51 protein-coding genes, 1 tRNA gene and 2 pseudogenes (1 of these 54 cut by a window edge) are annotated in these 57232 nt (G+C 64.7%); 30 read left to right on the forward strand and 24 right to left on the reverse strand.

Annotated elements, in window-relative coordinates; all coding sequences use genetic code 11:
* Positions 1–392 precede the first annotated feature (392 nt).
* From L5014_RS21045 to L5014_RS21060, 4 genes are all read right to left on the reverse strand, one after another.
* A complete protein-coding gene (locus L5014_RS21045; RefSeq protein WP_420800109.1) occupies positions 393–1031 on the reverse strand; it encodes a DUF2239 family protein in 639 nt (212 codons plus the stop codon).
* A 149-nt stretch (positions 1032–1180) separates the two neighbouring features.
* Entirely contained in the window at positions 1181–2020 is an 840-nt protein-coding gene (locus L5014_RS21050) for an HvfC/BufC N-terminal domain-containing protein (RefSeq protein WP_238465682.1), read from the reverse strand.
* The gene (gene bufB / locus L5014_RS21055; protein WP_238465683.1) at positions 2017–3021 is read right to left on the reverse strand and encodes an MNIO family bufferin maturase; all 1005 of its coding nucleotides are present in this window, start codon (positions 3019–3021) and stop codon (positions 2017–2019) included. The genes L5014_RS21050 and bufB overlap by 4 nt, the downstream gene beginning before the upstream one ends.
* Positions 3022–3065: 44 nt before the next feature.
* Positions 3066–3320, reverse strand: coding sequence for a BufA1 family periplasmic bufferin-type metallophore (locus L5014_RS21060; protein ID WP_238465684.1), 255 nt, complete (start codon positions 3318–3320; stop codon positions 3066–3068).
* A 288-nt stretch (positions 3321–3608) separates the two neighbouring features.
* Here L5014_RS21060 and L5014_RS21065 point away from each other — a divergent pair, with 288 nt between their 5' ends.
* Complete coding sequence (locus L5014_RS21065; protein WP_238465685.1) at positions 3609–3917, forward strand: DUF4148 domain-containing protein; 309 nt, start codon at positions 3609–3611, stop codon at positions 3915–3917.
* A 374-nt stretch (positions 3918–4291) separates the two neighbouring features.
* Here L5014_RS21065 and L5014_RS21070 read toward each other — a convergent pair whose 3' ends face one another.
* From L5014_RS21070 to L5014_RS21080, 3 genes are all read right to left on the reverse strand, one after another.
* Complete coding sequence (locus L5014_RS21070; RefSeq protein WP_238465686.1) at positions 4292–5098, reverse strand: hypothetical protein; 807 nt, start codon at positions 5096–5098, stop codon at positions 4292–4294.
* Between the two features lie 173 nt (positions 5099–5271).
* The gene (locus L5014_RS21075; protein WP_238465687.1) at positions 5272–6393 is read right to left on the reverse strand and encodes a porin; all 1122 of its coding nucleotides are present in this window, start codon (positions 6391–6393) and stop codon (positions 5272–5274) included.
* A gap of 350 nt (positions 6394–6743) precedes the next feature.
* On the reverse strand, positions 6744–7037 hold the full coding sequence (locus tag L5014_RS21080; protein ID WP_238465688.1) for a hypothetical protein: 294 nt from the start codon (positions 7035–7037) through the stop codon (positions 6744–6746).
* 207 nt (positions 7038–7244) lie between these two features.
* Here L5014_RS21080 and L5014_RS21085 point away from each other — a divergent pair, with 207 nt between their 5' ends.
* The 3 genes and pseudogenes from L5014_RS21085 (at position 7245) to L5014_RS21095 (ending at position 10720) form a co-directional block, all read left to right on the forward strand.
* Complete coding sequence (locus L5014_RS21085) at positions 7245–7694, forward strand: SRPBCC family protein (RefSeq protein ID WP_238465689.1); 450 nt, start codon at positions 7245–7247, stop codon at positions 7692–7694.
* Between the two features lie 82 nt (positions 7695–7776).
* A pseudogene (locus tag L5014_RS21090) lies at positions 7777–8055 on the forward strand (tyrosine-type recombinase/integrase); the annotation flags it as partial.
* Between the two features lie 175 nt (positions 8056–8230).
* Positions 8231–10720, forward strand: coding sequence for a P-loop NTPase (locus L5014_RS21095; RefSeq protein ID WP_238465690.1), 2490 nt, complete (start codon positions 8231–8233; stop codon positions 10718–10720).
* A gap of 75 nt (positions 10721–10795) precedes the next feature.
* Here the strand turns inward: L5014_RS21095 and L5014_RS21100 are convergent, their stop codons facing one another.
* From L5014_RS21100 to L5014_RS21135, 8 genes are all read right to left on the reverse strand, one after another.
* A complete protein-coding gene (locus L5014_RS21100) occupies positions 10796–11083 on the reverse strand; it encodes a hypothetical protein (protein WP_238465691.1) in 288 nt (95 codons plus the stop codon).
* A gap of 26 nt (positions 11084–11109) precedes the next feature.
* Positions 11110–11391, reverse strand: a complete 282-nt coding sequence (gene kleE / locus L5014_RS21105) for a KleE stable inheritance protein (RefSeq protein WP_338019311.1) — start codon at positions 11389–11391, stop codon at positions 11110–11112.
* An 86-nt stretch (positions 11392–11477) separates the two neighbouring features.
* Entirely contained in the window at positions 11478–11612 is a 135-nt protein-coding gene (locus tag L5014_RS21110) for a type I toxin-antitoxin system ptaRNA1 family toxin (protein ID WP_476638959.1), read from the reverse strand.
* A gap of 245 nt (positions 11613–11857) precedes the next feature.
* Positions 11858–11933: transfer RNA gene (locus L5014_RS21115), tRNA-Ala, on the reverse strand.
* 97 nt (positions 11934–12030) lie between these two features.
* Positions 12031–12339 carry a c-type cytochrome gene (locus L5014_RS21120; protein ID WP_238465786.1) on the reverse strand — a complete coding sequence of 103 codons (309 nt, stop codon included), beginning with the start codon at positions 12337–12339 and terminating at the stop codon, positions 12031–12033.
* A 56-nt stretch (positions 12340–12395) separates the two neighbouring features.
* Positions 12396–13196 carry a BON domain-containing protein gene (locus tag L5014_RS21125; protein ID WP_238465693.1) on the reverse strand — a complete coding sequence of 267 codons (801 nt, stop codon included), beginning with the start codon at positions 13194–13196 and terminating at the stop codon, positions 12396–12398.
* A gap of 27 nt (positions 13197–13223) precedes the next feature.
* Positions 13224–13811, reverse strand: coding sequence for a phosphoheptose isomerase (locus L5014_RS21130; protein ID WP_238465694.1), 588 nt, complete (start codon positions 13809–13811; stop codon positions 13224–13226).
* A 189-nt stretch (positions 13812–14000) separates the two neighbouring features.
* Positions 14001–14573: a YraN family protein gene (locus tag L5014_RS21135; protein ID WP_238465695.1), complete on the reverse strand. Its 573-nt coding sequence runs from the start codon at positions 14571–14573 to the stop codon at positions 14001–14003.
* Between L5014_RS21135 and rsmI the strand changes: the two genes are divergently transcribed.
* Positions 14572–15465 carry a 16S rRNA (cytidine(1402)-2'-O)-methyltransferase gene (gene rsmI, locus L5014_RS21140; RefSeq protein WP_238465696.1) on the forward strand — a complete coding sequence of 298 codons (894 nt, stop codon included), beginning with the start codon at positions 14572–14574 and terminating at the stop codon, positions 15463–15465. The genes L5014_RS21135 and rsmI overlap by 2 nt on opposite strands.
* 226 nt (positions 15466–15691) lie before the next feature.
* Here the strand turns inward: rsmI and L5014_RS21145 are convergent, their stop codons facing one another.
* Positions 15692–16297 (reverse strand): septal ring lytic transglycosylase RlpA family protein, encoded by a 606-nt coding sequence (locus L5014_RS21145; RefSeq protein WP_238465697.1) that lies wholly within the window; start codon positions 16295–16297, stop codon positions 15692–15694.
* Positions 16298–17030: 733 nt separating this feature from the next.
* Here L5014_RS21145 and L5014_RS21150 point away from each other — a divergent pair.
* The 3 genes from L5014_RS21150 (at position 17031) to L5014_RS21160 (ending at position 18993) form a co-directional block, all read left to right on the forward strand.
* Positions 17031–17708: an MBL fold metallo-hydrolase gene (locus L5014_RS21150; RefSeq protein ID WP_238465698.1), complete on the forward strand. Its 678-nt coding sequence runs from the start codon at positions 17031–17033 to the stop codon at positions 17706–17708.
* Between the two features lie 67 nt (positions 17709–17775).
* Positions 17776–18432: a 3'-5' exonuclease family protein gene (locus L5014_RS21155; RefSeq protein WP_238465699.1), complete on the forward strand. Its 657-nt coding sequence runs from the start codon at positions 17776–17778 to the stop codon at positions 18430–18432.
* Positions 18433–18522: 90 nt separating this feature from the next.
* Positions 18523–18993, forward strand: coding sequence for an Lrp/AsnC family transcriptional regulator (locus L5014_RS21160; RefSeq protein WP_205710056.1), 471 nt, complete (start codon positions 18523–18525; stop codon positions 18991–18993).
* 12 nt (positions 18994–19005) lie between these two features.
* On the opposite strand, the gene L5014_RS21165 is transcribed toward L5014_RS21160, so the two are convergent.
* The 3 genes from L5014_RS21165 to L5014_RS21175 all read right to left on the reverse strand — a co-directional run bounded on the left by L5014_RS21165 (position 19006) and on the right by L5014_RS21175 (position 21823).
* Positions 19006–20187 carry a cation diffusion facilitator family transporter gene (locus L5014_RS21165; RefSeq protein ID WP_238465700.1) on the reverse strand — a complete coding sequence of 394 codons (1182 nt, stop codon included), beginning with the start codon at positions 20185–20187 and terminating at the stop codon, positions 19006–19008.
* A gap of 242 nt (positions 20188–20429) precedes the next feature.
* A complete protein-coding gene (locus L5014_RS21170; RefSeq protein WP_238465701.1) occupies positions 20430–20738 on the reverse strand; it encodes an H-NS histone family protein in 309 nt (102 codons plus the stop codon).
* 401 nt (positions 20739–21139) lie between these two features.
* Positions 21140–21823, reverse strand: coding sequence for a HugZ family pyridoxamine 5'-phosphate oxidase (locus tag L5014_RS21175; protein WP_238465702.1), 684 nt, complete (start codon positions 21821–21823; stop codon positions 21140–21142).
* 295 nt (positions 21824–22118) lie between these two features.
* On the opposite strand from L5014_RS21175, the gene L5014_RS21180 reads away from it, so the two are divergent.
* Positions 22119–23336 (forward strand): MFS transporter, encoded by a 1218-nt coding sequence (locus L5014_RS21180; protein WP_420800110.1) that lies wholly within the window; start codon positions 22119–22121, stop codon positions 23334–23336.
* A gap of 121 nt (positions 23337–23457) precedes the next feature.
* Here L5014_RS21180 and L5014_RS21185 read toward each other — a convergent pair whose 3' ends face one another.
* Positions 23458–24603 (reverse strand): branched-chain amino acid ABC transporter substrate-binding protein, encoded by a 1146-nt coding sequence (locus L5014_RS21185; protein WP_238465703.1) that lies wholly within the window; start codon positions 24601–24603, stop codon positions 23458–23460.
* 744 nt (positions 24604–25347) lie between these two features.
* Between L5014_RS21185 and L5014_RS21190 the strand changes: the two genes are divergently transcribed.
* Together L5014_RS21190 and L5014_RS21195 are read left to right on the forward strand one after the other, a co-directional pair.
* The gene (locus tag L5014_RS21190) at positions 25348–26061 is read left to right on the forward strand and encodes a dienelactone hydrolase family protein (protein ID WP_238465704.1); all 714 of its coding nucleotides are present in this window, start codon (positions 25348–25350) and stop codon (positions 26059–26061) included.
* A gap of 186 nt (positions 26062–26247) precedes the next feature.
* Complete coding sequence (locus L5014_RS21195; protein WP_238465705.1) at positions 26248–27762, forward strand: amidase; 1515 nt, start codon at positions 26248–26250, stop codon at positions 27760–27762.
* Between the two features lie 133 nt (positions 27763–27895).
* Here the strand turns inward: L5014_RS21195 and L5014_RS21200 are convergent, their stop codons facing one another.
* On the reverse strand, positions 27896–28207 hold the full coding sequence (locus tag L5014_RS21200; RefSeq protein WP_238465706.1) for a high-potential iron-sulfur protein: 312 nt from the start codon (positions 28205–28207) through the stop codon (positions 27896–27898).
* Between the two features lie 220 nt (positions 28208–28427).
* Positions 28428–29534 carry an NAD(P)/FAD-dependent oxidoreductase gene (locus L5014_RS21205; RefSeq protein ID WP_238465707.1) on the reverse strand — a complete coding sequence of 369 codons (1107 nt, stop codon included), beginning with the start codon at positions 29532–29534 and terminating at the stop codon, positions 28428–28430.
* Between the two features lie 1214 nt (positions 29535–30748).
* On the opposite strand from L5014_RS21205, the pseudogene L5014_RS21210 reads away from it, so the two are divergent.
* The 15 genes and pseudogenes from L5014_RS21210 to L5014_RS21280 form a co-directional block, all read left to right on the forward strand.
* Positions 30749–31177: pseudogene (locus L5014_RS21210) on the forward strand (hypothetical protein); the annotation flags it as partial.
* Positions 31178–31289: 112 nt separating this feature from the next.
* A complete protein-coding gene (locus L5014_RS21215; RefSeq protein WP_238465708.1) occupies positions 31290–32093 on the forward strand; it encodes an endonuclease/exonuclease/phosphatase family protein in 804 nt (267 codons plus the stop codon).
* 126 nt (positions 32094–32219) lie between these two features.
* Entirely contained in the window at positions 32220–32918 is a 699-nt protein-coding gene (locus L5014_RS21220; protein WP_238465709.1) for a LysE family translocator, read from the forward strand.
* A gap of 698 nt (positions 32919–33616) precedes the next feature.
* Entirely contained in the window at positions 33617–34387 is a 771-nt protein-coding gene (locus L5014_RS21225; protein ID WP_238465710.1) for a ferredoxin--NADP reductase, read from the forward strand.
* 465 nt (positions 34388–34852) lie between these two features.
* A complete protein-coding gene (locus L5014_RS21230; protein ID WP_238465711.1) occupies positions 34853–35851 on the forward strand; it encodes a sensor histidine kinase in 999 nt (332 codons plus the stop codon).
* Entirely contained in the window at positions 35848–36504 is a 657-nt protein-coding gene (gene rqpR, locus L5014_RS21235) for a response regulator transcription factor RqpR (RefSeq protein WP_238465712.1), read from the forward strand. Before L5014_RS21230 ends, rqpR begins: the two co-directional genes overlap by 4 nt.
* Positions 36505–36957: 453 nt before the next feature.
* Positions 36958–38364, forward strand: a complete 1407-nt coding sequence (locus tag L5014_RS21240; RefSeq protein WP_238465713.1) for a branched-chain amino acid transporter BcaP — start codon at positions 36958–36960, stop codon at positions 38362–38364.
* 483 nt (positions 38365–38847) lie between these two features.
* Positions 38848–39390 (forward strand): (2Fe-2S)-binding protein, encoded by a 543-nt coding sequence (locus L5014_RS21245; RefSeq protein ID WP_238465714.1) that lies wholly within the window; start codon positions 38848–38850, stop codon positions 39388–39390.
* Positions 39391–39403: 13 nt separating this feature from the next.
* Entirely contained in the window at positions 39404–41809 is a 2406-nt protein-coding gene (locus L5014_RS21250; protein WP_238465715.1) for a xanthine dehydrogenase family protein molybdopterin-binding subunit, read from the forward strand.
* Between the two features lie 13 nt (positions 41810–41822).
* Positions 41823–42638 carry an FAD binding domain-containing protein gene (locus L5014_RS21255; protein WP_238465716.1) on the forward strand — a complete coding sequence of 272 codons (816 nt, stop codon included), beginning with the start codon at positions 41823–41825 and terminating at the stop codon, positions 42636–42638.
* A 130-nt stretch (positions 42639–42768) separates the two neighbouring features.
* Positions 42769–43656: an AAA family ATPase gene (locus tag L5014_RS21260; RefSeq protein WP_238465717.1), complete on the forward strand. Its 888-nt coding sequence runs from the start codon at positions 42769–42771 to the stop codon at positions 43654–43656.
* Between the two features lie 5 nt (positions 43657–43661).
* Positions 43662–44960 (forward strand): vWA domain-containing protein, encoded by a 1299-nt coding sequence (locus L5014_RS21265; protein WP_238465718.1) that lies wholly within the window; start codon positions 43662–43664, stop codon positions 44958–44960.
* An 18-nt stretch (positions 44961–44978) separates the two neighbouring features.
* A complete protein-coding gene (locus tag L5014_RS21270; RefSeq protein ID WP_238465719.1) occupies positions 44979–45545 on the forward strand; it encodes an SRPBCC family protein in 567 nt (188 codons plus the stop codon).
* A complete protein-coding gene (locus L5014_RS21275; protein WP_238465720.1) occupies positions 45518–46540 on the forward strand; it encodes an XdhC family protein in 1023 nt (340 codons plus the stop codon). The genes L5014_RS21270 and L5014_RS21275 overlap by 28 nt, the downstream gene beginning before the upstream one ends.
* Positions 46541–46753: 213 nt before the next feature.
* Positions 46754–48733: a DUF3857 domain-containing transglutaminase family protein gene (locus tag L5014_RS21280; protein WP_420800111.1), complete on the forward strand. Its 1980-nt coding sequence runs from the start codon at positions 46754–46756 to the stop codon at positions 48731–48733.
* 68 nt (positions 48734–48801) lie between these two features.
* On the opposite strand, the gene L5014_RS21285 is transcribed toward L5014_RS21280, so the two are convergent.
* Together L5014_RS21285 and L5014_RS21290 are read right to left on the reverse strand one after the other, a co-directional pair.
* Complete coding sequence (locus L5014_RS21285; RefSeq protein WP_238465721.1) at positions 48802–49839, reverse strand: serine/threonine protein kinase; 1038 nt, start codon at positions 49837–49839, stop codon at positions 48802–48804.
* A gap of 117 nt (positions 49840–49956) precedes the next feature.
* Positions 49957–50169 carry a hypothetical protein gene (locus tag L5014_RS21290; RefSeq protein WP_238465722.1) on the reverse strand — a complete coding sequence of 71 codons (213 nt, stop codon included), beginning with the start codon at positions 50167–50169 and terminating at the stop codon, positions 49957–49959.
* 552 nt (positions 50170–50721) lie between these two features.
* Between L5014_RS21290 and L5014_RS21295 the strand changes: the two genes are divergently transcribed.
* The 4 genes from L5014_RS21295 to L5014_RS21310 form a co-directional block, all read left to right on the forward strand.
* A complete protein-coding gene (locus tag L5014_RS21295) occupies positions 50722–53913 on the forward strand; it encodes an efflux RND transporter permease subunit (protein ID WP_238465723.1) in 3192 nt (1063 codons plus the stop codon).
* A gap of 36 nt (positions 53914–53949) precedes the next feature.
* On the forward strand, positions 53950–55212 hold the full coding sequence (locus L5014_RS21300; RefSeq protein WP_238465724.1) for an efflux RND transporter periplasmic adaptor subunit: 1263 nt from the start codon (positions 53950–53952) through the stop codon (positions 55210–55212).
* 86 nt (positions 55213–55298) lie between these two features.
* Positions 55299–56807, forward strand: coding sequence for an efflux transporter outer membrane subunit (locus tag L5014_RS21305; RefSeq protein WP_238465789.1), 1509 nt, complete (start codon positions 55299–55301; stop codon positions 56805–56807).
* Between the two features lie 100 nt (positions 56808–56907).
* Positions 56908–57232, forward strand: the start of a protein-coding gene (locus L5014_RS21310) for an MFS transporter (RefSeq protein WP_238465725.1). The gene runs 932 nt beyond the window's last position; 325 of the gene's 1257 nt are visible here — the first part of the coding sequence; its start codon is at positions 56908–56910; its stop codon lies beyond the right edge, outside the window.

Raw genomic sequence — 57232 nt, forward strand, 5'->3', positions numbered from 1 at the left:
AATCTGCTCAAACGAGATACGACCACGAAAGCTGGGCTGAAAAACCGAAGGCTCAAAGCCAGCGCCAGTGATCCGTACCGCGAGAAGATCCTCGGCCTTTGAGCTTCATGCGATTGCCCTGAGCCACGTAAAGCTCCGCCGGGAGTTTCGGAGTACTCCTATATCGACGGAAATACCCGCCAACTTAGACTGGATCTACTGCGTGACCCCATGACAGTTCATGCAGCGGTTGTAATTTGTAAACTCTCCGACTTCCCGCTCATGTCCACGTGGCCTGAGCGGATTTTTTTTGCCCGGGTATTTTTATTTCTTCCACTTTAGCCGGCGCGGCTCGCAACGAACAACGAAGCCGCGCCGGCTGATTGCATCTCGATGTGCGACTCGTTGCGCTCTCAAGCAAACGCGCCTTGCGCCAGTTCCCGCACGTAGTCGCGCACGCCCTCGGGCCAATCCACGCTCCACGCCTCGAAGCGCGCACGCTCGCCAGCGTATAGCGCGCGCAGCGCCTCCTCGTAGCCGGGTAGATTGCCCGCCAGCGCGGTCATGAAACGATGCACCGCCTCTCGCGACGCCCGCACACGATCCTTCGCGTCGCTCGCATGACGCGCGCTGTCCACTAGCCGTCGCAGCACCACCGATGCGCCACCGGGCTGCGCCGCCAGCCAGTCCCAATGGCGCGGCAGCAGCGTGACCTCGCGCGCCACCACGCCGAGCCTGGGCCGGCCCCGGCCACGCGGAGCGTCTTCGCCGGGTGCTTCCGGCTGCGTCTCGTCGCCATCCGCGCTCTGGGCTTGCCAGGCCGCATCAGCGGCGAGGCGCGCGGCCACGTCCGCGGCCCGGCCGCGCAGATCGAACTCCACCGGGCTCGCATCGCGGTCGTCGAACACCAGCACAGGGGCGGTCTCCCCATCTTCCAACGCAGCCTTCACCGCAAGCGCCACCTCAAGCGGCGCACCGCGCGCAATCAGCCGCGTGCCCGCAAAAGCCCTGACGCTCATGCCTCGTGGCGCGGATTCATTCATCGCTGCCATGACTTGCTCCTGTGTCGAATCATGGAGCAAATATTACCCGGGTAAATTACAGGAAGCAATATCACCCGGGTAATATTTGATTGCACGCAGATTGTCGGCTCGATTCGGCCCGGCCCGGCTCAACCCGGTTTGGACGCCGCCCGAGCGCTTCATTCGCCTTGCAGGCCGACAATGGCGCCCGCCTCGATCCACGTGCACCATTGGCTCGCGAAGTCGAATGCCTCGTCGACGGCGAACGCGCTTTCGAGCGCTTCGTCGAGGGTCGCGCCGCGCTGGAGCGCCATGAACAACTCGTGCGCAGCCCGTGTATGCGCAAGCGCAGCGGGACGCCAGCGCGGACGCACGACGAGCGTCCAACCCGGCATATCGATGTCTTCGGGCCACGTGTTTTGGCGCGCTCCTTTGCGGCCTGCGTCGTCGAGGTTTTTATCGTCGCGGCTTTTATCGTCGTGCTGATGTGCGCGCCAGATTGCGAGCGCCGCGTAGTTCGACGCGAGCGCGGCGCACGCCGGATGCACCACGAGCCGCGACGACATGAGACGCTCCGCCCCGATCGCCTGCCACTGCGCCGGGGCGAGCGGCTTCGCATCGGCGGCGAAGGCTGCCGCGTGCAACGCCCATTCGAGACGCGCGACGTCGCCGAAATACGCGTAGCGCGCATCGGTCTCGTAGCGCTCGATGAAGGCCGGCAACGCCGCGCCGATGCGATTCAGATCGGCGTCGCGCGAAGGATGCGCTTTCGCATAAGCGAGTGCGAGCGCATCGAAGTAAGCCTCGCCGACGAGCGCCTCAAGCACCGGATACGCGCTCGCAAGCGCAGCACGTCGCGCGGCACGCACATTGCCGCGATAGAGGCCAAGACGCTCGTGCAAGGCGGCGTCGTGTTCGGCGGACCGAAGATGTGCCGCTAATGCGGCATCGGCGGCGGGATCGTCGAGCGTAGCGGCAAAGGCCGCCTGCAACGACGCTAACGATTCATCGGCGCTCATGTGCGCACCTGCCCGCTCGCCAGCGGTTCGTGCGTGATGCGCGCGATGCGCGTCATGCACTCGCGCGCGAGCCGCGCTTCGTCGAGCAGCACGTCGAGCGGCGGCACCGCGGTGTCCCATTCGATCAGCGTGGGCACCGGGCCGAAACGGCGCAACGCGGCCTCGTAAAGCGTCCAGACGTCAGGCGCGACGCGCGAGCCGTGGTCGTCGATCATCGCCGTCGCCGTCACGCGATGCCCCGCGAGATGCAGCTCGCCCACCACCTCGCGCGGCAACGCGGCCATCGCTTCGAGGGCGTCCTCGCCGTGATTGCACTGGTTCACGTAGAGATTGTTCACGTCGAGCAGCACGCCGCAGCCGGTGCGGCGCGCAAGTTCGGCCAGAAAGGCCGTCTCGCCCTGGGTATCGTCACGAAAGCGCACATACGTGGAGACGTTTTCGATCAGCACGCGCCGGCGCAACGTGTCCTGCATCTGCGCGACGCGCGCGCACAGATGATCGAGCGACGCCTGCGTGAGCGACATCGGCAAGAGATCGTGGAGTGCGGCGTGGGGCGTCGCGCCCCAGCACAGATGCTCGGAGACGAGCGCGGGCTCGATGCGCTCCACGAGCCGCTTCAAACGCGCGAGATGCGCTTCATCGAGCGGCGCCGCCGAGCCGAGCCCGAGGCCCACGCCGTGCAGACTCACGGGCAGGTCGCGACGCACCGTTTCGAGCACATGCAGGTCGTAGCCGCCATCGCCGAAATAGTTTTCGCTATGGACCTCGACCCAGCCGACCGGCTGTGGCGCCTGCATGAACGCACCATAGTGCGCGTGGCGCAAGCCGATGCCGACGCCTTGCGCCGGACTCGTGCATGAGTGTGGATGCATCATCATCGTGCACATCCCATGAGCGCGCTCGCGGCGGCGCCGCGTATCGAGACCTGTATCGAGACCCGTATCCCGGCTCGCATCGAGCCTTTCCCCGCCAAACATCGCGCCATACATGTCACGGTTCATGTCACGGCTCATGTCATCGCTCATTTCGCCGCGATTGCCACGCGTTACTTTTCCGGCGTGCCGCCGAGCTCTTCGCAGGTGCCCTTGGGCATCGTCTTGAAGTCGCCCTTGTCGTGATCGACCTTGGCCTGACCCGCGCAGTCGTGCACGCCGGTCTTGCTAGCGCAATCGTTCTGGCCAGCCTTGGCGACGCCGTAGCAGTTCACTGAGTCGTCGGCGTGCGCGACGCCTGCCGTTGCCGTTGCAAGACCAGCCAACGCGGCGGCGATCACGGCTTGACGGCCGAGTGCGTTTTTCATGGGAAATCTCCTCGAAGGTAAGCGGTATCGCGTTTGCCGTGACGGCTGTGTCACGCGCGGCCTCTGGTGCACTATTTTGCCTCACCACTTGAAACGCAACGCCTCCGCTCCCGCACGCCGGGTCGCCAACCCGATTTATCCCCCGTCGGCGGCAATTATCTTCATTTCCGTAACGATATTTACCGCATCTCGACATTTATCTTCGAAGTGCGCTGCAATAAAGTTACATCAACGAATCGAACAAACGATTGTTACGGTTCTCAAGATAAATTTTGGAGGTTAATTACCATGAAGACCCTGATCGCTGCAGCACTCGCCGCTACCGTTCTTGCCGCCCCGGCCCTCTCGTTCGCCCAAGCAAACCAGCCGGTGACCCGCGCCCAGGTGCGCGCAGAACTCGCGCAACTCGAGCAGGCCGGCTACCGCCCGGGCGTCGCGAGCCCGTACTACCCGGCAGACCTGCAAGCCGCGCAAGCGAAGGTCGCGCAACAGAACGCAACGGCTGAAACCACGGCCTACGGCGCCTCGACGAACGGCTCGACGCAAGCGGGCACCCGCGTGACGCCGGCCGCCAAGTCGGTCTACTTCGGCCAGTAATCGCCGTCGAAGGCAGCGCCCCGCTTGGGCGGCGCGCTGCGCGAAGCACACCAGACGGGCCCGCTCTCGATGGAACTTGAGAGCGGGCCCGTTAGTCTTTGATCGTATAGGTTAGGTAACGTTGTCTCGTGTGCCACGCGCGAGACATCCACAGGAAACCTCCGCCGCCGGTGATCCGGCGGCTTGCCCGGACACCTGGTGTCCGGGCCTTTTTCCGCGCTATCTGGCGTCGCGGTCACGGTTCGCTCTTCCTGGCGTGGCATGTATGACGGAAACGGTTCGCGCCACGTGGCGCCAGCGCGCCGAACCTGCCCTTCCCGCTCTCCGCCTTTCCCCCGCCGGATCCCACCGATTACGCCGATCCCGCCGAGGAATTACTCCGTGGAAACGGTATCGGCACGCACGCCGCTTTGCGCAGGATCCGCGCGCTTGAGCCGCGCAAGACGCCCGCTCGCCGCCTGAACCAGCATGGCGATTGCCGCCGCTTCCGCGAACGCCAGCGTCGACGACTGATATTGCAACCCCAGCGACAACACCAGACAGAACGCCGCAAACCCGAAGCGCCCGAGCACCATCCCACGCAACAACGCGATGACGAACGCCGCGCCGTGCGCGCGATGCGACGAGACCGCCAGCACGCTGCTGAGCAACGGAAATACCGCAAATAGACCGCTCCACACGGGACCGAGGCGCGTGGACATCGCCGTGACGGAAAGCGTGAGCGCTGCGCCCGCCGCCATGCGCCCGGCGAGATCGGTACGCGTGAGCGGCGCGCCGGCCGCAACCGCGGTACTGCGCGGCAGGAAGGCCTGGCCAAAGAGCGTCGCGGCCAGCGCCACGCCGAGCGCCCACGGCCACGACACCGGCAGCCGCGAGAGCAGGCACGCGGCGACGAACCACGCAGTCAGCCCCGCCGCGAGCGCAAACCACCAGGGCCGCGCGCGGCACGTCCAGGCGTACGCAAAATTGAACGCCTCGGAAGCAAGGATCGCGTAAAGCGAGAGCGTGACGGCGCGCGCGCCGAAGGCGTTGCCGTGCTCCATCACGAGCAGCCAGAGAATCGGGCCCGCGATCACGGGCAACCCGGCGAGCCAGCCCGCGACCTTCGGCCCCCAGTGCTTGCCGGCCATCGAAACGAACAGCAGGAATAGCGGGACGAGCGTGAGCTTGAGCGCGAGCATCGGGGCTGAAGACGGCGAAGAAGGGGGGAACGGCCGATGGTAGCAGCGCAACCGCGGACGCGCTGGCCGGCACCTTGACTGCCCGGGGACTACGCGCCGGCCGTCATATGGCGACCGGCGCACGGACAGACACGCCTGGAAGCGCGCCTGGAAGCAGCGCCCGAAAGCAGCGCTTAGAAGCGGTGGCGGATACCCGTGGCGACCACGAGCTGGTTGCGGCCGCTGGCCGGATCGAACGAATTGATGGCCGCGGGCGCGCCCGCCGTCGCGCGCTGATAGATCGTCTCGGCGTAGACGTCGGTGCGCTTCGAAAGCTGATAGGCCACCTGCACCGCGCCCTCGTGCCAGTGCGCCGCCGAAGCCTTCGTGTAGACGTACATGCCCGCGAGCAACACGTTCGGCGTGATCTGCCAGACCGCATTGAGTTCGTAGTTGCTGAAGGCGATGGACGGCAGACCCGCGCCGCTATCCGCATCGACGACACCAGTCTGGATCGCACGCGACCACGCAGCGCCGAGCGTCACATCGCCGATGACGTAGTTCGCCCCCACGCCGATGGTGTCCTGCTTGCCGACGAACGTGCCGATAACCGAGCCCGCCGCGCCCCCCGTGCCCGGCAGCGCGTACGGATCGTACGCGCCGGCTTCGGTCGCGCCGCGGCCATTGTTATGCAGCCACGCGACGCCCGCGCTGAAGGCACCGCCCGAGTAGTTCGCGCCGAGGCTGTAGGCACGGTTATCGGCGAAGCGGCCCGCGCCGTTCGAGAACGCGTACAGACCGCCGAACGTGAAGCCGCCGTAGTTCGGGCTCGCGTACTTGACCGAGTTCGCGGCGAGATACGAGTTGTTGGCGTTGTCATTGTCGAACGGATGCGCGAACGCGGTGCCGCCAGCGTTGCCCGTCAGCGTGAAGGGCGCGAAATAGTCGTGGATCGAATCGTACTGACGGCCGAGCGTGAGCGTGCCGAACGACTCCGATTCGAGGCCGACGTAGTACGGGTGATCGTTGAGCTCCGTGCCGTTGGCAGGCGCGAAACCGTGCTCGAGACGGAACAGCGCCTTCATGCCGCCGCCGAGATCCTCGCTGCCTTGCAGGCCCCAGAAGCTGCCGTCGATGAGACCCGAGGTGAGCTGATATTGCGAGTGGCCGCCGACGTTGTTCGCGTAGGCGAGGCCCGTGTCGACCTCGCCGTATAGCGCGACGGTGGATTGGGCCTGCGCGGATGCGCTCAGGCAGACGAAAGTGACGGCGCAGGCAGCGGCAAGCGCAGCCTTCTTGTGCGAGGGGCTGGTCATGAGGGTGCTGAACGGTGAGTTATTGCGGCGGCGAGACGGTGCGGCGACGCTTTGTTGGCGCGCGCACAGCCCGGTGCCTTGCAGAAGCCGAAATGTTAGTAAGGAACGATGGGGGCGCGCAATGCCTGTCTTGCTGCAGAGCGGCATTTTTTGGAAAGCGATGGGGATGCGCAACGGTGGGGTTGATGCAGCGGGGAGCTTGTGTTGCGGGGTTTGCTGTGACGCGCTGGGTGTGTGGGTCTGGTGCGCGCGAACTGGCTCCGGGCGCAGCAGGGACGCTGCACCGCTTTTGTGCGCGCCGTGACTGGGTTGGCTGCGGTGGCTGTTAGTTGCTCAGCTTGCCTGTCCGGCTAGTAGCCGTGGGTCACGAGCGAAAGCACCGATAGATCGGGATGCGTGCCCTCGATGATGCTCCGCCCCACCTGCGCCGCCTCTTCAACCGCATCCTGCTCGCTGCGGAAGCTTTCGTCGCCGTCCGCGTGGAACGGGACCGAGTGGCCCGGAAGCGCGACATCCGCGCCTGGGTGGCAGACGTAGGCGGTGTAGGTGTAGCGCGTGCCGCCTTCCTGGACCGGCATGGCGCTGACGTGGATCTCGAAACCTTCGTAGTCGACTTTTTGAGTCTCAAGCTGGGCGGTGGGCATGGTGGCCTCCGAGGGACTGGTCGGGCGGGTGGCCCGGGTCATAGAGGGAGTTTAGGCCAATGGGACGGGTTGGGGTGTTGCGGTGGATTGCTGCGGTGCGGGGCTCGCTTGGGTGGCTTTCGCCTGACTGTCGCCTAGAATCCTGGATGCTTTGGTTCGTTCTATTGCCCGCGCCTTTGCGCCCTTGCGCCTGTCTGGAGGATAGAGATGCCTACGAGTACCGTTCGAATTCATCGTGTTTTCGCCGCGCCGCCTGAGAGGGTTTATCGCGCGTTTCTTGATGCGGCTGCGCTAGCTAAATGGCTGCCGCCAAATGGGTTTACTGGGACCGTGCATCAGCTCGATGCGGTTGTGGGCGGGACGTATCGGATGTCGTTTACGAACTTCACTAATGGAGCGAGTCACTCGTTTGGTGGGGAGTATCTGGAACTCGTGCCTAATGAGCGGATTCGGTATACGGGGGTGTTTGATGATCCGAATCTGCCCGGGGTGATGGAGACTACGGTTTCGCTTCGCGCTGTGTTTTGTGGGACAGAGTTGATTGCCGTGCAGGAAGGGATTCCTGAGGTTATTCCGGTTGAGGCTTGTTATCTCGGGTGGCAGGAGTCGGTGGCGCTGCTTAAGACGCTGGTGGAGGCGGAGATTCGGGAGGGGTAGGACTGTGAACCCCGGTGGTGGCCGGGGTTGCTGATTGTCGTTTTATTCAGTCTTGCGTGATTACGAGCTTGCCGTGGAGGCGTTTGGTATCCGGGCCGATGGGGTCACGAGAGCGTTTGAGCGGGCCGTGGAGCGGGCGCGTAAGCGGTACGAGGAAAAGTGCCAGGAGGCCGGAGAACAGCCATTGGACGGGTTCCTGGTGGATTTGCAGTTTCACGATCTGCGGGACGAGGCGACATCCCGCTTGGCGTCAATTTTTCCAATGCACGAGTTGACGAAGATTACCGGCCACAAAGACCCGCGTATGTTGATGCGGTACTACCATCCCAAGGCTGAAGAGTTGGCAAAGCGACTGAACTAAAGGGCACGGTCGGTCATGCTTGGTTCTCAGCGCAACTTACAGAAAATTTGGTATGAGGTGTTATTTTCTGCGCATGGCGTGTGGCAAGATTAGTTGAAGTACAAAGTGGGTGCTATCTTTAGCGTTACTCAAACAGGCATCGCGACTGGGCAAACCCGTTGCGGGAGAAATTCAGATGAAAGATGAGGTTCGGGAAGTAATTCGCACTGAGATTGCACCGCTCTTACAGAAGGCGGAGGCATCACTCTTGCTCGGTGCTGGATTCTCTTTGGTGAACTCTTCTGGTTTGGGTCCATTGCCCACTGGGGATGGTCTTCGCGACTTGATTTTGACAAAGAGCGGAAAAAAGCCTGGCTTAAGAACGAATCTTAAGGATGCCTATTTGCTAGGGAATCGTGAGATTCCCAACTTCGAGGGATTTCTAGCGGAGTGTTTCACGGTCAAATCTGCGCTTCCGTGGCAGGAACGAATTTTTTCCTACCCTTGGGCTCGAATCTATACAACGAATATTGATAACGTCTTGAATGTTGCTCATGTGCAATGCGAGAGGAAAGGAAAGCTCGGAGGGGATTTTGTTTTTGCCAACTACTCAGACCCTAGCATTCTGAGCAATGCAATTGGCAGTATTCCAGTTGTCTCCATCCATGGAAGCTGCCTCAAGCTCGATGAGGGATTTATATTCTCATCGCTTGAGTATGCAAAGGCTACCGTTAAGGTGCTGGATTGGCATCGGGATTTGGCTGCCAGGATTTTTGCTGGCGGGTTAATCGTGGTTGGTAACCAGTTAGATGAATCCGATATTGATTCGTATTTGGCAGCTCGCGAGGGGACATATCAGACCTCCGGAGTCGCAGCTAACTTTATAGTAATGCCAAATCCTGATGAAATTAAGGCGGAAAATTACGCTGCAATTGGGTATAGAGTCTTGGACTGCACTGCGGAAGAGTTTTTTACTGAACTTTTTGCAGTGTCTACGCCGAGGAGTATGGCGGATATCGTTTTAAACTCCACCCCAAGTGTCAAAAAGGCTGTTTCTGACATAAAAGCAATGACGTGGTTCCGAAGCACATTCCGAGTCGCTGTTGCCGAAATGGACGAGGCGAAGACCAAGACAGGTATCTTGCGTCACTTTATCACTGGTTCCGATCCGGATTGGTTCTATATCGTCAACGATGCACATGCCACAACTTCTGTGGTGACAACAATCACAACTCGGGTGCTGGCGCAGATGCAAGGTAGCGCTACAGGGATTGGTGTGTTGCACATTACAGGCCCCAGTGGATCTGGAAAAACGACCGCTATTAGGGGGGCGGTACGTGAGCTTGTTAGAACCTATCCGTATATTTACGAGTTCGACAATAACCGTGAAATAGATACCGATTTCCTCAAACGAATGATTGAGGGATTTAGAGAAAAGACGATATTTGTTTTCTATTCATCAGCAGAATATTATTTTGCAATAAATTTCATTGCGGATCGCCTTCAAGATTACAACAAGCCTTATTGCTTGTTTGTTCTTGAAGATCGCACTAGTGAGCATCGAAAGAGTTATCGACAGATCGCTGATCCAAGCAGATCGGAATATTTTGAATTTCCAGAGCTTAATATAGATGACGCAAAACTAATTGCAGAAAAAATTCAATCAAGTGGATTGATAATCCCGAATTTTTCGGATTATGAAATTACAAAACGGGCTCGGATTATTGTTGATAAGGAGCGAGGGTACTCTGGTGATCTGTTGAGTGCTCTGTTTTCGCTTACATCACATGAAAATTTTGAGCAGAAGATATTCGAGGAATACTATTCGGTGCCAGAGGGGTTGCCACGGAAAATTTTGGATGTGGTTTCCATCCTCAGCGCACAAGATTTTGCCGTCCCGATTGACTATATCGCTGGCTTTCTATCCGAGAGAATGGAAGATGTGAGTAGATGTTTGGCTGCGGAGCTTGCCGGCGTGTTGGTCGCACATCCTAAGGCTGGCGCTGTCAAGTGTCGGCATAGAATCATTGCTCAATATTACTTTGATAACTGCATTGCGCATTCTGGTCGAGTGGAGACTGTCGTTGGTATCTTGGAGTTTCTATCAAGAAAATTCACGATTGATGATATTCGGCTGCATCCGCTGTCATATCGCATATATAAAGAAATTATTTCGTTTGAGTTTTTGTATGATTCGTTTTTCCCAGAGGCTACTCGCCGAGAGGACGCCGAGAAAACGTATCACGAGGCGCAAAGATTCTTCGGTCAGGATGGGGTTTTCTGGCTTCATTTTGGGCGTTATTATCGGAAAATGAAGTGCTGGGATGAGGCAATTGATTGTTTCCGAACTGGCCTTAATTTTTATGACTCATTTCAAACCCGACATTCGCTGGGTACGGCCCTCTTGGAAAAGTACATTGCGAGTGGGTGCGAAGATAATTCTTTGTATCATGAAGGTGTGCAGTTATTGGAAATGGAGCGCGTTAATAGGGGCGCGCAAGATCCTTATCCGACCACAACATTGCTTGCTTTGTTGATTCGCATTGTCAGAGTGATTCCAGATAATGAAGATGCTGTCGCGCGGCTCAAGGACTGCGTCAACGCTGGATTGAAAAATTTCAGTGACGATGAGTTCTTCAGGGCGCAACTATCGAAGTACATGAAGCTTAATAGCAAAGCAAACTGACAATAAAGAGCACATGACGGCTCGCGCAGATAGGCCCGAGCCGTCATTATTGATTGAGGGCGTGGTTTTCGATGCTCATAGGAACGTTGGGATTTCGCTCCGTTCGATTTGTGGATTAAAGGGTAGAGATTCCCATTGAGCGGTAGAAGCGTGGAACTTTGCTTCACGCGCCTCGAATTCACGGGTTCGACGCTCCCGTTCCTCGGGCGCCAGGTGGTTCCACTCGGCCAAAGCCTCGCGATTGTGTTCCTCGATTTCCGCTAGCTCCCGCCGGAACGCCTCTTCGGCATGTTCTTCCGGCCCGAAATAGGAAAACGATTTGAGAGTGAGCGTGCCGTCTGGGTTGCGCGTTCGACGTGTCATCTTTGGTGCTCCTTCCTGGGCTGATGTCAAAGCCCTTTAGGCTTGTAGAAGGCAATGAAGTAGGTGAGTGCGGTCAACACGCCGAAGTGCAGCAGGAACGTCCAGCCAGCATGCACGCCCGGCGTGTGCCAGTACCAGAGCATCCGAAAGAACTGGAAACCAACCTCAATTCCGATGATCCAGCGTGCGAACGGCCAAAGCAACACTGTGACGATCCATACCGCTTTGACCATGGCCGGCCAGCAGCCCGTGACCTTCGGCTTTTGGGGACGCCGGCTTGGGGGTTGCGGCCGGCTTTGTCGCCGCAGTGGGCTGTTTGTCTTTCTTGGGGAATTCGATCACATTGGACATGGCTGGCGGTAGGTCGTTGGGGTTGCGTCGATATTTCAGCACGCTAATGCTGCAATGTTTGGCGTACAGCGATCATTGCTTCACTGAAATCAGAGCGCGTCGCCCGGCCTGTCTCCGCCTGGTAGAAGACAACCATGAACAGGTTCGCAACAGCCTCGGCCATTTCGGATACCCGCATTCATCTTTTGCTTTTGTCTCGTAGCCGTTCTGTACGTCTTCAGCGCGCGGCAAACCCAAATTTCTCGGGCAGGGACAGTCTATTAGCAGTGTTTGGCAGTGTCATGCGCTGCGCGGCTCGCAAGGGGGCTTGGGGGCACTGTGGTTTGCCACAAATTTGCCACACCTGATATGCAAAACCTGCTCAACAAAGCAAAACAAGGCACTGCATCGCAAGATGTAGTGCCTTGTTTTTACAGGGAATTTTGGTGGAGCGGATGAGGATCGAACTCACGACCTTCGCATTGCGAACGCGACGCTCTCCCAGCTGAGCTACCGCCCCACTATCCAAACGATTCTAGCACAGCAATTTCCGCTTGTGCCAAGCAGCAAAGTTGCGCGATCTCAAACACTAAAGGGCCCAAAAAAGACCCAGAAAACTACTTAGCAGAAGGCGCCCCAGCCAACACCCAGGCCACTACATCCCGGACATCCCCAGCACTCATCCGAGGATGTGCCGGCATGGGAACCGCGCCCCAAACCCCGGCTCCACCATCGCGCACCTTCTTCTCGAGCTTAACCTGCGCCCCTGCATCGCCCTTGTACTTCGCGGCGATATCCTTAAACGAAGGCCCCACCAGCTTCCGGTCCACCGCATGACACCCCATGCACGCATTGGACCTTGCAACAACCGCCCCATCGCCCACAGCAGCAAAAGCCGAAGACACCCCCACCACCCCAACGAGCATCCCGCCCACCAACCCCGCAACCAAACGCCCAAGCAAAATAGAAGAACGCGCCACCATCACATCGTCGTCCCACTGCTACCCGGGTGCACCGGCGAGGAATCCTTCACCGGCGCGGGCGATTGCTGATCGAGCGGCTTCGAGCTAACACCCGCATCGGGCACTGCACCCACGGTCGGCGCGTCGGCTGCGCTCACCGGCGCGGGCGTCGGACCATTCCCACTGGCCGAGGCATTCGCCGCCATCGCCTGCTGCGGCTGGATGTACTGATAGCACTTCACCACTTGCATCACGCCCGGCACCGTACTCGCGGCATTCGCGCCAATATTGCCTTCCTGCGTGGTCACGAGGCCCATCAGATAGACAACCCCGCGCTCGCTCACCACCTTGAAGTTGTTCGCCGAGATGTCCTTGTAGGCCACCAGCTCGCTCTTCACGCGTCCTTCGAGGTACGAGTCGTTGGCACGCGATGTGAACGAGCTCGCCGGCTGCACCGCCAGTTCGTTGATGATCGATCCCACGTTCGCGATGGCGCGCACGATGGTCTCGGCCTTCTGCTTCGATGCGTCGTCGGGCACTTCGCCCGTCAGCAGCACGCGCTGGTTGAACACGGCCACGTTCACGTGCGAGGCATCGGGTAGAGCATTGTTCAGGTCCTTGAGCGCCTTCACCTGGATCTCGCGATCTTCGGTCTGCGCGCCCACGGTGCGCCGGTCGGTCGCCACCAGTGCCGTGCCGCCCGCGGCGGCCGCTCCCGCAACGGCGAGGAAGCAACCCTGCAGGCTCGCGCACAGCGAGGCCGCGAAGCCGATCGTCAGCGTGGTCCGTGCCAGCGCGCACATCTTGCTGTTTCTGCTCATCAACTCCCTCTCCTTCGTCCTTCGGTGTCAGTCGTCGCCCAGCAGCATCGCGTCGATGCCGTCGCACAGGCAGTGGATCGTCAGCAGGTGTACTTCCTGGATGCGCGCGGTCCGCTCGGACGGCACGCACAGGTGAATGTCGGTGTCGGCGAGCACGTCGTTGGCCGTGCCGCCGCCTTTGCCGGTCAGCGCAATCACGATCATTTCGCGCTCGTGCGCTTCCTGGATGGCGGCCAGCACGTTCTCCGAATTGCCCGACGTCGTGATGGCAAGCAGCACGTCGCCGGGCTGGCCGAGCGCGCGCACCTGTCTCGCGAACACCTGGTCGTAGGCGTAGTCGTTCGCGAGTGCGGTGAGCACGGAGGCGTCGGTCGTGAGCGCGAGCGCGGGCAGGCCCGGGCGTTCGCGCTCGAAACGGCCGATCAGTTCGGCGGCGAAGTGCTGGGCGTCGGCGGCCGAGCCGCCGTTGCCGCATGCGAGAATTTTGTTGCCGTTCGCCAGCGCGGCGAACATCGTATCGACCGCGGCGGCAATCGGCACGGCCAAGGCTTCCATCGCGGCGAGCTTGACTGCTGCGCTGTCGCGAAAGTGCTGTTGAATTCGTTCGACGGACATCGACTCTCTAATCTGTACTGCGGGTATCGCGAATATTCCGCGTGAATGCGGTGTGCCGCAAGTTTAGCGCACTCACGCGCGTTATCTTCCGGCGTTCTTTTCCACACGCGCTTTCCAGGCCGCTTTTTTTCGCGCCCGGCGTCTCGTGGGAAGGCGCCTGGCACATACGTCGGCTTACGCTTCGCCTGCTCAACGCCCGTCTTCGCGAAACGCGTCGCGCAGCCACGTGAGGCGCCCACCGTCGAACGTCACCACGTCGAAGCGGCACGCCGGCGGCAACGTCTCCCGTGCATCCGCGCGCATCGCCAGGCCCGTCAGGTAATAGCGCGCCGCGCGCAAGATGCGCTGCTGCTTGTACCAGCCCACGCTCGCCGCCGCGCCGCCGTAACCGTGTCGCGTGCGTGCGCGCACTTCCACGAAGACGAGCGTACCGTCACGATCGCGCATCACCAGGTCGATTTCGCCAGCACGGCAATGCACATTGCGCGCGACCAGCACGAGGCGCTGACGCTGCAAAAAAACGAGTGCGTGCGATTCAAACCGTGCGCCCGCCTCGCGGCGCTCGGCGGCGCGCCCTGCGGCGTTGGACCGGCCTTGTGTAGAAAAGTTGTCGCGGCGTGACCTCGAAGATCCACCCGTGTCTGCGCCGGTGCGCGATACCGGTGCGCCGCTCTCGCGCCGGTTCGCGCTTTGCGCCGCCGCGCCTTCGCCTGCATGGCACAATGTCGGCCTCTTTTCTTGCGTTCGCGCGTTCCGTGTCATGACGTCCCTCCTCGAACTCGCCCAAGCCCAGCAATACCCGGCCGCCACGCTGTACGTCGTGGCGACGCCCATCGGCAACACGGCCGACATCACCTTGCGCGCGCTGCATGTGCTCGGTCTCGTCGATCGCATCGCCGCCGAGGACACGCGCAACACGGGCCAACTCCTCACGCGCTATGGCATTTCGAAGCCGCTCGTCGCCGTGCACGAGCACAACGAGCGCGAAGCGGCGCTGCGCGTGATCGAGCATTTGCGCGCGGGCGAACGCGTGGCCTGCGTCTCGGACGCGGGCACGCCCGGCATCTCCGACCCCGGCGCGAAGCTCGTCGATACCGTGCGCGCCGCCGGTTTCCAGGTCGTGCCCCTGCCGGGCGCGAGCGCGCTCGCCACCGCGCTTTCCGCGGCGGGCGACTGGGTCGCGACGTTCACCTTCCTGGGCTTTCTGCCGCCCAAGCCGAAGCAACGCTCAACCGCGCTCCAAGCGCTCGTGTCGCATACGCACGCGATGGTGTTCTACGAGGCGCCGCATCGCATCGTCGAAACCGTGCAGGCGCTCGCCGATGCATTCGGTCCGGCCCGGCGTCTGTTGATCGCCCGCGAATTGACGAAGCTACACGAAGCGCTCTGGTGCGGCACCCTGGCCGAAGGGCCAGCGTGGCTCGCCGCCGATGCGAATCGTCAGCGCGGCGAGTTCGTGCTGGCAGTGGAAGGTGCGAGCCCACAGGCGTCCGGCGAGGCGGATCACGATGCGCTGCTGCGCGTGCTGCTAGAAGAGGTGCCGGTGAAGGGCGCGGCGAAGATTGCGGCGGCGCTCACGGGTGCGTCGCGCAACGCGCTCTATGCGCGCGCGCTCGAACTGAAGGATGAAGACAGTGAGGAAGACGCGGGCTGAGCCGCGCTAACTAGATAGAAAGGCACGCGCTGCATCGAGCGATGCAGTGCCGATAAGCGACAGAAAAACGGCAGAAAAACCAAAGGGCCGCGTCGATGTATCGATGCGGCCCTTTATGTATCTCAAGCCTTACCAGACTCGTCCGGTGTGCAGCATCCGGTGCGCGCCACGCGCCAACACGGACGAAACACGCCAAATCAATAACGCTCTTTCAGCGCAACGGCTCTCAGTTGCTGTTCGAGTTCGCCGCCAGCATTTCCGCTTGAGCGGCCTTCGCTTCCTGGCGCGAGAGGCCTTCGATATTCACCTTCGCCGTGCCCGCGTGCTGCAGGCCCAGCATCTTCGCCGCCGCATAGGACAGGTCGATCACGCGGCCACGCGCGTACGGACCACGGTCGTTGATCTTCACCACGACCGACTTCGAGGTATTGGGCACGCTCACGCGCACGTAGGAGCCGAGCGGCAGCGTGCGATGCGCGGCGGTCAGCGCCTTCATGTTGAAGCGCTCGCCGCTCGCGGTCTTGCGACCGTGGAACGCGCGGCCGTACCACGAGGCGCGGCCGATCTGGTGGAACGAGCCGACGTTAGGCGCGTTTTCGTCGATCGGCTGCGCGTCGGCAAGCGAGTTGTCCTTGCCGGCGCTCGCTGCGGGCAGCGTCCCGAACCCGGAGCCATAGCTCTGCGGCGCGGCGAACGCCGTATGCGCGGCGTTTTTGGTGCTGAGCGCGTTGCCCTGCGCCTGGTCCTGCGGACCGGGCGGCACGGCACAACCGGCCAGCACGGACACGGCTGCAAGACTTCCGAGTCGTCGTCGAGAAAGTCCGAATTTCATAAAGTTAGCCATCACGTTTCGGGGCCGTCCCGCGCCTTGGTTGCGCGTTGCTGGATGGCCCCGGCGGTCGCAGGCAAAAGCACACCCCACCCGCCGATCGATGAAAAACGGCGAGCGAATGCCCATACCCGGATGCGGCCCCATAGGCCGCTAACCGCTGGTTTTCTTTCACGTCTGGCGCAGCCTGTCCCCGGCAGCCTGACCAGACCCCACATGCCGCCATCGAACGCGATGTACACGTTCTGGCACGCCGGTAACACACGACGTACAGGAACGGCGGCGTAGGCCCCACCCAGCGTCACGGCAGCAAGGCCGTGGCAGGCGCGTGGCGCCTGGCTGGGCAAGACGTGCGGTGCCGAACGGATCGGCACCTGATTTGCCGTCTTGTAAGGCAGCCTGTTTAGCCAGCCTTCTTCGACGGCACTGCTTGACGGCGATGCATCACGACCCATTTTTTACTGCGGGTCACATCGCCCAGTGAACGCACGCGTAACGTGCTTGATGGAGCGCATTATACCCAAAAGTAATTCTTGCCATCCTTTCCTGGTAGAAAACTCCATGATTTTTCACTATTGATGTAACAAAGCCGTTTGTCTCACCCATCGCGCGTCTTGTCTGACAAGGCGAGCGGATGCCCTTCGGCGGGCCCGGGCGACGTCTTGCGCGCCCCGGTACAATCGGGTCTTTGGCCGGTCCAGGCCCACGCAACACACGTCATCCAAGAGCCGCGCGCATGAAAGTCACGCTGATTCCCGTCACGCCGTTCCAGCAAAACAGTTCGCTCCTCGTCTGCGAGACAACGGGGCGCGCCGCCGTCGTCGATCCGGGCGGCGACCTCGATCGCATCGAGGCCGAAATCGCGCGCCAGGGCGTGCAGCTCGAAAAGGTACTGCTCACGCACGGCCATCTCGATCACTGCGCGGGCGCCAAGGAGCTGGCCGAAAAGTTCGGCGTGCCGATCATCGGTCCGCATGAGGACGAGCGTTTCTGGATCGATCAGTTGCCGCAGCAGAGCGAGCGCTTTGGCTTTGGTCATGCGCAGGCGTTCGAGCCGGACCGCTGGCTCGGGAACGGCGACACCGTGCGCTTCGGCGATGAGGAGCTGGAGGTCTATCACTGTCCCGGTCACACGCCTGGGCACGTGGTGTTCTTCAGCCGCAAGCATGAGATCGCGCTGGTGGGGGACGTGCTGTTCGCGGGCTCGATCGGGCGCACCGACTTTCCGCGCGGCAATCACGCGGACCTGATCCGCTCGATCCGGGAGAAGCTTTGGCCGCTCGGCAACGACGTCACGTTCGTGCCGGGCCACGGTCCGGTTTCGACCTTCGGCGAGGAGCGCCGCACCAATCCGTACGTAGCAGACAGTGTGCCCGGCGTCTCCGGCGGCGCGAGCGAGGCACCTTGGGGATGAGCGCCGGGCAAGCCGGGCGCCCGGCCACGTTCACCAACGCGCGTCAAACCGTCAACGAATCCTGCTCATGAACCCAGCGAATCAAGTCGCCATTGAAGAGATCTACGTCAGCACCGACGTCGAGGCCGATGGTCCGATCCCCGGCCCGCACTCGATGCTGAGCTTCGCGTCGGCGGCCTACACCGCCGACAAGCGTCTGATCGCCACCTTCTCGGCGAATCTCGCCACGCTCGAAGGCGCCGCGCCGCATCCGGTGCAGGCCGCCTGGTGGGAAACGCAGCCCGAGGCGTGGGCCGCGTGCCGCAAGGATCTGCTGGATCCGGCCGCCGCGCTCAATGCCTATGTGGAGTGGGTGGAGGCGCTGCCCGGCAAGCCCGTGTTCGTCGCCATGCCGGCGGGTTTCGATTTCACTTTCATGTTCTGGTACATGATGCGTTTCACGGGGCGCTGCCCGTTCTCGTGGTCGGCGCTCGACATCAAGACGCTCGCGTTCGCGATGACCGGCCTGCCGTACCGCAAGTGCATCAAGCCGCGCTTTCCGAAGCACTGGTTCGACGATCATCCGCACACCCACGTCGCGCTCGACGACGCCATCGAGCAAGGCGCGCTCTTCTGTAACATGCTCGCCGACCTGCGCGCGCAACAAGCCTCGCAAGCGGCAGCAGCGACGACAACAACAGCGCTCGATGATGGGGACGCCTCAGGGCAAAAAACCGTCACCTGAGCGTCAAATTAGGGAATCTGCCTCGTCAGGTGCGGTTTGCATTGCGTTTCGTTTTTCCGACCTCTAACATTCGGGAATACGGCGACGCACATGGAGGCGCATTTGACACTCGATACGTTCTCTCAGAAGATCCTGCGCCTTTTGCAGCTCGACGCGCGCCGCTCGGTGCAGGAAATCTCCGATCAGGTGGGGCTTTCCAGCACACCATGCTGGCGCCGCATCAAGGACATGGAGCAATCGGGCGTGATCCAGCGCTACACGGCGCTGCTCGACCGCGAGAAGTTGGGCCTGCACGTCTGCGCGCTCGCGCATATCCACCTCACGCGGCACACCGAAGGCGGCGTCGAGGAGTTCGAGCGCGAGATTGCCACCTGCCCGGAAGTGACCGAGTGCTACAGCACGACCGGCGAATCGGATTACATCCTCAAGATCGTTGCGCCTGACATCAAGGCCTACGACGCCTTCCTGCACGAGCGCATCTTCCGCATTCCGGCTGTCGCGCAGGTGCGCACGAGCGTCGTGCTTCGCGAAATCAAGTTCGACACCCAATTGCCGCTTTGAGCTGCGGCCCGGCTAGCGGATGCCGCGCGACGTTCCTGTTGATCCCGAATCCGCCACCGTCGCTGCGGCCTGCACCACCTCCAGCTTGCTCGCGCCGAGCGTTCGTGCGAGCGCCTGCATGTCGATGCCATCGAGACGCCTCGCGTCGTCGTGCGCCGACAGCACGACCTGAATCTCGAGCCCCGTGCTCAGGTAGTGAAGCGTCACCGCCTCCACGCTCACGCCGTGCGCCGCCAGCGCCTCGCGCAGCGCATTCGCGACCTCGCTGCGCGGCGGCAGATTGGCGACCGAGCGCACATGCATGTCGTCCTCGGGATCGACGTGGATCAGCGCATCGAGCACGCGCGGGTCGATGAGCAGGCGCGCGCGCGCCGTCTCCGCGATGTAGTGCCCTTCCGAAACCGAGATCAGCGGATCGACGAGGATATGCGCGTCCACGAGCGCGAGGTCGCCGGTCTTGCGCGTGCGCATTTCGTGCACGTCGAGCACGCCGGGCGTGCCAAGCAGCAGCGTGCGCAAGTCGGCGGTGGTGGCTTCGTCGAGCGCGCGATCGGAGAGATCCTGGAGCGCGTCCCAGCCGAACACCCAACCCATGCGCGCGACCATGAAGCCGACGATGGCCGCCGCGATCGGGTCGAGTAGCCGCACGCCCATGAGACTGCCCACGATGCCGATAGCGACCACGAGCGACGAAGCCGCGTCCGAGCGCGCATGCCACGCGTTGGCGATCAGCATCGCCGAGCGCACGCGCTGCGCCTCGCGCAGCATGTAACGAAAGAGCGCTTCCTTGAAGACGAGCACGAGCATGGCCACCGCGAGCGCGCTCGCGTGAACCGGCGGAATGTCGTCAAGATTGGCGATGCGCGTGCCGGCGCGCGCGAGCATGCCCACGCCCACGGCAATCAGCAGTGCGCCGAGAAATAACGAAGCGACTGTTTCATAACGGCTGTGGCCGTAATTGTGATCGGCGTCCGGCTTTGCGCCGCTATGGCGGTTCGCGAGCAGCACGACAAAATCGGAAACGAGATCGGAGAGCGAATGAACGCCGTCGGCGATCAAGGCCTGCGAATGCGCAAACACGCCAACCGCGATTTGCAGCACGACCAGCACCGAATTGACGCCGACGCTGGCAAGCGTGGTCTTGCGCGCAACGCGCTGTTTATCCGATGACGATATGGCAGTGGTGGAGGACATGCGATACAAAACGCGAGCGTGGAATAGCTGCGATTGTAATGGCCCTACCCTGGCCAATTGGAGATAACCCTGGAATCTTCTTTTAAATCAGCTGACTACGAGAACACTTCGTATTCGCGTTCCTCCGCGCGCAGCAATACCGCAAGGCAACGGTAAGAAGACAACAAAAAAGCCGCGCATGTCCCAACGACGGCGCGGCTTTTTCGCTTGGCGGGCCGCAAGGCCCATCGCCAGATGGCGATTTACTTCTCAATCAGGAACTTTTCGCGATCCTTACCGGCAATCCAGCGCGGAGGTTTGCCACGGCCCGACCACGTGCTGCCGGTTTCAGGGTCGCGGTATTTCGGTGCAACGCTTGCACGCGAGCGGCTGGCTGCTTTGGCGCCCTTGCCCGCTCCACGGCCGCTGCCGAGTTCGGCCACGGTAATGCCGTAGTCGGCCATTTTCTGCTTGATCTCGTCGAGGACTTCGGCATATTCACGTGCCTTCGCCTCTTCAATCTGCTTCTCCAGCTTCTCTCGCTGCGCGAGGAGTTCTTTGTAGGAAGACATAGGTATCCTGGTGGTTTGCTAATTAATGACGACTACCGATCTTGCGTCAGTATGTCCATTGACAGTTGATTCGCCTCGGAAATTGCAGGCGAGATTAACACAGAATCGAATGTCGCGAAAAGCGCGGGCAATAAAAATAATTAAGATGTTTTAGGCACCGTTCAGTGCCGCGTTCGGTCTTGAAGATCTGTCATTTCGTGCAAATCAGTATTTGCACCCAACGCTCCTTTTTCCAGATAAATCCGGCTCTCATAATTCGCAGCGCGTGAAAATTAAAAGGGCAAAAAAGCGCAAACATTTCATCCCATGCGAACTTTCGACAGCCCCCCTCGATTATCTTGAAATTACGTAATGCCCCAAGAGCGGCAGCGAGCAGCGCCCGCCGCCTTCTAGAAAAATACTCAGCTTGCGTGCCGCGCGAGGCAATCGGCTAGCACGGCATGCAAGGATTGGGTGTCGCTCTGCGGTGCCTCGAAAACATAGCGCGTCCGTATACCGTCGATGGCGAGATCGGCGCCGTAGCGGTCCACGCCTAGCAGCGCGAGACCGTCTCGCCGCGTCGGATGCGTCTCGAAGAAGCGGATCAGCGCTTCCTCCTCACCGGCAGCGAGCGGTTCAAGCGGGTCGAGATCCGCGCCGTCGAGCCAACCCATCGCGCCAAAGCCGCCGATATAGCGCAACCGCTCCACGCGCATCGTCCAGAACGTGAAGTCGCCGAGCGCGAGATAGCGTGCCGCATCGGGGTGGTAGCGCAGATAGCGGCGCGCGAGCGCTTCGGCATCAAAATCGGCACCGGCTTCGGCATCGCTTGGCTCGAACACGCCGAGCAGCGTCATGCGCGGCGCGTTCAGCACGTCCTCGCCGCTCAGCTGCGCCACGAGAAAACCCGCGCGCGAATCGTCCTGCAGATTGCGCGTGTGCTCGGCAAGCCGGCTCACGAGGATGACGGGACGATGCCGCGCATCCGGCGCGAACGGCAGCAGCGTCGGATACGGGAAGCCGTGCGGCTCGCGCGCGTGGGTGGCGAGCGTGCCGGTGGAAGTCTGATGCAGCAGGTGCAGCGGAGCGTGAGCGGGGATCTTCAAGGCGTGTCCTCGATCGATGAGTTGTCGATGGGCGTAACGCGAGACCGAACCCGGCGGCCTGCGTTGCGCCATTTCACTATTAGAGCAGGCTGGGCCGCCGCGAGCAGCCCGCGCGCGCCTTCGCTAGAATTTCCGCTTGCCTTTCAAAAAGCTGATTCGCGAGTCTTTTCCGAATCGCTTGATTCGCTTGATTCGCGTGATTCGCTTGATTCAACCGAGCCGCTTGATTCGACTGGGCCGATTAAGCCCATTCGCCTCCAATCGGCTGCGCTGCTGCCCAACGCCAGGATTTCCCGTGTCCGACCGCCCCTCCGATCCGACCCTCGCCGTACCGCCCCACGCCGTCCATCGTGCGCTGCCCGCCGCCACCCGCCAGCGCGCACGCATCGCGACCATGGCGCTCTTTTTCATCGCCGGGATGATGTACGCGTCCTGGGGCGTGCACGTGCCCACGGTGCGCGACAAGTTCCATCTGAGCGCGGCCTTGCTCTCGTACGCCCTCTTCGCCGTCGCGGGCGGCTCGATCGCAGCCATGACGATCCTCGGCGGATGGATCGCGCGCGCCGGCACACGCCGCGCCTGCCTGACGGGCGGCCTCACCATGTCGGTGTGCGGCGCGCTGATCCTCGTCGTGCCGTACTACTGGATGCTGCTCGTCGTGCTCGCCGCGTTCGGCGTGGGCATGGCCACGCTCGACGTCGCCATGAACGCGGAGGCGAGCGCCGTCGAGGAGGCCATCGGCCGGCCGATCATGTCCGCGCTGCACGGCATGTTCAGCCTGGGCGGCATGGCCGGCGCGGCCATCGGCGGCGTACTGCTCGCGCGCGGCATGGCGCCCGCGCTGCATCTCTTGCTCACTTCGCTGGTGGCGGCGCTCGTGCTGTTCGTGTCGTGCCCCGCCGTGCTGCCCCACGTGCCGCACGCCACCCACGGCGAGCACGCCAAAACCGGCAACCGCTGGCGCACGCCCGCGCTGTGGGCGCTGGGCGGCATCGCGCTCATCGCGCTGATCGCCGAAGGCGCGATGTACGACTGGGCCACGGTCTATATGCGCGACGTCGTGGTCTCCACGCCCGCGCTGGCGAGCGCCGCCTACGCGGCGTTCTCGGGCGGCATGGCCGCCGCGCGCTTCGCGGGCGACGCCGTGCGCGCACGCTTCGGCGCGCCGCAGCTCGTGTTCGTGAGCGCCTCGCTCGCCTGCGCGGGCATGATCGGCGCGCTGCTGCTGCCGTTTTCGTTCTCCGCGCTCACGGGCTTCACGCTCATGGGCCTCGGCCTCGCGAACATGATGCCGGTGCTGTTCGCCGCCGCGGCGCGCGTGAAGGGCATCCATGCCGCCGAAGGCCTCGCGCACGTGGCGGGCATCGCTTACTTCGGGCTGCTGTTCGGCCCGGTGGTGATCGGCGGCATCACCCAGGTGACGAATCTCACCGTAGGGCTCGCGGTCGTCGCGCTATGCGCCGCGCTCGTGGCGTTCACGGGGCCGAAGGTGCTCAGGCGGCTGGGGGTTTGAGGCTGACGGCATCCGTCGAAAGATTGAGCCATCAAAATCAAAAGCCCGTGGGTCCGAAAACCCACGGGCTTTTTTCACGTGATACCACGCAGCGCACCGCACGAAGCGGCGCAAAGCGCAATTACATCTTCACCACGTCGAGCAGCGACTTCTTGCCCGCCTTGTAGTTGTACAGCGAGATCACGCCGTGCTTGAGGTCGCCCTTCGAATCGAAGGTCGTCTCGCCAATCACGCCCTTGTAGTCGGTGCTCGGCATGGCGGCGAGGATCTTCGCCGGATCGGTCGAGTTGGCGCGCTTCATTGCGTCGACGATGATGTACACCGCGTCATACGTGAACGGCGCGTAGATCTGGATCGGCTGGCCGAAGCGCTTCTCGAACTTCGCCTCGAACGCCTTGCCGCCCGGCATCTTTTCGAGCGCCATGCCCGCTTCCGAACACACGATGTTGTCGGTCGCGTCGCCGGCGAGGTCGGCCAGCTTGTCGGTACAGACGCCGTCACCCGCGAGCACCTTCGCGCGCAGGCCAAGCTGCTTGGCTTGCTTGGCGAACGGGCCGCCGGTGGCGTCCATGCCGCCGTACATGATCGCGTCGGGGTTCTCGCCCTTGATCTTCGTGAGAATGGCGCGGAAGTCCACGGCCTTGTCGTTGGTCGCGTCATGCGAGAGCACGTTCATGCCGAGCGACTTGGCAGTCTTCTCGAACTCGTTCGCGAGACCCTGGCCGTAAGCCGTCGAGTCGTCGACGATCGCCACGCTCTTGAGCTTCATGGTCTTGGCCGCGTAGTTCGCGAGCGCCGGACCCTGCTGGGCGTCGGTCGCCACCACGCGATAAGTCGTCTTGAAGCCTTGCTGCGTGTAGGCCGGATTGGTGGCCGACGGCGAGATCTGCACGATGCCCGCATCGCTGTAGATCTTCGAAGCCGGAATCGAGGTGCCCGAGTTCAGGTGGCCCACGACCGCGACGACCTTGTCGTCGACGAGCTTCTGCGCAACCTGCGTGGCCGTGCGCGGGTCGGCCGCGTCGTCCTGTGCGTCGAGCATGAGGGTGATCTTCTGACCGCCGATCGTCAGGCCCTTCGCGTTGATTTCCTCGACAGCGAGGCGCGCGCCGTTTTCGTTGTCCTTGCCGAGGTGTGCGATCCCGCCCGTCAGCGGAGCGACGTGGCCGATCTTGACCACTTCATCTGCGCTGGATGCCGTTGCAAAAGTCGCGAACATAACGACTGCCGCGCTGATCGGCAACAGCTTGTGAAGCTTGATATTCATGTAAGTCTCCAGTTTCGAACCCAAAAGCAACGTAATCGCCCTGTGCTCCCGCGCCCCGAACGTGTCGCTTCCCCGTGCGGACGACCACGCAGGATGCATCCTTGATGCACCTGGCCCGTATGGCGAAAAGCCCGCTCATGGCAGACCGCCCATCCATACTTGCGCGCAAGTGTAGGTGATCAAATTAATTTGGAGGATTTTTTTCAGATATCGGGGCGAGTACCAATAGGCTTTCACCCGAGTACTTCGAAACCCTGATCAATTGGCCGGCAAGCCTTGCGCCGCAAGGGCTGGAGAAGAGGTTTGCAATCTTTTCGAAAGCCTTTTCCAGGGTGCGCCAGAATATTTTTCGGGATTTTTGGCGAGTTATGCGAGGCATGCGAAATGCGCGGCCGCGACACGATAACGTTTGCTTTTCGAGTTCACCCCCTTACGCATCGAGATTAGCCCGAAATTAAAGTCAGCCCTCGATTAATTCGTCGCGTAGAAGAATCGTTGCGCGCGCCAGGGTTTTCTCGTATCGAGAAAGTACGACTGCGCGAAGCGCGCTGCAGGCTCCGCAGTGGCGTGGCAAACTGGCTCCCCCGTTCCGGAGCCGGTAATCCCAGTGACAGGCCTCGAGGTATTACCGCCGTCAGCGGCATCACTGGCATCACTGGCATCACTGGCATCACTGGCATCACCGGCATCACCGGCATTAGCGGCATTAGCGGCACCACCCCATTCGCGAAGAAGGAGAGCAATGTGAGCGTATCGACCAAGTGGATCGACATTCCCGCCGGCAAGGAAAGTTTCGGCGCGTATCTCGCCCTGCCCCAAGGCGGCAAGGGCCCGGGCATCGTCATCATTCAGGAGATCTTCGGCGTGAATGGCCACATTCGCGATGTGGTCGAGCAATACGCGCTCGATGGCTATGTGGCGATCGCCCCCGACATCTTCTGGCGCACCGCGCCGCGCGTCGAACTCGACTACGTGGGCGCAGACCGCGACCGTGGCATCGAGCTGATGAAGAAAACCGACATGAACCTCGTCGTCGAGGACATCGCGGCGACAGCCGACACGCTGCGCAAGCTGCCCGAGTGCGCGGGCAAGGTCGCCGCCATCGGCTATTGTCTGGGCGGCCGGCTCGCGTACATGGCTGCGGCAAGCGGGTCGACCGGGTCGCGTTCGATCGACGCGGCGGTCTCGTACTACGGCGGCGGCATTCACACACAACTCGATCTCGCCGACAAGATCAAGCAGCCGATACTCTTCCACTATGCCGAGCTCGACCACGGCATTCCGCCCGACGCGGTGGGCCAGGTGAAGGAGCGCTTCGCCGGCCGCGACAACGCCGAATTCCATATCTACCCGGGCGCCGATCACGGCTTCAACTGCTCGGTGCGCGCGTCGTACAACCAGAACGCGTCGGCGCTCGCGCACGGCCGCACGCTCACGTTCCTCGCGCAAAGCCTCTAAAACATCCAGCGCGCGAGAAGCTCGTTCGCACGGCATACGCGCAAGCCAGGCACAGGAAGCGGCCATTGCGGCAGAATCGCTGCAATGGCCGCTTTCGTTTCATTGCACTTGATGCGCCGAAGCGCCGGTCGAGCGGTCGAGCCATCGGCTCGCCGAATCCAACGACGCCCCCAAGGAGTGCGCGCCTTGCAGTCCGACTATCTGGAATACGACGCCATCGGCCTTGCCGAACTCGTGCAGCGCGGCGAAGTGAGCGCACGCGAGTTGCTCGACACCGCGATCGCGCGCGCCGAGGCCGCCAATCCCGCGATCAATTCGATCGTGCTCAAGGACTACGACGCTGCGCGCAAGCGCGCGCTGCGCATCGAGGCGGGCGGCAACGGCGTCGATGCCCTCGCGCAGGGGCCGCTCGCGGGCGTGCCGTTCCTCGTCAAGGATCTGGGCGCGGCGGTCGCGGGGCTGCGCATGACGCTGGGCAGCCGCCACTACCGCCATTACGTGCCGGCGGCGGATGCGCCCGTGGTCGAGCGCTTTCGCGCCGCGGGCCTGAATCTGTTCGGCAAGACGAGCGCTTCGGAGCTTGGCCAGATGCCCTACACGGAGCCCGAGCTGTTCGGCCCATGCCGCAATCCGTGGAATCTCGATCACACGCCGGGCGGCTCGAGCGGCGGCGCGGCCGCCTCGGTCGCGGCCGGCATCGTGCCGCTCGCGCACGCCTCGGACGGCGGCGGCTCGATCCGCATTCCCGCGTCGTGCTGCGGGCTCTTCGGCCTGAAGCCTTCGCGCGGCAACCAGCCGCCTTCGGACGTGCCGCCCTCGCCGGGCGGGCTGGGCGTCGACTTCGCCGTATCGCGCAGCGTGCGCGACAGCGCGCTCATGCTCGACCTGCTCGCCGGCGACGCCGCGCGCACGCCTGGCGCGCCGGGCACTTTTCTCGCGGCGGCGCGCCAGCCGCTCGACGGCGGCAAGCCGCTCGCGGTCGCCTTCATCGCCGATCCGCTTTTCGCCGATGCGCTTTCGCCCGACGTGCGCGAAGCGCTCGACGACGCGGCCGCGCTGCTCGCCTCGCTCGGGCACAACGTGGAGCCGGTGAAGCTCAACGTGGATTTCGCGGCGGCACGCGAGGCGTTCCTGATGCTGTGGTCGGTGGTGGCCGAGAAATACGTGCTCGAGGCCCACACGATCACGGGCACGAAGCCACGCCGCCAGGACTTCGAGATCGCGACGTGGGCGATGGCGCACATCGGCCGCAAGCTGGGCGAGCGCGCCCTGCCCGCCGCGCTCGAGACGCAGCAGCGCATCACGGCCCAGATCGCCGACCTGATGACGCGTTTCGACGTGATCCTGTGCGCAACGCTGGCCGCGCCACCGGTGAAGATTGGCGAGCTGAAGCCGACGTCTTCGGAGCGCATGCAGATGCGCGCCGTCACGGCGATGCCGGTGGATGCGCTAATGAGAAAACTGCTGACGGAATCCGCGAACAAGGCATTCGCGTGGGCGGGCTGCACCGAGTTGTTCAACCTGACGGGGCAGCCTTCGATGTCGGTGCCGCTCGTGTGGAATGCGCGCGGTCTGCCGATTGGTGTGCAATTCGCGGCGCGCGAAGGCAACGATGCCTTGCTGCTGCGCCTCGCGGCCCAGCTCGAAACGGCGCGCCCGTGGTTCGGACGGCGGCCGCCTCTGCTGATGGCGCGCGTCTAAGCCAACTTCCAGGCCAGCATACAAGCCAGCACTCAGGCCGGCCCTGGCGAAGCCGGTGCGCGCGCATCGATGCGGCGCGCGCCCGGCTTCGAGCCCGTCTGCCGCTGACGGCCCGGGCTCTTGCTCAGGCGCGTCAGGCCTTCTTGTTGTAGGCGCTGCACCAGCCCTTGCCCGAGACCTGCTTGCCGGGGAACATCGGGCATGCGGCGTAGGCGTCGGTGGCCTTGCCTTGATAGAACGTGCAGTTGCTGCAATCCTGGCCAGCGGCGTACTTCGCGAACTTGGCCTTGTCGACCTTGGTTGCGTCGGCCTTGTAGCCGAGTGCCTGGGCGGTGGGTTCGGATTCGCCGACCTTCGGCGCATCGGCGAAAGCCTGGCGCGACAGCGCGACGCTTGCGGCAACGCCAACACTCGAGATCAGAAAGCTGCGGCGGGACGATTTCATGAGCAGTACTCCAATATTGTGGGCACACCGTTCTGCCGACGGCGTGGCGAGAAGAATAACAACGAAGCCGCCACGCGTGCATCAGGAATTCCGGAGATAAGCGATTCGCATCTTGTAAACGATGGGGCACGCCCCGGGGCGCCGCCAGCCGGGCGGCGCCTCGCGCAGAGAGCGGGCAAGAGGTGTGGCGATTGAAGCGCTGGCAAAAAAATTCTGCGCGTCAGGCGAGCCCGGCCACCTCGCACACGCGCTGCGCGATGGCGAGCGAAGCCGTGAGCCCCGGCGACTCGATACCGAACAGATTCACGAGCCCACGCACGCCGTGCGCCGCGCCGCCCTGGATCACGAAGTCGGCGGCAGGCTCGCCCGGGCCCGAGAGCTTGGGCCGGATGCCCGCATAGGCGGGTTGCAGCGCATCGTCGGGCAAGCCTGGCCAGTAGCTGCGGATCTGCGCATAGAAGGCTTCGGCGCGACGCGGATCGACATCGTAGTCGATCGAATCGATCCACTCGACATCGGGACCGAAACGCGCCTGCCCGCCGAGATCCAGCGTGAGATGCACGCCGAGCCCAGCCTCGTTCGGCATCGGATAGATGAGGCGCGAAAACGGCACGCGCCCCGAGACGCTGAAGTAATTGCCGCGCGCGAGGTAAAGGGGCGGGATGTGGCGCGGATCGAGCCCGCGGATGCGCTTCGCGATCCGGGTCGCGTGCAGCCCCGCGCTGTTGATGAGGCAGGCCGCGCGGATTTCGGTGGGCGCGTCGCCGCCCGTCTTGATCACGAAGCCGTTCGTGCTTGCGTCGACCGACTCGACCGGCGACTTGAGCGCGATCACGGCGCCCTCGCGCTCGGCGTCGCCTTGCAGGGCCAGCATCAACTGATGGCTGTCGACAATGCCGGTTTGCGGCGAGTACACCGCCGCCACGCATTCGAGCGCCGGCTCGAGCGCTAGCGCCTCCGTCTTGTTGACGCGCGTGAGATCGAATACGCCGTTTTCCTTGCCACGCGCGAGAATCGCTTCGAGTTGCGCGACCTGGGCCGGCGTCGTGGCCACGAGCAGCTTGCCGCAGCGCGCATGCGCGACGTTGCGCGCCGCACAGTACTCGTACAGCATCTCGCGTCCGCGCACGCACAGGGTCGCCTTGAGCGAGCCGCGCGGGTAATAGAGCCCCGCGTGAATCACCTCGCTGTTGCGCGAACTGGTGCTGGTGCCGATGGCATCGGCGGCCTCCAGCACGATCACTTCGCGTCCGCGCGCCGCCAGCGCGCGCGCCACGGCGAGGCCCACTACGCCCGCGCCAATCACCACACATTCGATCTGATCCATGTCGCTCGCGTCCGCATCCGGCGAATAAGGCAGCGGCGCCTCCCTGACGCCGCCATAAGAAAAATTGTAGACCCCGCGCAGGGCGGATTCGTATCGAATACGTACCGGATATGCGCGTAAATCCACCCATTGCGCACGCGCGCTGAATTGGGCAAGCGCCGGGGCAAGCTCGGACTATCGATGGGGGCCTCGATGGGTGGCACCCATTACAGATCGATCATCGTTGCAGATAAAATAACAATCCCTTCGGAAATAGACCTCGAAATACTCCGTTGTTGCCCCTATATTACAAATAGTCACACACTAACCCGTTGAAGCATCGTTGCGTCGTCTTCATTTGAATCGATGCTTGCGGTCCGGTGTTTGCGAACCCGGTATAGGATCGAAGGTCATAAGGAACCCGCCCCGCCGTTGCGAGCCCGCACAACCGACTCGCAAGGCACGCGAGCATGGAGCCTGCCCATATGACGTTGTTGAAGAACTGCCTCGCCGCAACCCTGTTCGCCGCTGCTGCCGCGTTCGCGACCGCGAACGCGAACGCGCAGACACAGACGCAGGGCGTGGTGCAGCCCGCGAATTCGGCCTCGCAACCGGTGGTACACGCCGTTCCGGCCCCGTCCGCGGAGCCCGCCCAACAGCCGGCGGCGAAGCCGGCCCCGCAGTCCGCACCGCAGGCAGCGCCGCAAGCAGCACCGCAGGCAGCACCTCAGCCAGCCCCGAAGGCAACCCCGGCTCCAGCGCCCAAGGCAGCACCGCAGGCAGCCCCAACCCCAGCGCCCAAGGCAGCATCGAAGCCTGCCCCGCACCCCGTTCACAAGAACCCTCATAAGCCCGTTCACAAGCCGACTTATGAGCCAGCTTATGAACCCGCTCCGCACGAGAACGTGCAACCCGCGCAACCTGTCACGCAGCCGGGAGCGGCGCCGCAACCCCCGATACTGCCGGCCCCCGCACCGCAACCCGCACCGCAACCCGCCGTGCAGCCCACGCCAACGCAGGCACCAACGCCGGCACCCGCACCGACGCCCGCGCCCGCCGCGCAGCCGGCACCCACACCGCAGCCCTACGCGCAGCCAGCGCCGCGCCCCGCGGTGCCGCCACCGCCCGCACCACCGCCGGCGCCAGCACCGCGACCCTATGCGCAGCCAGCACCCGTACCCGCCCCACCGCCAGTACCGGGTGCCGCGCCGCAGCCCTACGCGCAACCCGGCGTGCAACCCGTGGTCAACTGGACGCTGCAGGTGATCCGCGACGGCCAGCTGATCGACTCGTTCAACGGCACGACCACGGTCGGCCAGGCGCGCACCGATACCCATCACAATGTGGTCTCGCACCGGGTCGGCTGCAAGGACCAGCCCGCGGGCAGCATCGACCTGCAGCGCACCATCACGGTCTCGCCGTTGCGGGCGAATCCGACCGAATCGATCCTCTCGATCGACGCCCACGAGACGTTCGAAGACGACGTCGCGCGGCAAAGCCCGTCAGGCTGCAAGCTGCCGCCTCAGCCGCGTCAGGTGAACGCCGACCATCCGGGGCTCGTGGTGCCCGCCGGTCAATGGGTCAGCTGGCCGATCATCGACAAGAACCCCTCGCTTGCGTACCGGGTGCGCGCAAGCCTCGCGCCGCCGTCCCAGCAGCCCTGAAGCGCTGAAGCGCTGAAGCGCCGCCAGGAAGCATCGGTTCTAAACTGAGCTGAACCGAAGCGCGATCTGCCATCCGAACGAAACTGTCGTAAGAACTCGTTGTAACAAGCGCATGCGAAACCTCGAACAACCCCTCATCGACGCGGTGCCGGCCAACACCCGGGACTTCGTCGCGGTGAGCTGGAACCTGCACAAGGGCCGCTCACCGCTTGGCTTCCAGGCCTGGCAGGCGATGCGGCGCTGGGTGCAGTCCACCCACGCCGACGCCTGGTTCCTTCAGGAGGCGATGGCGCGGCGTCTGCCGCAGCCGATCCTCTCCTCGACCTTCGGTGCCGAGCTCGGCGACCCGCTCGCGGATGTCTGGCACTGCCAGGCCACCGAAATCGCCGACGCGCTCGAGCTGCAAATCGCGCTCGGGCCGAACGTGTTCAAGCCTTCGTGGCGGCACGGTAACGCCATCCTTTCGCCGCATCCGCTCGACCTGGGCGGCCGCTGGGACATCTCGGCGCACCGCTTCGAACGGCGCGGCCTGCTCGTCGCGCGCGCGAGCGTGGCGGGCCAGTCGGTCACGCTGCTGTGCGCGCACCTCGCGCTCACGCGCAGCGCGCGCCTGCGGCAGATGCACTGGATCGCGCACTGGATCGCCAAGGAAGCGCCGCAAGGGCCACTCGTGCTCGCGGGCGACTTCAACGACTGGCGCAACGACTCGGTGCCGCTCTTCGCGGAGCACGGCCTGCAAGAAGTCGCGACGCTGCTCGGCGAACCGGCGCGCACGTTTCCGGCGTTCTCGCCCGCCCTTGCGCTCGACAAAATGTTCGTGCGCGGCCTGCAACCGGTCGAGCTGATCCAGCCCGCGCAAGAGACGGCCTGGCTCTCCGATCACCTGCCGTACATGGCGCGACTGCGGCTCGAATGACGCGGCGGGGCGTGCCTCATCCCGCGGCGCCGCAACCGCCAGCAATCCCCCACGAATGGCAGACGCAATCGCGCTAATATGTCGCGTTGCGCGCCCTTGGGGTGCGCCCTTCCCGCCGGGCTTCGCATGCACCTCTTCGCCACGCTGCTCCAGATCGCCATCGTTTATTTGTTCGCGCTCGTCAGCCCGGGCCCGAACTTCTTCATGGTGACGCAGCTTTCGCTCGCGGGACGGCGCGGCCTCGGCATCGCCTCGGCGTTTGGCGTGGGCACGGGCTCCACGCTCTGGGCCGCGCTCGCCATGCTGGGCTTCGCGGCGGTGCTCCAACATATCGAGTGGCTCTATCACGGCGTGCGCGTCGCCGGCGCGCTCTATCTGCTCTGGTTCGGCATCAAGCTGCTGCGCTCGGGCGCGCGCCGCGACGCAAAGGCGGCCGATGCCGTCGATGCCGCCAACACGGCCGATACCGCCAACGCAACCCGCTCCACCGGAAACGCAGCCGTTACCCCGCTGCCGCCGCCCGACCGGCGCGCCTGGCTGCGCACGTGGCGTGCGGGGTTTCTCACCTGCCTCACGAACCCGAAGTCCTGCGTGTTCTGGACCAGCGTGTTCGCGGCGATCTTTCCTGCTCATCCGCCACTGTGGTTCTACGGCGCGGCGCTCGCGCTCGTGGCGACGATGTCGTTCGGCTATCACTCGAGCCTCGCGCTCCTGTTCGCCGACCATCGCACGCAACGCGGCTACAAGCGGCTGCGCCGCCCCATCGACGCGTTCTGCGGCGCGGCGCTGATCGGTCTCGCCGCAAAGCTCGCCGCCGATCGCTGATCCCGGCGCGCCGACCTCTCGCGCAAACGCAGCAAGCGCAGCAAACGCGCCAAGACGGCAAGCCCTGCCCAGGTGCGACTATATGGCGCAGATCCGACGCCGTCGCACGCCGAATCTGCCCCCGCCAGCAGGGTCTCTGCTGCGGCCCGACAGACCTTCCGGTATCATTCGCACAAAGATTCGAGCGGCATGCGTCGTGTTCGAGCGCGTGCCGCCCGCGGCAAGCGCGCATGCCCCCACGGGCCAAACCCGCCCGTCCGAAGGGCTGCCGGACTCCCAGGTTCGCGCCCTCGCGCCGCATCCCGCCGAAGCCCGCTTTGTCGCATCATGGCCCGCACACGTGGGCCATGCAGGCGCCAGGCACGGCACCTCGCGACACCTCGCGCAAGCAGGTCGACCACTCCCGTTAGACGCGGCACAGCCCACGAGGCACGCTCGCGGTAAAATAACGGACTGCGCCTCGTTCGCAATGGGACGGCTGGCAAGCTGGCGAAAAGCGGGGCACAAAGCAGGAATACAAGCGGGAACAGAAGCGGAAGCAACGTGGGTCGCAAAGCGGGAACGCAAAGCGCACGCATGGGCAACCGCCCAGGAAAGCGCACGCCGCGCATCGTCAAACCGAGTCCGTCATGCCCTGTCATGCGCGGCCGGAAGGAACGCCCCCGTCCGGCGGACCTTGTTTCGCATCATCAGGAACCATGAGCAAACACACCGAAGAAACCGTTCTGAGCGTCCACCACTGGACCGACACGCTTTTCAGCTTCACCTGCACGCGCGACCAGGCCCTGCGTTTCGACAACGGCCAGTTCACCATGGTCGGCCTCGAAGTCGAAGGCAAACCGCTGATGCGCGCGTACTCGCTCGCGAGCGCGAACTATGAAGAGCATCTCGAGTTTCTGAGCATCAAGGTGCCGGACGGCCCGCTCACGTCGCGCCTGCAGCACCTGAAGGTCGGCGACAAGGTTCTGATCGGCAAGAAGCCCGTCGGCACGCTGGTAGCCGACAACCTGCTGCCCGGCAAGGTCCTGTGGCTGCTTTCGACCGGCACGGGCCTCGCGCCGTTCATGTCGATCATCAAGGACCCGGACATTTACGACCGTTACGAGAAGATCGTGCTCACGCACACCTGCCGTTTCGTCGACGAACTCGCGTACAAGGAATTCATCACCGAAGAACTGCGCGAGCACGAGTACCTCGGCGAGATCGTGCGCGAGAAGCTGGTCTATTACCCGACCGTGACGCGCGAGGTGTTCGATAACCGTGGCCGCATCACCGAACTGATCGACACCGGCAAGCTGTTCGCCGACCTCGACCTGCCCGGGTTCACGCCCGAGCGCGACCGCATCATGCTGTGCGGCAGCACGCACATGCTGCGCGACACCGTCGCCCTGCTCGAAAAGGCCGGCCTCACGGAAGGCAGCAACAACCAGCCGGGCCACTACGTCGTGGAAAAGGCGTTTGTGGGCTAAAAGCCCGCGCCGTCGGCCGGAACCACCGGCCCGCTCGACAAAAACCGGAGCCTCGCGCTCCGGTTTTTTTTGTTTACCGCTTGCCACGCAATCGCAGCACGTCAAGAAACCGCGCGCAACGCGGTGCCAGCGGTTACATTTTTCGCAGAATTCGCGTAGTGTCCGTGTCAGTGTTTTTCCTACAAAACGAGCGCCGGCCAACTTCACACTGTTTCTGAGCTTTCGTCGCTAAGTATTGTCCTGACTGAAGTTTCACAATTTTTCAGCTATTATCGCGACCGCAATATCGGTCTGTCGGAACGCGTAACCGGGTCAAGTCCAGGTTGTTACCGAATGTAAATTTCGTTACGCTGCGCCGTGCTGTGGATAACGCAAAGGGCGTCGTCGCGCGGGAATGCTCCATCGCGCAAGCAAGAACAGAAAAGGACCGCTTTCTGAACGGGCAATAACGGGGGATGGATGGACATGTCGAATCGCGCCGCGCTTGACGCGAGCGTGCCTCGCGCCGATGCGCCAGGCACGCGTGCCGCCTACGCGGCGCGCGGCCTGCCCCTCCTCGCCAGTACCGAAGGCGCACGCGTGGCGCACGACGCCATCGCGCGCGTGCAGGAGCGGATTGCCGCATCCGGCGCGGCGCGCGTCCGCGCCGACGAGGCCGCGCGCCACCGGCTCGCGCAAGAACTGCACGACAGCGTCGGCGCCGAACTGGCGGCCACGCGTTTCGCACTCGCGAACATCCACACCTGGCTGCCCGCCGATGCGCCGCCTCAATGCGCCGAGGCGCTCGCGCTCGCCATGCGCTCGCTGGACTGCGCCGCCAACGCCGTGCGTCATGTGCTCGACGGGCTGCACGCGCCCGAGCTGGATGCGGGCCTCGTCGCCGCGCTCGCCAGTTGGACGCGCGGCTTCGCCTCGCGCACCGGGCTTGCCGCACGCTTCATCGCCTGCTCGCAGGCCACGCCCCACATCAACGGATTCGCCCGCGACGACGAAGCGCGACTCGCGCGTCTGCCCGCCGAGGCCGCGCTCGCGGTGTTCCGCGTCGCGCAGGAAGCGCTCACCAACGTCGCCCGCCACGCCCAGGCCACGCAGGTCGAGGTGCGGCTGACCTGCACGCCGAGCGAGCTGATCGTGAGCGTGATCGACGACGGCGTGGGCCTCTCGCGCGAAGCCGCACGGCGCGCCAGGCGGCAGTGCGGGCAAGCCGCGCCGAACGGCCAGGGCGGCCAGGGCGGCCAAGGCGGCGCTAATGGCCGCAGCGCCTACGGCATCGCCGGGATGCGCGAGCGCTGCGCCGCCTTCGGTGGCACGCTGCGCACTGCAAGTAACGCAGCACCCCGCCGCGCAGCCGCCGATCCAGCCCGGCCCGGCACGACCGTCGAAGCGCGCTTCCGTTGGGAGACGCTGCTTTCGCGCCCATCTGCCGGACTGACGCCGAACCCCGTGCAAGGCGCACGCTCATGACCCTGCGCATCCTGCTCGTCGACGATCACGCCGTGGTGCGCCAGGGCGTGCGCCAGTTGCTGATCGATCGCGGGGTCGCGAGCGAAGTGATCGAAGCGCAAAGCGGCGCCGAAGCGCTCGCCGCCATCGCGAAGCACGCCTGCGACGTGGCGCTGCTCGACATCTCGCTGCCCGACATGAACGGCATCGAAGTGCTCAAGCGCGCGAAGAAAAAGGCGCCGCGCGTGCCGGTGCTGATGTTCTCCATGTATCGCGAAGACCAGTACGCCGTGCGCGCGTTGAAGGCGGGCGCGGCGGGCTATCTCTCGAAGACGGTGGACGCCGCGCAGATGATCGTGGCGATCCAGCAGGTCGCGAGCGGCCGTAAATACGTGAGCCCGGCAATGGCCGAAGCGCTCGCCGACTACGTGCTCGTCGACGGCGAGCAACTGCCGCACGAAAAGCTCTCCGACCGCGAATACCAGACGCTCTGCATGCTCGCTTCGGGCAAGCGCCTCACCGACATCGCGCGCACGCTCTCGCTTTCGGTAAAGACGGTGAGCGTCTATCGCACGAGGCTGCTGGAAAAGATGAAGCTCACCAACAACGCCGAGCTCACCTTCTACGTGATGAGCAACCGGCTCGTCGATCTCTCGCCCGCGCCGGGGCTCTGAGCCCGCGCACGCCGCACGGGCTCGGGCGGGAAGCAAGCGGGAAGCAAGCGGGACGCACCTGGCCGACCGCCCAGGTCGCGCCCGGCCAGGCCGTATTCGCAACCCACGACTGGCCTGCCCTATGCGCGGCGCAAAGAATGTGTCACGAAGACGCCTTCTCGCCATAAGCCGTTGATCTGGAAATGAGTTCCGCCTTTTCGGCCAGGTTCGTGCAAAGAATGCACGCGCTTGCGCCGCTTTGCGGCGGAATCAACCGCCGCCCCGCACCGGATCGGGTTCGCGCCCGACCCTGCTCGACCGGCTGGCTGGCCCCAATCCGCTAAAATTGCGGGTTTCCCTGCCGTACGGCATAAAAACACGAATTGTCACGAGCGGCACAAGCGGCACGAGCGCGCGTTTGCGTCCCTCGCGTTTGCGTTGCTGCCCTGCGTTTTATCTGGAGTTCCCCGCCCAATGTCCCTCTTTCGCAAGAAGAACGTCGAACACATGCTGCAGGCGAGCGCCAAAGGCGCCGGTCTGAAGAAGACTCTCGGCGCACTGGACCTCACCTTTCTCGGCGTCGGTGCAATCATCGGCACCGGCATTTTCGTGCTGACCGGCACCGGCGCCGTGCAGGCCGGCCCCGCGCTGATGCTTTCGTTCATCATCGCCGCCGTGGCCTGCTGCTTCGCGGCGCTCGCCTACGCCGAGTTCGCCTCGACCATTCCCGTGGCCGGCTCGATCTACACCTACTCGTATGCCACGCTCGGCGAGCTGGTCGCCTGGATCATCGGCTGGGACCTGATGCTCGAATACGGGCTCGCGACCTCGGCGGTCTCGGTGGGCTGGTCGGGCTATCTGCAGTCGCTGCTCTCGGGCTTCGGCGTCTCGCTGCCGGTGGTCCTCACCGCCGCGCCCGGCGCCGTGCCCGGTTCGTTCACGCTCTTCAACCTGCCCGCCTTCCTCGTGATGATGGTCATCACGGCGCTGCTCTCCATTGGCGTGCGCGAGTCCACCCGCATCAACAACGTCATGGTCGCGATCAAGGTCACGGTCGTGCTGCTGGTGATCGCCGTGGGCGCCTTCCACGTGACGCCCGCGAACTGGCATCCGTTCATGCCGCATGGCTGGGACGGCGTGTTCGGCGCCGCCGCCGTGATGTTCTTCGCGTTCATCGGCTTCGACTCGGTGTCCTCGGCAGCCGAAGAGGTCAAGGATCCGAAGCGCGACCTGCCCGTGGGCATCATCGCGTCGCTGATCGTGTGCGCGGTGCTGTACGTGGCTGTCGCGGCGGTCGTCACGGGCATCGTGCCCTGGCAGCAGTTCGCCGGCATCGCCCACCCCGTTTCGTACGCATTGCAAGTGGCCGGCCAGAAGTGGGTCGCCGGTTTCATCGACCTTGGCGCCGTGCTTGGCATGCTCACCGTGATTCTCGTGATGAGCTATGGCCAGACCCGCATCATCTTCGCCATGTCGCGCGACGGCCTCTTGCCCGCGAAGCTCTCGAAGGTGCATCCGCGCTACGCCACGCCGTTCTTCACCACGTGGCTCGTCGGCATCTTCTTCGGCCTGATCGGCGCGCTCGTGCCGCTGAATGTGCTGGCCGAGCTCATCAACATCGGCACGCTCGCGGCGTTCTCGATGGTCTCCATCGCCGTGCTCGTATTGCGCCGCACGCACCCCGACCTGCCGCGCGCGTTCCGCTGCCCCGGCGTGCCGGTCGTGCCGATCCTCGCGGTGGCCTCGTGCCTGTTCCTCATGCTCAATCTCGCGTGGATCACGTGGGTCGCGTTCGTGGTGTGGCTGGTGATCGGTCTTGCGATCTACTTCCTCTACTCGCGCCGCCATTCGCGCCTCGCGCATCATCCACACGACCACTGAAGCGCCCGTACGGCGCGCTCACCCGCGCGCTGTGCCATGCTTTGTGGCGCATTGTCTCGCTGCGCTTTTCGCTGCACTGCAACGGCCCGCACCGGTCTCCGGCGCGGGCCGTTTTGCATCGTGCGCCACAGTTAAAAGACGGCTGAAAAACGGTAAAAGCCCGCGCAGCGCGAATCGGCAAAGTGTGCTTTACTGTCCCGGCATCGTTATCGCAGCACCTCGCACTATCCAGGCGTCACCAGGCACCACCAGGCATCACTGAACAGCAAAGCACCAGCCGGACCCTCGTCCCCGTTTCCGTCCAGCCTGCCCGCCATCGCGCGCGGCAGACGCATCGTGCCCGTTGCGCGATGCATTCTGGGCGAAAGACAGCAGGCGGCACCAGCGGGGCAACAGGTGAATGCGGGCCCAGGCCGGTCCCTACCATCACTTTGCATGGGACCAGAGCACGACGCTCGAACTCTGGTCGAGAGGAGACAGTCAATGGCGATCAGTCTCAGCCTGACGGTCAACGGCAAGCCCGTGACCGCCGAAGTCGAACCCCACACGCTACTAGTCCAGTTCCTGCGCGAGCAGCTACGCCTCACCGGCACGCATGTCGGCTGCGACACCGCTCAATGCGGCGCATGCACCGTCCACCTCAACGGCCGCGCGATCAAGTCGTGCAACCAGCTCGCCGTGCAGTGCGAGGGCATGGACGTGACCACGATCGAAGGGCTCGCCGCCGCGAGTGGAAACAACAGCGCAAACAACAGCGGCAACGGCACGCTCCACCCCATGCAGGCGGCCTTCCGCGAATGCCATGGCCTGCAGTGCGGCTTCTGCACTCCGGGCATGGTGATGAGCGCCATCGCGCTCGCCACCGAAAAGCCGGGTCTCACCGAAGCCGACGTGCGCGCGGGTCTCGACGGCAATCTGTGCCGCTGCACGGGCTATCACAACATCGTGAAGGCCGTGCTCGAGGGCGCCGAAGGCATGCGCGCCGGCGCGGCTGCACCGGCCACGTCGGCCGCATCGGCAACGTAAGGGAGCAAACACCATGAATGCACCCGACTCCCAAACGCCCCGCATGATCGGCGCCTCGGTCAAGCGCAAGGAAGACTATCGCTTCCTCACCGGCGCGGGCCAGTACACCGACGATGTCGTGCTGCCCGCACAGACCTGGGCCGTGTTCGTGCGCTCGCCGCATGCGCACGCGCGCATCAAGAGCGTCGATACCAGCGCGGCCAAGGCTGCACCCGGCGTAGTGGCCGTTTTCACCGGCGCGGACCTCGCCGCCGATAACGTGGGCGGCCTGCCATGCGGCTGGCTCATCCACAGCATCGACGGCACGCCCATGCACGAGCCGCCGCATCCCGTGATCGCGCACGAGAAGGCGCGCCACGTGGGCGACCAGGTTGCGCTCGTGATCGCCGAATCGATGCAGGCCGCGAAGGACGCCGCCGAGCAGGTTGAAGTCGACTACGAGGAGCTGCCCGCCAGCGTCGATACCGCGCATGCGGCCGACGCGGGCCAGCCGCTCGTGCACGACGGCGTGCCGAACAACACCTGCTACACGTGGGGCCACGGCGACAAGGCCGCCACCGACGCCGCCTTCGCCCAGGCCGCGCACGTCACGACGCTCGACATCGTGAACAACCGGCTCATCCCGAACGCGATCGAGCCGCGCGCCGTGAACGCGAGCTACCGCCGCCACGACGACGCCTACACGGTCTACGTGGCGAACCAGAACCCGCACGTCGAGCGCCTCCTGATGGCCGCGTTCGTGCTCGGGCTGCCGGAGACGAAGCTGCGCATCGTCGCACCCGACGTGGGCGGCGGCTTCGGCTCGAAGATCTTTCTGTATGCCGAGGACGTGGCGCTCACCTGGGCCGCGAAGAAAATCGGCCGCCCGGTGAAGTGGACCGCCGAGCGCAGCGAGTCGTTCGTCTCCGACGCCCATGGCCGCGACCATGTGACGAAGGCCGAGCTCGCGCTCGACAAGAACGGCAAGTTCCTCGCCATGCGCGTGCACACCACGGCGAACATGGGCGCGTATCTCTCGACCTTCGCCTCCAGCGTGCCCACCATCCTCTACGCGACGTTGCTCGCGGGCCAGTACACCACGCCCGCGATCTACGCCGAGGTGAAGGCCGTGTTCACGAACACGGTGCCCGTGGACGCCTATCGCGGCGCGGGCCGCCCCGAGGCGACCTACGTGGTCGAGCGTCTGGTGGAAACCGCCGCGCGCGAGATGAACCTCGATCCGGCCGAAATCCGCCGCCGCAACTTCATCACGAGCTTCCCTTACGCCACGCCCGTGGGCCTCACCTACGACATCGGCGACTACGAGGCCTGCCTGTCTCGCGCGCTCGAACTCGCCGACGTGAATGGCTATCCGGCGCGGCGCGACGCATCGAAGGCGAACGGCAAGCTGCGCGGCCTCGGCCACTCGTGCTACATCGAGGCGTGCGGTCTCGCGCCGTCGAATATCGCAGGGGCGTTGGGCGCGCGCGCGGGCCTCTTCGAAGCGGGCGAGATCCGCGTGAATCCCACGGGATCGGTCACGGTCTTCACGGGCTCGCACAGCCACGGCCAGGGCCACGAGACGACCTTTGCGCAGGTGGTGTCCGAGCGTCTGGGCGTGCCCATCGAGCAAATCGACATCGTGCACGGCGACACCGCGCGCATTCCGTTCGGCATGGGCACCTACGGCTCGCGCTCGATCGCGGTGGGCGGCTCGGCCATCATGAAGGCGCTCGACAAGATCGAAGCCAAGGCGAAGAAGATCGCCGCGCACATGCTCGAAGCGGGCGTGGAGGACATCGAATTCTCCGATGGCGTGTTCCGTGTCGCGGGCACCGACCGTACCAAGGCCTTCGCCGAAATCGCGCTCTCGGCCTATGTGCCGCACAACTATCCGCTCGAAACGCTCGAACCGGGCCTCGACGAAAGCGCGTTCTACGATCCCACCAACTTCACCTATCCGTCGGGCGCGTACCTCTGCGAAGTGGAAGTCGATCCCGAGACGGGCGAGACGCGCATCGAGCGCTTCACGGCCGTGGACGACTTCGGCAACGTCATCAATCCGATGATTGTCGAAGGCCAGGTGCATGGCGGGCTCGGCCAGGGGATCGGCCAGGCGCTGCTCGAGCGCTGCGTCTACGACAACGAGAGCGGCCAGTTGCTCTCGGGCTCGTATATGGACTACGCGATGCCGCATGCGTCCGATGTGCCCTCGTTCACGGTGGAGACCGCCAAGGGCACGCCATGCACGCACAATCCGCTCGGCGTGAAGGGCTGCGGCGAGGCAGGCGCAATCGGCTCGCCACCGGCCGTCATCAATGCGATTCTCGACGCGCTGGGCCCCCTCGGCGTGAAGGATCTGCAGATGCCGGCCACGCCGCATCGCGTGTGGGAGGCGATCCAGGCCGCCCAATCCACGCAGTCATCACAACAACCTTGAGCGGAGGCGCACCATGTATGCATTCGACTACCAGCGCGCCAGCGACGCGCAAGGCGCGGTGAAGACCCTCAATGCCGACCCCGACGCCAAATTCCTCGCGGGCGGCCAGAGCCTGCTCGCGGCGATGAAGCTGCGCCTCGCGCAGCCTTCGACGCTCGTGGACGTCACGCGCATTCCCGCGCTCAAGACCGTGGAGGTGGACGGCAAGGTGGTGAAGATCGGCGCGGCGGTTTGCCATGCCGATGTCGCCGCGAACGCGCAGATCCAGGCCACGCTGCCGGCTCTGGCGCTTCTGGCCGCGGGCATCGGCGATCGCCAGGTGCGCGCGCTCGGCACGCTGGGCGGGTCGCTCGCCAACGACGACCCCGCCGCCGACTACCCCGCCGCCGTGCTCGGCCTGAACGCCACGGTCGTGACGGACCGCCGCCGGATTGCCGCCGACGACTTCTTCCTCGGCATGTACGAGACCGCGCTCGAACCCGACGAGTTGATCGTCGCGGTCGAGTTTCCGGTGCCGCAGCGCGCCGCCTATGAGAAGTTCAACAACCCGGCTTCGCATTTCGCGTTGACGGGCGTGTTCATCGCGCAATTCGCGGATGGGTCGGCGGGCGCTCCCGATGTGCGCGTGGCCATCACGGGCGCGGCGTCTTCGGTATTCCGCGCGAGCGGGCTCGAGGATGCGCTCAAGGCGAGCTTCACGCCTGCGGCGGCGCGCGCGGTAAGCATCGCGCCGGACGAGCTCAACACGGATCTGCACGCGAGCGCGGCGTACCGCGCGCATCTGATCCCGATACTCGCGGCGCGAGCAGTGACTAAGGCGCTCGGCTAGACGCGGCCTCTACGGCCGCCCGCGCGTGGCGTGGCGCGAGCGGGCGGCCCATGCGCTTTTTGTCTGCGCTTTTTGTCTGCGCTTTTTCATCGCTTTTGCCCGCACCTCTTGCCCCACTTTCAGGCCCGCCATGCTCCCCGCCACGATCGACCACACGCTTTCGCAGCTCGAAGCGCACGGCTATTTCGCGAGCCGCGAGCTAGCCACAGCGCTCTTTCTCGCGCTCAAGATGGAGCGTCCGCTCTTTCTCGAAGGCGAGCCGGGCGTAGGCAAGACCGAACTCGCGAAAGCGGCGGCCGCGCTCGCCGGCACGACGCTCCTGCGCCTGCAATGCTACGAGGGGCTCGATACGGCCAGCGCGCTCTACGAATGGGACTATCCGCGCCAGATCATGGCGCTGCGCCTGGCCGAAGCATCGGGCGAAAAGCCACGCGGCGACACGCTCTATCGCGACGAATTCCTCCTCAAGCGTCCGCTGCTCCAGGCGCTGCAGCCCGACCCGCATCATCCCGGCGCGCGCCGCGTGCTGCTGATCGACGAGATCGACCGTGCCGACGAGCCGTTCGAAGCCTTCCTGCTCGAGCTTCTTTCGGACTTCCAGGTGTCGATTCCCGAATACGGCACGGTGCGCGCGAGCGTGCCGCCGCTCGTCGTCATCACCTCGAACCGCACACGCGAGGTCCATGACGCGCTCAAGCGGCGCTGCCTCTATCAGTGGCTCGACTACCCCGAGCGCGCGCGCGAGCTGGCCATCGTCGCGGCGCGCGCGCCCGAGACCGGCGCCGAGCTGCAACGCCGCGCCGTGGCGTTCGTGCATCAATTGCGCTCGATGGATCTGTTCAAGGCGCCCGGCATTGCCGAGACGATCGACTGGTGCCGGGCCCTCGCGGCGCTTTCGGTGACCGAACTCGACCCGCAGTCGGTGCAGGACACCCTCGGCGTGCTGCTCAAGTATCAGGACGATCTCGCGCAGCTCGACACGCAGCGGATCGTCGAGACGCTCGCGCTCGCGGAGTGACGCCGATGCCGCACGCGCCGCACCGCTCGCACGAGAGACAGAAAGCGCAGCCGGCAATGTTCGCGCGCAACGTGGTGCATTTCGTGCGCGTGCTGCGCGGCGCGGGCTTGCCGATGTCGAGCGCGCGCGCCGTGGATGCGCTCGAAGCGCTGAGCTTCATCGACCTCACGCGCCGCGACGACGTGCGCGCCGCGCTGGCCGCCTTGCTCACCGCCGCGCCCGATGAGCGCGAACTCTTCAACGCCGCGTTCGAGCTGTTCTGGCGCGATCCCGACTGGGAGGGCAAGCTGCGCGCGCTGCTGCTGCCGAAGGTGCAAGGCGCCCTGCCGCCGCCGCGCCGCAACAATCGCCTCGCCGATGCACTAGCAGCACGTCAGGCGTCACGCACAGGCACGCACGCGCCGCCGGCTCATGAAGAGCACGAACTGCGCGCGCAAGCGAGCTTCAGCGCCGAAGAGCGCCTGCGCCATCGCGACTTCGACACGCTTTCCGCCGACGAGTGGCGCGCGCTGCGCCACCTGATCCGCGCGCGGCGCCTGCCGCTCGCGACCGAGCGCACGCGGCGCCTCAAGGCGTCGTCGCACGGCACGCATGCCGATTTGCGCGCGAGCGCACGTCACGCCGTGCGCGCGGGCGGCGACTGGACCGTCTGGAAGTACCGCGCGTGCCTCGAGCGCAAGGTGCCGCTCGTGCTGCTGCTCGACATCTCCGGGTCGATGAGCAGCTATTCGCGCGCCGTGCTCTACTTCTGCCACGCGCTGCTGCAATCGCGCGAGCGCCTGCAGGTGTTCCTGTTCGGCACGCGCCTCACGCACGCCACGCGCGCGCTGCGCGAACGCGACCCCGACGTCGCGCTTGCCCAGCTCAGCGCGCAGGTGGCGGACTGGTCGGGCGGCACGCGCATCGGCGAGACGCTCGCGCAGTTCAACCGGCGCTGGGCGCGCCGCGTGCTGGGCGGTCGTGCCACGGTGCTGATGGTCACCGACGGCCTCGATCACGACCCGGGCGGCGCGCTCGCCGAGGAAATGGCGCGCCTGCACCGCTTCGCGCATCGTGTGGTGTGGCTCAATCCGCTGCTGCGCTATCGCGGTTTCGAACCGAAGGCGCGCGGCGTGCAGGCGATGTTGCCGCATGTGGACGCGCACTATCCGGTTCACAACCTGGAGAGCCTGGAAGCGTTCGGCCGCAGCCTGCAAGACGCATCGCCCGGCCGTTCGCGCCCGCAACCGTCGACACAATCGTCGAAACAAGCGCCAACGCAAGCGCCGACACATTTCGCGACACATTCAGCAAGACCCACCTGAGAGAGAAGGAGCGAGACAATGGAGCTGACCGAAAGCCACACGCTGCCGGTGCCGCAGCAGCGCGCGTGGGAAGCCCTCAACGACACGGCGATACTCAAGGTGTGCATTCCGGGCTGCGAGAGCATCGATGCCGATGGCGAGAACGCGTATGCTGTCGCCCTTACCGCTGCTGTCGGGCCTGTGAAGGCGCGTTTCAAGGGCCGCATGCAGCTCGCCGATATCGACGCGCCGCGCAGCTACACGATCCAGTTCGAGGGCCAGGGCGGCGCGGCGGGCTTCGGCAAGGGCGATGCGCGCGTGACGCTCGAACCCGCCGGCGAGGACGCCACCACGCTCAGCTATACCGCGAGCGCGCAGGTAGGCGGCAAGCTCGCGCAGATCGGCTCGCGTCTCGTCGACGGCGCGGCGCGCAAGATCGCCGCCGAGTTCTTCAAGCGCTTCACCGAGCAGCTAGCCGGCGACGCCGGGCAGGAAGCCGCGGCGCAAGACCTATCCGCAACACAAGCCGCCGACGCCGAAGGTGCCGACGGCGATGAACCGCAAAAGAGGAAACGATCATGGACAGCGTGGATCTCGAAGTCCTGAAATCCAGCGTACGCTGGCTCGAAGAAGGCCACCGCGCCCTGCTGGTGACGGTGGTGAAGACGTGGGGCTCGTCGCCGCGCCCCGAGGGCGCGATGCTCGTCGTGCGCGACGACGGCCTCGTGGTGGGCTCGGTCTCGGGCGGCTGCATCGAAGACGACCTGATCGACCGCGTGCGCCGCGAAGGCATCGGCATCGTCAAGCCCGAGGCCGTGAAGTACGGCATCACGGCCGAAGAGGCGCACCGCTTCGGACTGCCCTGCGGCGGCACCATCCAGCTCGTGCTGGAGCCGCTCACCGAAACATCCGGCATCGGCGCGCTGCTCGAAGCCGTGGAGCGCGGCGAGCTGGTCGCGCGCACGCTCGACATCGCCAGCGGCAAGGCCACGCTGAACCACGCGAGCGTCACCGACGGCCTGGACTTCGACGGTACGCGCCTGCTCACGATCCACGGCCCGCGTTACCGCATGCTCGTGATCGGCGCCGGGCAGCTCTCGCGCTACCTGTGCCAGATCGCCGTGGGGCTCGACTATCAGGTGACGGTGTGCGACCCGCGCGAGGAATACACCGACACGTGGGACGTGCCCGGCACCGCGCTCGTGCGCACCATGCCCGACGACACCGTGCTCGACATGAAGCTCGACGAGCGCTGTGCCGTGATCGCGCTCACGCACGATCCCAAGCTCGACGACCTCGCGCTCATGGAGGCGCTCAAAACACGCGCGTTCTACGTGGGCGCGCTAGGCTCGCGGCGCAACAACGCGGCGCGGCGCGAGCGCCTGAAGGAGTTCGATTTGAGCGACGCCGAGCTCGCGCGGCTGCATGGGCCCGTGGGCATCTATATCGGCAGCCGCACGCCGCCGGAGATCGCCGTGTCGATCCTCGCCGAAGTCACGGCCGCGAAAAACGGCGTTTCCCTGCCCACCATCCTCCAGGTCGAAGGCGCCAAGGCCGCGCGCGAACAGGCCGCGAGCGTCGGGTCGAGCTGCGACGTCTGACGCCAGGGCCTGGTCACATTCATAGCGGGCTTGCGAACGTGCGTTGCCCAGTCACACAAGGGCAATCCGCAGGGCAATCCGCGCGGCAATCCGCGCCGCTATGAGCGGCCCCCGCTTGACAAGAAAACAGGGCGACTTTTAAGTGAGGGTATCGCGCCGAATTCCCTGCGAGAACCGTCCCCATAACCGCCGCGCCGCTCACGGAACGCCGCCATGCGCCACGCCCTCGCTCTTTGCATCGCAGTCCTCGGCCCGGCCTTCGGCGCGAATGCGACCGGAATGCCCGCGCCCATCGAGACTACTGCGCCCACGGTCGGCAACGCCGCCGACCAGGCGCCCTACACCAACGAGGCCGAGACGCAAACGTTCACCGTCAACGCCGACGGCTCCTATACCAAGCTCGATACGCTCACGCTGCGCATCAACACCGAAGCGGGCATTGCGCGCGCGGGCCAGTATTACGTGTGGTTCAACCGCGGCATGGCGCACGTCGATATCCTGGAGGCCTGGACCGAGGACGCCCAGGGCCAGCGCCACAACGTGCGACCCGAGCAGATTCGCGATGTACAGGAAGTACGCTCCTTCGATGCCCCGATGTTCCAGGACGTGCAGGACAAGGTCATCGTGTTCCCGGCCGTCGAGCCCGGCGCGCGCCTGCATCTCACGTGGCGCAAGACCCAGCGCGTGCCGCTCGTGCCCGGCTGGTTCAGCGACTTCACGCCGCCCGACATGGCGCCCACGCACAATTTCCGCGTGATCTACGACCTGCCCGCGAAGGTGCCGCTCTACGCCGACGCGCGCGGCTTCACCGCGCTCGATCCAGTCACGGCGAACGGCCGCACGCGCCATGAATACCGCTACGACAAGGCGAATTTCGCACGCCTCGAATATGGTTCGGTTTCCTACGTAAGCTATGGCGACCGTCTGATGGTCTCCACCTTCCCCGATTACGCGGCATTCGCGAAGGTCTACCGCGAAGCCGCCGTCGACCCGAGCGCGCGCAACGCGGCCGTCGTGCGCCTGGCGCAAACGCTCACCGCGCACGATGCCACCCCGCGCGCGAAAGCACAAACGCTCTACGACTGGGTACGCCGCAATATCCGCTACGTGGCGGTCAATGTCGGGCGCGGCGAGATCGTGCCGCATCGCACGACCGAGGTGCTCGCGAACCGCTACGGCGACTGCAAGGACCACGTCGCGCTCTATGGCGCGCTGCTCGACGCCGTGGGCGTGCGCAACGTGCCCGCGCTCGTGAACAGCGGCACGGTCTACACGCTGCCTTCGGTGCCGGGCTTCGGTGTGATCAATCATGTCATCACCTGGCTGCCCGACTTGCAGCTCTTCGCGGACTCCACCGCGAACAACGTCGAATTCGGCTATCTGCCCTCGACGGACATGAACCGCGAGACCGTGCTCGCCGGCGACGGCACGCTCATGCGCACGCCCGCCACCGAAATGACCGCGCGCGAGAGCGATCTGGACATCACCGTCGCGCCCGATGGCTCGGCGCGCTTCATCTATCGTTTGCAGTCCGAAGGCTGGGCCGCGGAGCAGACGCGCAGCGTGCTGCGTCTGCAAACGCCCGCGCAGCGCGAGGAATCGCTGCAATGGGAACTGCGCAACGCGAACCTGCGCGGCAACGCCGTGCTCGCGTCCAGCCCGCTCGACGCCACGTCGGGGCCGCTCGTGGTGACGCTCACGGGCACGCTGGACGGCTTCGTCGACCCGCAAATGACCACGCCCGTGCCTACGCTCACGAGCCTCGTGGGCGGGATCGACGCGAATCTGCGCTACTGGCTGGGCGAGCCGCGCCGCACGCAGCCGTTCGTGTGCCGCAACGTGGTCGTGACCGAGCGCACACGCATCGCGTTGCCGCCGGGGCTGCGCGTGCTCGACATGCCCTCGCCGCAACACGCCGCGACCACGCTGATCGACTACCGCTCGCAGTACACGCTCGATACGAACGCCAACGTGCTGCGCGTGATGCGCACGGGCCGCACGCATTTTTCGAGCGACGTTTGCAGTCCCGCCGATTTCACGCAGATGCGCCCCACCTTCGAGACGATGGCGCGCGACCTGCGCGCGCCGCTGATCGTCAAGCCCATCGCGAAACCGGCGATGGACGCGACGGAGCAAACGGGCAATCCCCACGACATCGAGGAACCGCAGGCGCTTGCGCCGCGTATGCAGTAACGGCGGCGCGCGACACGCAAACCGTGCGGCGCGCGCAATGCATCCGGCTCAAACAGACTCAAACAGACTCAAACGGGCCAGAGCGGCCCTTCCTGCATCGCGCCGATCTGCTCGCGCAGTTCGAGAATGCGCTCTTCCCAGTAGCGCTGGGTGTTGAACCATGGGAACGCCGCCGGGAATGCCGGATCGCTCCAGCGCCGCGCGAGCCAGGCCGAGTAGTGAATGAGCCGCAGCGTGCGCAGCGCCTCGGTCAGATGCAGTTCGCGCGGGTCGAATTCGCAGAAGTCTTCATAACCCGCGAGCAGATCGGCAAGCGCGCGCGAGGCGTCCGCGCGGTCGCCGGGCAGCAGCAGCCACAAATCCTGGATAGCGGGACCCATGCGGCTATCGTCGAAGTCGACGAAGTGCGGACCCGCGTCGGTCCAGAGCACGTTGCTCGGGTGGCAATCGCCATGCAAACGCAGCTTGCGCACGTCGCCGGCGCGCTCGAAGGCCGCCTCCACGCCTTGCAGCGCGAGCGCGACGACCGCTTCCCACGCTTCGCGCACGTCGGCGGGCACGAAGCCGTGTTCGAGCAGCCAGCTGCGCGGCTCGTAGCCATAGCTCTCGATGTCGATCGAAGGACGCGCGCGATACGGCTCGGTCGCGCCCACCGCGTGAATGCGGCCAATGAAGCGGCCGATCCATTCGAGCGTCTCGCTGCGGTCGAGGTCGGGCGCGCGACCGCCGCGCCGCTCGAATAGCGCGAAGCGATAACCCTCATGCTCGTGCAGCGTGCGGCCTTCGAATTCGAGTGCGGGCACGACGGGAATCTCGCGCGCGGCGAGTTCGGCCATGAACGCGTGCTCTTCGAGAATGGCCTCGTTGGTCCAGCGCTCGGGACGATAGAACTTCGCGACGAGCGGCGCCTCGTCCTCCACGCCGATCTGGTAGACGCGATTCTCGTAGCTGTTGAGCGCCAGCATGCGGCCGTCGGTGCGACGGCCCGCGGGCATCAGAATGCCATCGACGGCATCGAGCACGCACTCGGGCGTGAGGCGGGCGTAAGGCGCGGCCTGGCTCGTGCCGGACGGATCGCCCGATGCAAATGTGGTTGGATCGTTCATCCTCGCATTGTGCATCGTGCGCGCCGCGCCGGCGAGGCCAGGTCAAATTCGGGCCAAACTCGGGGTAACTTCAGTTCATTCAGTTCGCCCAGTTTGCAGTTCAAATTGGGGGCGCGCTCAGTGCAGATTCGCGCCGACGGGCATGACGTGCTCGCCCGTATCTATCAGATCCACCAGAAAAAAGGGTTCGGTGTTGAGCTGCTTCGACGCGCCAGGCTCCCCGACGTACCACGTAACCATGGCCATGTCGCCGAGAATGCGCATCACGATGCCACGCGCGCCATGAGGCACGGCGATATGTACCGTGCGGACGATAGAACCGACTTGCATGATGTTTCCCCGTTCCCATTCCATTGCCGGCTTCCCCGCAGGAAAAGCCGATCAGTGTGCTGACAAAAACTGGTGCGCATTCGAAGTTGCGCACACATCCAACCTGCTCCGGCGGGCCACTGCCTCGCTTCATTTCTGCTTCACTGCCTCTTCACTACAGCTTTTCCGATGCCCGCTCGCGCGCTTCGGACCCAACCAACCCAACCGGTTTACGCATTTTTGCCTCATTTGGGCCGCTTGCGCAAAGCAAAAAATAGGGGGGCAGCTCGCGCCCCCATTCGACTTACAAAAACCTGACTGTAACAGACGGTAAACACGGTCCGCGGCGCTTGTGAAGCCGTGCCTCCAAAAGTACTCTGACTATTTGGGGCAAGCGTTATAGTCCTGCCCAAAGGAGACATCCGATAACAGCATGACAACTGCGCGATGACCGCGCGATAGCTGCGTACTGATATCGGCCATAACACCGCTGCCCAGGACCCGGACGCCATTGCGCCATTGGCCCGAGTCCTCGCGCGGCGCACCGCCACAAGCGAAGGAATCTGCCGTTCCATGTGGATCGTCCGGCTCGCACTCAAGCGCCCCTACACGTTCATCGTGCTGGCGCTTCTGCTATTGATCGTCGGTCCGCTGACGATCCTGCGCACGCCCACGGACATCTTCCCGAATATCGACATTCCCGTGCTGTCGGTCATCTGGACCTACACGGGGCTGCCCGCCGACGAGATGTCGCGCCGCATCGCCATCAACTACGAGCGCGGGCTCTCGGTGGCCGTCAACGACATCGAGCACACCGAGTCCACCTCGCTCAACGGCGTGACGGTCGTGAAGATCTTCTTCCAGCCGCACGCCAACGTGGACGAGGCGCTGGCCGAGGTCACGTCGCTCTCGCAGGCGCAACTGCGCTCGCTGCCGCCCGGCATCAACCCGCCGTTCATCCTGCGCTACAACGCCTCGACGGTGCCGATCCTGCGCCTGTCGCTTTCCTCGCCGGAGCTCACCGAGCAGGAGCTGTTCGACTACGGCAACAACTTCCTCAAGACGCAACTCGCCACGGTGCCGGGCGCCTCCGCGCCGCTGCCCTATGGCGGCAAGCAGCGGCAGATCATGGTCGACATCGACCAGCGCGCGCTACAGCAGCACAACCTCTCGCCCATGGACGTGGTGAACGCCATCAGCGCGCAGAACCTGATCCTGCCCTCGGGCACGGCGAAGATCGGCGCGGCCGAATATTCGGTGCTGATGAACGCGAGCCCCAGCACCCTAGCAGGGCTGAACGACATCCCTGTGAAAACCACGGCGGCGGGCACCATCTATATTCGCGATGTCGCGCACGTGCGCGACGGCTTCGTGCCGCAAACCAATATCGTGCGCGTGAATGGGCAACGCGCGTCGCTGCTCACCATCAACAAGAGCGGCAACACGTCCACGCTCGAGATCGTCGACCGCATCAAGGAGATGATGCCGACGCTGCACAATCTCGTGCCGCCCTCGTTCAACATCGACCCGGTCGCCGACCAGTCGCTGTTCGTGCGTGCTGCCGTGCAGGGGGTGCTGCGCGAGGCGCTCATCGCCGCCGCGCTCACCGCGCTCATGATCCTGCTTTTCCTTGGCAACTGGCGCGCGACGCTCATCATCGCCATCTCCATTCCGCTTTCGATGATCACTTCGATCATCGCGCTCGCGGCGCTAGGCGAGACCATCAACATCATGACGCTCGGCGGCCTCGCGCTCGCCGTCGGCATACTCGTTGATGACGCAACGGTCGCCATCGAAAACATCAGCCAGCAGCTCGAACAGGGCAAGACGCTCGAACAGGCGATTCTCGACGGCGCGCACCAGATCGCGGTGCCCACGCTGGTTTCCACGCTCTCCATCTGCATCGTGTTCGTGCCGATGTTCCTGCTCACGGGCGTCGCGCATTATCTGTTCATTCCGCTCGCTGAAGCCGTGGTGTTCGCGATGCTCGCGTCGTACTTCTTCTCGCGCACGCTGGTGCCCACGCTCGCGAAGTATCTGCTGCGCTATCACCACAAGCCCGCCGATCTCCATCACATGCATGCGGGCACGCGCAATCCATTCATGCGCATCCACCTCGCGTTCGAGCGCGGTTTCGAGCGCACGCGCGTGCGCTATCGCGCGTTTCTCGCGGCGCGCGTCGCGCATCCCGTGTGGTTCGTGACGGCGTTTCTCGCGTGCTGCGCTCTTTCACTGCTGTTGCTGCCGTTTCTCGGCCGCGACTTCTTTCCGGAGGTGGATGCGGGCACCATCGCGCTGCACCTGCGCGCCAAAACCGGCACACGCGTGGAGGAAACCGCCGTCATCACCGACCGCATCGACAAGCGCATCCGCCAGCTGATTCCCGCGCGCGAACTGCATTCGATCATCGATAACATCGGCTTGCCGGTTTCGGGCATCAATCTCTCGTACAGCAACACCGGCACGATCGGCACCTCGGACGCCGACGTGCTGATCTCGCTAAACGAAGACCACCACCCCACGGCCGATTACGTGCGCCTGCTGCGCCGCACGCTCAACGACACATTCCCGGGCGTCCAGTTCGCCTTCCTGCCCGCCGATATCGTGAGCCAGACGCTGAACTTCGGCATGCCCGCGCCCATCGACGTGCAGATCACGGGCCGCGACGTGGACGCCAACCGCGCCTTCGCGGCGCGCCTGCTCGCGAAATTGCGCGGCGTGCCGGGTCTCGCCGACGCGCGCATCCAGCAGCCCGCCGACCTGCCGCGCATCTTCATCGACGTGGACCGCACGCGCGCGCAGCAAGCGGGCTTCACGCAAAAGGACGTGGCGAGCGACCTGCTCATCACGCTCTCGGGCAGCCAGCAGACCACGCCCACGTTCTGGCTCAATCCCATGAACGGCGTGAGCTACAACGTCATCACCGAAGCGCCGCAGTACACGATCGATTCGCTGCAATCGCTCGCTAATATTCCGCTCACCGCGAACGGGCGCAGCAATATCCTGGGCTCGCTCGCGAGCATGCACCGCGTGGCCGGCGACGCGGTCGTCACGCACTACAACGCGCAGACCACCGTCGACATCTATGCCAGCGCGGACGGCCGCGATCTGGGCGCGGTCTCCGACGACGTCGAGAAAATCATTCGCGAATCAAGCAAAACGCAGGACGATTTGCCCAAAGGCTCGACGATCCGTCTACGCGGCCAGGTCGAGACGATGAACCATTCGTTCTCCGGATTACTGGGCGGCCTCGTGTTCGCCATCGTGCTCGTGTACCTCTTGATCGTCGTGAATTTCCAATCGTGGCTCGACCCGTTCATCATCATCTCGGCACTGCCCGGCGCGCTCGCGGGCATCGTCTGGATGCTGTTCCTCACGCATACGACGCTTTCCATTCCCGCGCTCACGGGCGCCATCATGTGTATCGGCATCGCCACGGCGAACTCGATTCTCGTGATCAGCTTCGCGCGCGAGCAGTTGCGCGAACACGGCGACGCCACGCGCGCCGCCATCGAGGCGGGCTTCACGCGCTTTCGTCCAGTGCTGATGACGGCGCTCGCGATGGTGATCGGCATGGTGCCGATGGCCATCGGCCTGGGCGAAGGCGGCGAGCAGAATGCGCCGCTCGGGCGCGCCGTGATCGGCGGGCTCGCGGTGGGCACGCTCGCGACGCTGATCTTCGTGCCCGTGGTGTTCTCGCTCGTGTATCGCAAGCTCGGCGAGCGCCGCCAGCGCGCCATTGAAAACGTAGTGCCCAAATCATGACGACGATTCCCTTTTCTCCTTCGACGCGGAGCCGCCATGCAGCCGGGCCACGCTGACGCGCCGCCGCCGCAAGGGCCACACGGGCCGAACGGACCGCATGGACCGCATGGACCGCACGGACCGCATGGACCACGGCGGCCGCAAGATCCGCATGGCCCGCGCGGCGACCGGCACAAAAAACGCCGCTGGCCGCTCGTGCTCGCGGCGCTCGTGGTGATCGCGCTGGCCGCACAGGGCATCTGGTCGCGTCACAACGCGCACGCCGCGCTCGAGCGCGAAGCGCAACGCGCAAGCACGCTGAGCGTGCAGGTGGTCACGCCGCAGCGCTCCGAGCGCGCGCTCGATCTCGTGCTGCCCGGCAATGTGCAAGCGTTTCTGGACACGCCCATTTACGCGCGCACCAACGGCTATCTGCGCAAGTGGTACGCGGATATCGGCGCGCACGTAAAGGCAGGGCAGTTGCTCGCCGAGATCGATGCGCCCGAAGTCGACGACCAGTTGCGCGCCGCACGCGCCGATCTCGCGAACGCCGAAGCCAACTACGCGCTCGCGAAAACGACCGCCGGGCGCTGGACGCAGATGCTGCAAACCCGCTCCGTGGCAAAACAGGACGCCGACGAGAAGACCGGCGACATGCTCGCGAAAAAGGCGACGCTCGACGCAGCGCGCTTCAACGTCTCGCGGCTCTCGCAGTTGCAGTCGTACGAAAAGGTGAGCGCGCCGTTCGACGGCATCGTCACGGCGCGCAATGTCGACGTGGGCGCGCTGATCGACGCTGGCAGCTCGGGCGGGCAGCAAAAGGAACTGTTCCATGTCGCGCAGGCCGACCGCCTGCGCGTCTATGCGAACGTGCCGCAGGCGTACGCGCAGCAGATCCGCGCGAATGAGCACGCGTATCTCACGCTCAACGAAACGCAAGGCAAGCGCTATCCGGGCGTGGTCGCGCGCACCGCGGGCGCGGTCGACCCGCAGCAGCGCACGCTGCTCGTGGAAGTGGACGTCGACAATCCCAACGGCGATCTGCTGCCCGGCGCCTATGTGCAAGTGCATTTCGCGCTCGACGGCAAGGCCACGCCGCTCACGCTGCCGGGCAACGCGTTCCTGTTCCGGCCCGATGGCGTGAAAGTCGCGACCGTCGGCGCGGACAACCGCGTGAAGCTCGTCAAAGTCACGCTCGGCGTGGACTTCGGCACGCGCGTGGCGGTGGCCGCGGGACTCGCGGGCAACGAGCGCGTGATCGTGAACCCGCAGGATTCGATCGTCGATGGAACGCCGGTGCGCGTCGTCGGGAAGCCATGAAAGCCACTATGAAGGCGACCATGAGGGCGACCATGAAGGCGACCATGAAGCGCGCCATCGGCCCGAGCGCTTTCGCGCGGCTCAGCATGCCGCGCCGCGCGGCGCTCTGCAGCGCCCTCACCGTCCTTGGCGTCCTGATCGTCCTTAGCGCCGCGCTCGCGGGCTGCAAGGTCGGCCCCGACTACGTGCGTCCGAAGGTCGGCATCGCCGCCACGTACAAGGAGCTCGAAGGCAGCGGCTGGACGCCCGCGCAACCTGCCGATACCGCGCCGCGCGGCCCCTGGTGGTCGATCTATGGCGACGCGCAACTGGACGCGCTCGAAGCTCGGGCCGCGCAGGCGAACCAGAACGTGCAGGCCGCGCAGGCGCACTTTCGCGCCGCGCGCGCGAACGTCGCGCAGCAGCGCTCGAGCTTCTTCCCGACCGTGACGGCGGGCGCGGACTACTCGCGCGCGCGTACCTCGAAGAACATCGCGTTCAAGTCGACGGCAGGCCGCACGATCAACGACTACCTCGTGGGCATCGACGCCACCTGGGAGCCCGACGTCTGGGGCCGCGTCGCGCGCGGCGTCGAAAATGCGAAGGCCAACGCGCAGGCGAGCGCCGCCGACACGCAGGCCGTGCTGCTCTCGATGCAGGCCGAGCTCGCGACCGACTACTTCGAGCTGCGCGGCCTCGACCGCGAGCGCCAGTTGCTCGACGACACGCTCGCCGCCTACCGCGAATCGCTCGCGCTCACGCAGCATCGCTACGACGGCGGCATCGCCACCGACGCCGATGTCGGCCAGGCACAGACGCAACTGCAAACCACCGAAGCGCAGGCGATCGATCTCGGCGTGCAACGCGCGCAACTCGAACACGCCATCGCGATCCTCACGGGGCAATCGCCGTCCACCTTCACGCTGCCCGTGCTGCCCGGTGCGCCGCTCACCGCCCAGGCGTTTGTCGCGCCGCCCGGCGTGCCTTCGACGCTGCTGGAGCGCCGCCCCGACATCGCCGCCGCCGAGCGCCGCGTGGCTGCCGCCAACGCGCAGGTGGGCGTGGCGCAGGCCGCGTTCTTCCCGAGCCTCATGCTCGCGGTCACAGGCGGGCTGGAGGCGACCAATTACAGCCAGTGGCTCGTCGCGCCCGCGCGCTTCTGGTCGCTCGGCCCTGCGCTCGCTGGCACGCTGCTCGACTTCGGCGGCCGCGCCGCCGTGCGCGACGCGGCGCGCGCGCAATACGACGAGAACGTCGCGCAGTATCGCGAAACCGTGCTCGATGCGTTCGGCCAGGTCGAGGACAACCTCGCGGCCTTGCGCGTGCTCGAACAGGAAGCCGTTGCGCAGGACCGCGCAGTGGCCGCCGCGAAGCGCACGCTCGCCATCGTCGAAAATCGCTACAAGAGCGGCGCGATCACGTATCTCGACGTGGTGGTCGCGCAAACCACGGCGCTCTCCAGCGAGCGCCAGGCCGTGAGCATCGCGCGCCGGCGTCTCGCGGCGAGCGTCGCGCTCGTGAAGGCGCTGGGCGGCGGCTGGAGCACGGCGGCCCTGCCCTCGGACGACGCGCTCGTGCATCCGCCCAGGTCCGCGAGCGGCAGCGAAACGCCATAAGGCCATAAGGAGCGCCCGGGCAAGCGCGGAAAGCGCGACGGCACGGATCGCGCGAAAGGCGTATCGTTGCGCCTTTGCTTTTCCGCGAGGAGTTTGAGTCGTGACTGCATCACCGGGCGCCGGGCGCAACACCGCTGCGTCCAGCACTTCGCCATCCGCCATTCCCTATATCGAGCGCGGCACGCCCGCCTTCTGGCGCGCGAGCCTCGCGTTGCTGTGCGCGGGCTACGCGACGTTTTCGCTGCTCTATTGCGTGCAGCCGCTCCTGCCCGCGTTCTCGGAGGCGTTCGGCGTGAGCCCCGCGCAGAGCAGCCTCTCGCTCTCGCTCACCACGGCGGCGCTGGCCTGCGCGATCTTCGTGGCGGGCTTCGTCTCCGAAGGCTGGAGCCGGCGCGGCATGATGACCGCCTCGCTCACCGCCTCCT

Origin of the sequence: Paraburkholderia tagetis, assembly GCF_022213065.1 — a bacterium.
GTDB lineage: Bacteria > Pseudomonadota > Gammaproteobacteria > Burkholderiales > Burkholderiaceae > Paraburkholderia > Paraburkholderia tagetis.

Coding starts and splice junctions, on each gene's coding strand:
- L5014_RS21220 (WP_238465709.1), top strand. CDS start 32,220: ATGCACCTCTTCGCCACGCTGCTCCAGATCGCCATCGTTTATTTGTTC.
- L5014_RS21265 (WP_238465718.1), top strand. CDS start 43,662: ATGCCGCACGCGCCGCACCGCTCGCACGAGAGACAGAAAGCGCAGCCG.
- L5014_RS21125 (WP_238465693.1), bottom strand. CDS start 13,196: ATGAGCAGAAACAGCAAGATGTGCGCGCTGGCACGGACCACGCTGACG.
- bufB (WP_238465683.1), bottom strand. CDS start 3,021: ATGAACCGTGACATGTATGGCGCGATGTTTGGCGGGGAAAGGCTCGAT.
- L5014_RS21300 (WP_238465724.1), top strand. CDS start 53,950: ATGCAGCCGGGCCACGCTGACGCGCCGCCGCCGCAAGGGCCACACGGG.
- L5014_RS21295 (WP_238465723.1), top strand. CDS start 50,722: ATGTGGATCGTCCGGCTCGCACTCAAGCGCCCCTACACGTTCATCGTG.
- L5014_RS21120 (WP_238465786.1), bottom strand. CDS start 12,339: ATGCTCGTTGGGGTGGTGGGGGTGTCTTCGGCTTTTGCTGCTGTGGGC.
- L5014_RS21285 (WP_238465721.1), bottom strand. CDS start 49,839: ATGAACGATCCAACCACATTTGCATCGGGCGATCCGTCCGGCACGAGC.
- L5014_RS21155 (WP_238465699.1), top strand. CDS start 17,776: ATGAACCCAGCGAATCAAGTCGCCATTGAAGAGATCTACGTCAGCACC.
- L5014_RS21080 (WP_238465688.1), bottom strand. CDS start 7,037: ATGCCCACCGCCCAGCTTGAGACTCAAAAAGTCGACTACGAAGGTTTC.
- L5014_RS21110 (WP_476638959.1), bottom strand. CDS start 11,612: ATGCGGGTATCCGAAATGGCCGAGGCTGTTGCGAACCTGTTCATGGTT.
- L5014_RS21200 (WP_238465706.1), bottom strand. CDS start 28,207: ATGAAATCGTCCCGCCGCAGCTTTCTGATCTCGAGTGTTGGCGTTGCC.
- L5014_RS21245 (WP_238465714.1), top strand. CDS start 38,848: ATGGCGATCAGTCTCAGCCTGACGGTCAACGGCAAGCCCGTGACCGCC.
- L5014_RS21065 (WP_238465685.1), top strand. CDS start 3,609: ATGAAGACCCTGATCGCTGCAGCACTCGCCGCTACCGTTCTTGCCGCC.
- rsmI (WP_238465696.1), top strand. CDS start 14,572: ATGACGTCCCTCCTCGAACTCGCCCAAGCCCAGCAATACCCGGCCGCC.
- L5014_RS21290 (WP_238465722.1), bottom strand. CDS start 50,169: ATGCAAGTCGGTTCTATCGTCCGCACGGTACATATCGCCGTGCCTCAT.
- L5014_RS21205 (WP_238465707.1), bottom strand. CDS start 29,534: ATGGATCAGATCGAATGTGTGGTGATTGGCGCGGGCGTAGTGGGCCTC.
- L5014_RS21250 (WP_238465715.1), top strand. CDS start 39,404: ATGAATGCACCCGACTCCCAAACGCCCCGCATGATCGGCGCCTCGGTC.
- L5014_RS21260 (WP_238465717.1), top strand. CDS start 42,769: ATGCTCCCCGCCACGATCGACCACACGCTTTCGCAGCTCGAAGCGCAC.
- L5014_RS21145 (WP_238465697.1), bottom strand. CDS start 16,297: ATGAAATTCGGACTTTCTCGACGACGACTCGGAAGTCTTGCAGCCGTG.
- L5014_RS21280 (WP_420800111.1), top strand. CDS start 46,754: ATGCGCCACGCCCTCGCTCTTTGCATCGCAGTCCTCGGCCCGGCCTTC.
- L5014_RS21075 (WP_238465687.1), bottom strand. CDS start 6,393: ATGACCAGCCCCTCGCACAAGAAGGCTGCGCTTGCCGCTGCCTGCGCC.
- L5014_RS21225 (WP_238465710.1), top strand. CDS start 33,617: ATGAGCAAACACACCGAAGAAACCGTTCTGAGCGTCCACCACTGGACC.
- L5014_RS21240 (WP_238465713.1), top strand. CDS start 36,958: ATGTCCCTCTTTCGCAAGAAGAACGTCGAACACATGCTGCAGGCGAGC.
- L5014_RS21160 (WP_205710056.1), top strand. CDS start 18,523: ATGGAGGCGCATTTGACACTCGATACGTTCTCTCAGAAGATCCTGCGC.
- L5014_RS21130 (WP_238465694.1), bottom strand. CDS start 13,811: ATGTCCGTCGAACGAATTCAACAGCACTTTCGCGACAGCGCAGCAGTC.
- L5014_RS21170 (WP_238465701.1), bottom strand. CDS start 20,738: ATGTCTTCCTACAAAGAACTCCTCGCGCAGCGAGAGAAGCTGGAGAAG.
- L5014_RS21100 (WP_238465691.1), bottom strand. CDS start 11,083: ATGACACGTCGAACGCGCAACCCAGACGGCACGCTCACTCTCAAATCG.
- L5014_RS21045 (WP_420800109.1), bottom strand. CDS start 1,031: ATGGCAGCGATGAATGAATCCGCGCCACGAGGCATGAGCGTCAGGGCT.
- L5014_RS21165 (WP_238465700.1), bottom strand. CDS start 20,187: ATGTCCTCCACCACTGCCATATCGTCATCGGATAAACAGCGCGTTGCG.
- L5014_RS21050 (WP_238465682.1), bottom strand. CDS start 2,020: ATGAGCGCCGATGAATCGTTAGCGTCGTTGCAGGCGGCCTTTGCCGCT.
- L5014_RS21215 (WP_238465708.1), top strand. CDS start 31,290: ATGCGAAACCTCGAACAACCCCTCATCGACGCGGTGCCGGCCAACACC.
- L5014_RS21185 (WP_238465703.1), bottom strand. CDS start 24,603: ATGAATATCAAGCTTCACAAGCTGTTGCCGATCAGCGCGGCAGTCGTT.
- L5014_RS21255 (WP_238465716.1), top strand. CDS start 41,823: ATGTATGCATTCGACTACCAGCGCGCCAGCGACGCGCAAGGCGCGGTG.
- L5014_RS21230 (WP_238465711.1), top strand. CDS start 34,853: ATGTCGAATCGCGCCGCGCTTGACGCGAGCGTGCCTCGCGCCGATGCG.
- L5014_RS21275 (WP_238465720.1), top strand. CDS start 45,518: ATGGACAGCGTGGATCTCGAAGTCCTGAAATCCAGCGTACGCTGGCTC.
- L5014_RS21270 (WP_238465719.1), top strand. CDS start 44,979: ATGGAGCTGACCGAAAGCCACACGCTGCCGGTGCCGCAGCAGCGCGCG.
- L5014_RS21095 (WP_238465690.1), top strand. CDS start 8,231: ATGAAAGATGAGGTTCGGGAAGTAATTCGCACTGAGATTGCACCGCTC.
- L5014_RS21070 (WP_238465686.1), bottom strand. CDS start 5,098: ATGCTCGCGCTCAAGCTCACGCTCGTCCCGCTATTCCTGCTGTTCGTT.
- L5014_RS21060 (WP_238465684.1), bottom strand. CDS start 3,320: ATGAAAAACGCACTCGGCCGTCAAGCCGTGATCGCCGCCGCGTTGGCT.
- L5014_RS21305 (WP_238465789.1), top strand. CDS start 55,299: ATGCCGCGCCGCGCGGCGCTCTGCAGCGCCCTCACCGTCCTTGGCGTC.
- L5014_RS21085 (WP_238465689.1), top strand. CDS start 7,245: ATGCCTACGAGTACCGTTCGAATTCATCGTGTTTTCGCCGCGCCGCCT.
- L5014_RS21150 (WP_238465698.1), top strand. CDS start 17,031: ATGAAAGTCACGCTGATTCCCGTCACGCCGTTCCAGCAAAACAGTTCG.
- rqpR (WP_238465712.1), top strand. CDS start 35,848: ATGACCCTGCGCATCCTGCTCGTCGACGATCACGCCGTGGTGCGCCAG.
- L5014_RS21135 (WP_238465695.1), bottom strand. CDS start 14,573: ATGACACGGAACGCGCGAACGCAAGAAAAGAGGCCGACATTGTGCCAT.